Annotated in this window: 48 protein-coding genes (2 of these 48 cut by a window edge); 21 read left to right on the top strand and 27 right to left on the bottom strand. The window is 39.9% G+C overall.

The features are described from left to right. The 3 genes from L2567_RS11550 to L2567_RS11560 form a co-directional block, all read right to left on the bottom strand. Positions 1-611: the beginning of a protein adenylyltransferase SelO gene (locus tag L2567_RS11550; RefSeq protein ID WP_235297930.1), read on the bottom strand. The gene continues 964 nt to the left of window position 1, outside the view; only the first 611 of its 1575 coding nucleotides appear in the window; it begins with the start codon at positions 609-611; the stop codon falls past the left edge of the window. A gap of 99 nt (positions 612-710) precedes the next feature. Further along, entirely contained in the window at positions 711-1163 is a 453-nt protein-coding gene (locus L2567_RS11555) for a PepSY-like domain-containing protein (RefSeq protein ID WP_235297931.1), read from the bottom strand. A gap of 204 nt (positions 1164-1367) precedes the next feature. After that, positions 1368-2618, bottom strand: coding sequence for a hypothetical protein (locus L2567_RS11560; RefSeq protein ID WP_235297932.1), 1251 nt, complete (start codon positions 2616-2618; stop codon positions 1368-1370). Positions 2619-2792: 174 nt separating this feature from the next. On the opposite strand from L2567_RS11560, the gene L2567_RS11565 reads away from it, so the two are divergent. Together L2567_RS11565 and L2567_RS11570 are read left to right on the top strand one after the other, a co-directional pair. After that, the gene (locus tag L2567_RS11565; protein WP_235297933.1) at positions 2793-4364 is read left to right on the top strand and encodes a DUF1800 domain-containing protein; all 1572 of its coding nucleotides are present in this window, start codon (positions 2793-2795) and stop codon (positions 4362-4364) included. Positions 4365-4376: 12 nt separating this feature from the next. Further along, the gene (locus L2567_RS11570; RefSeq protein WP_235297934.1) at positions 4377-5933 is read left to right on the top strand and encodes a DUF1501 domain-containing protein; all 1557 of its coding nucleotides are present in this window, start codon (positions 4377-4379) and stop codon (positions 5931-5933) included. A 149-nt stretch (positions 5934-6082) separates the two neighbouring features. On the opposite strand, the gene L2567_RS11575 is transcribed toward L2567_RS11570, so the two are convergent. The 5 genes from L2567_RS11575 to L2567_RS11595 form a co-directional block, all read right to left on the bottom strand. After that, positions 6083-6862 carry a Calx-beta domain-containing protein gene (locus tag L2567_RS11575; protein ID WP_235297935.1) on the bottom strand — a complete coding sequence of 260 codons (780 nt, stop codon included), beginning with the start codon at positions 6860-6862 and terminating at the stop codon, positions 6083-6085. A gap of 71 nt (positions 6863-6933) precedes the next feature. Further along, on the bottom strand, positions 6934-9579 hold the full coding sequence (locus tag L2567_RS11580) for an alpha-amylase family glycosyl hydrolase (RefSeq protein ID WP_235297936.1): 2646 nt from the start codon (positions 9577-9579) through the stop codon (positions 6934-6936). Next, a complete protein-coding gene (locus tag L2567_RS11585; protein ID WP_235297937.1) occupies positions 9570-10550 on the bottom strand; it encodes an L-threonylcarbamoyladenylate synthase in 981 nt (326 codons plus the stop codon). Before L2567_RS11585 ends, L2567_RS11580 begins: the two co-directional genes overlap by 10 nt. Before the next feature lie 180 nt (positions 10551-10730). Next, complete coding sequence (locus L2567_RS11590) at positions 10731-12089, bottom strand: Gfo/Idh/MocA family protein (RefSeq protein ID WP_235297938.1); 1359 nt, start codon at positions 12087-12089, stop codon at positions 10731-10733. 49 nt (positions 12090-12138) lie between these two features. Further along, positions 12139-14565: an outer membrane beta-barrel family protein gene (locus L2567_RS11595; protein WP_235297939.1), complete on the bottom strand. Its 2427-nt coding sequence runs from the start codon at positions 14563-14565 to the stop codon at positions 12139-12141. A gap of 284 nt (positions 14566-14849) precedes the next feature. Here L2567_RS11595 and L2567_RS11600 point away from each other — a divergent pair, with 284 nt between their 5' ends. After that, a complete protein-coding gene (locus tag L2567_RS11600; protein WP_235297940.1) occupies positions 14850-15314 on the top strand; it encodes a thioredoxin family protein in 465 nt (154 codons plus the stop codon). Positions 15315-15554: 240 nt separating this feature from the next. Next, entirely contained in the window at positions 15555-17408 is a 1854-nt protein-coding gene (locus tag L2567_RS21140; protein WP_235297941.1) for a MutS-related protein, read from the top strand. Positions 17409-17436: 28 nt separating this feature from the next. On the opposite strand, the gene L2567_RS11610 is transcribed toward L2567_RS21140, so the two are convergent. The 3 genes from L2567_RS11610 to L2567_RS11620 are packed head-to-tail and all read right to left on the bottom strand — an operon-like array spanning position 17437 to position 21807. After that, a complete protein-coding gene (locus tag L2567_RS11610) occupies positions 17437-18723 on the bottom strand; it encodes an amidohydrolase family protein (RefSeq protein WP_235297942.1) in 1287 nt (428 codons plus the stop codon). Between the two features lie 7 nt (positions 18724-18730). Further along, positions 18731-20074, bottom strand: a complete 1344-nt coding sequence (locus L2567_RS11615; RefSeq protein WP_235297943.1) for an amidohydrolase — start codon at positions 20072-20074, stop codon at positions 18731-18733. A gap of 11 nt (positions 20075-20085) precedes the next feature. Next, positions 20086-21807 carry an amidohydrolase family protein gene (locus tag L2567_RS11620; RefSeq protein WP_235297944.1) on the bottom strand — a complete coding sequence of 574 codons (1722 nt, stop codon included), beginning with the start codon at positions 21805-21807 and terminating at the stop codon, positions 20086-20088. Positions 21808-21947: 140 nt separating this feature from the next. Between L2567_RS11620 and L2567_RS11625 the strand changes: the two genes are divergently transcribed. Beyond that, entirely contained in the window at positions 21948-23555 is a 1608-nt protein-coding gene (locus tag L2567_RS11625) for a metallophosphoesterase family protein (RefSeq protein WP_235297945.1), read from the top strand. 49 nt (positions 23556-23604) lie between these two features. Here L2567_RS11625 and L2567_RS11630 read toward each other — a convergent pair whose 3' ends face one another. The 3 genes from L2567_RS11630 to L2567_RS11640 all read right to left on the bottom strand — a co-directional run bounded on the left by L2567_RS11630 (position 23605) and on the right by L2567_RS11640 (position 27619). Next, on the bottom strand, positions 23605-24201 hold the full coding sequence (locus tag L2567_RS11630; RefSeq protein WP_235297946.1) for a hypothetical protein: 597 nt from the start codon (positions 24199-24201) through the stop codon (positions 23605-23607). Positions 24202-24266: 65 nt separating this feature from the next. Further along, positions 24267-27038 carry a CHAT domain-containing protein gene (locus L2567_RS11635; RefSeq protein ID WP_235297948.1) on the bottom strand — a complete coding sequence of 924 codons (2772 nt, stop codon included), beginning with the start codon at positions 27036-27038 and terminating at the stop codon, positions 24267-24269. Further along, positions 27038-27619 (bottom strand): hypothetical protein, encoded by a 582-nt coding sequence (locus L2567_RS11640; protein ID WP_235297949.1) that lies wholly within the window; start codon positions 27617-27619, stop codon positions 27038-27040. The genes L2567_RS11635 and L2567_RS11640 overlap by 1 nt, the downstream gene beginning before the upstream one ends. 175 nt (positions 27620-27794) lie before the next feature. Here L2567_RS11640 and L2567_RS11645 point away from each other — a divergent pair, with 175 nt between their 5' ends. Together L2567_RS11645 and L2567_RS11650 are read left to right on the top strand one after the other, a co-directional pair. After that, complete coding sequence (locus L2567_RS11645) at positions 27795-28373, top strand: sigma-70 family RNA polymerase sigma factor (RefSeq protein ID WP_235297950.1); 579 nt, start codon at positions 27795-27797, stop codon at positions 28371-28373. Positions 28374-28375: 2 nt separating this feature from the next. Continuing rightward, positions 28376-29125 (top strand): hypothetical protein, encoded by a 750-nt coding sequence (locus L2567_RS11650; protein WP_235297951.1) that lies wholly within the window; start codon positions 28376-28378, stop codon positions 29123-29125. Positions 29126-29145: 20 nt separating this feature from the next. Here L2567_RS11650 and L2567_RS11655 read toward each other — a convergent pair whose 3' ends face one another. Further along, entirely contained in the window at positions 29146-29760 is a 615-nt protein-coding gene (locus tag L2567_RS11655; protein ID WP_235297952.1) for a DUF6992 family protein, read from the bottom strand. A gap of 80 nt (positions 29761-29840) precedes the next feature. Further along, complete coding sequence (locus L2567_RS11660) at positions 29841-31172, bottom strand: PhoH family protein (protein ID WP_235297953.1); 1332 nt, start codon at positions 31170-31172, stop codon at positions 29841-29843. Positions 31173-31360: 188 nt separating this feature from the next. Here L2567_RS11660 and L2567_RS11665 point away from each other — a divergent pair, with 188 nt between their 5' ends. From L2567_RS11665 to ppgK, 7 genes are read left to right on the top strand one after another with little or no spacing between them, the layout of a single operon-like run. Next, entirely contained in the window at positions 31361-33259 is a 1899-nt protein-coding gene (locus L2567_RS11665; protein ID WP_235297954.1) for a tetratricopeptide repeat protein, read from the top strand. Between the two features lie 21 nt (positions 33260-33280). Beyond that, entirely contained in the window at positions 33281-36202 is a 2922-nt protein-coding gene (locus L2567_RS11670; RefSeq protein WP_235297955.1) for a glycoside hydrolase family 3 N-terminal domain-containing protein, read from the top strand. A gap of 3 nt (positions 36203-36205) precedes the next feature. After that, positions 36206-37423 (top strand): FtsX-like permease family protein, encoded by a 1218-nt coding sequence (locus L2567_RS11675; protein ID WP_235297956.1) that lies wholly within the window; start codon positions 36206-36208, stop codon positions 37421-37423. 33 nt (positions 37424-37456) lie between these two features. After that, a complete protein-coding gene (locus L2567_RS11680) occupies positions 37457-37840 on the top strand; it encodes a hypothetical protein (protein ID WP_235297957.1) in 384 nt (127 codons plus the stop codon). A 1-nt stretch (position 37841) separates the two neighbouring features. Further along, complete coding sequence (locus L2567_RS11685; RefSeq protein WP_235297958.1) at positions 37842-38726, top strand: peptidylprolyl isomerase; 885 nt, start codon at positions 37842-37844, stop codon at positions 38724-38726. Further along, on the top strand, positions 38719-39600 hold the full coding sequence (locus tag L2567_RS11690) for a peptidylprolyl isomerase (protein ID WP_235297959.1): 882 nt from the start codon (positions 38719-38721) through the stop codon (positions 39598-39600). Before L2567_RS11685 ends, L2567_RS11690 begins: the two co-directional genes overlap by 8 nt. 7 nt (positions 39601-39607) lie before the next feature. Further along, on the top strand, positions 39608-40351 hold the full coding sequence (gene ppgK / locus L2567_RS11695; protein ID WP_235297960.1) for a polyphosphate--glucose phosphotransferase: 744 nt from the start codon (positions 39608-39610) through the stop codon (positions 40349-40351). Here ppgK and L2567_RS11700 read toward each other — a convergent pair. From L2567_RS11700 to L2567_RS11730, 7 genes are all read right to left on the bottom strand, one after another. Continuing rightward, positions 40348-41520, bottom strand: coding sequence for a glycosyltransferase family 4 protein (locus L2567_RS11700; RefSeq protein ID WP_235297961.1), 1173 nt, complete (start codon positions 41518-41520; stop codon positions 40348-40350). The genes ppgK and L2567_RS11700 overlap by 4 nt on opposite strands. Positions 41521-41590: 70 nt before the next feature. Continuing rightward, positions 41591-42118, bottom strand: coding sequence for a hypothetical protein (locus L2567_RS11705; protein ID WP_235297962.1), 528 nt, complete (start codon positions 42116-42118; stop codon positions 41591-41593). 18 nt (positions 42119-42136) lie between these two features. Then, positions 42137-44698: an alkaline phosphatase family protein gene (locus L2567_RS11710; protein WP_235297963.1), complete on the bottom strand. Its 2562-nt coding sequence runs from the start codon at positions 44696-44698 to the stop codon at positions 42137-42139. Beyond that, on the bottom strand, positions 44695-44847 hold the full coding sequence (locus L2567_RS11715; RefSeq protein WP_235297964.1) for a hypothetical protein: 153 nt from the start codon (positions 44845-44847) through the stop codon (positions 44695-44697). Before L2567_RS11715 ends, L2567_RS11710 begins: the two co-directional genes overlap by 4 nt. A 7-nt stretch (positions 44848-44854) precedes the next feature. Beyond that, the gene (locus tag L2567_RS11720; protein WP_235297965.1) at positions 44855-46057 is read right to left on the bottom strand and encodes a T9SS type A sorting domain-containing protein; all 1203 of its coding nucleotides are present in this window, start codon (positions 46055-46057) and stop codon (positions 44855-44857) included. 34 nt (positions 46058-46091) lie between these two features. After that, positions 46092-46625, bottom strand: coding sequence for a spermine/spermidine synthase domain-containing protein (locus tag L2567_RS11725; protein WP_235297966.1), 534 nt, complete (start codon positions 46623-46625; stop codon positions 46092-46094). Between the two features lie 13 nt (positions 46626-46638). Beyond that, complete coding sequence (locus L2567_RS11730; RefSeq protein ID WP_235297967.1) at positions 46639-47181, bottom strand: phage tail protein; 543 nt, start codon at positions 47179-47181, stop codon at positions 46639-46641. A gap of 203 nt (positions 47182-47384) precedes the next feature. On the opposite strand from L2567_RS11730, the gene L2567_RS11735 reads away from it, so the two are divergent. Genes L2567_RS11735 through L2567_RS11750 form a run of 4 tightly spaced genes read left to right on the top strand, consistent with a single transcriptional unit; the run spans position 47385 to position 49909 of the window. Next, positions 47385-47813 carry a hypothetical protein gene (locus L2567_RS11735; protein WP_235297968.1) on the top strand — a complete coding sequence of 143 codons (429 nt, stop codon included), beginning with the start codon at positions 47385-47387 and terminating at the stop codon, positions 47811-47813. Between the two features lie 17 nt (positions 47814-47830). Then, positions 47831-48466 (top strand): hypothetical protein, encoded by a 636-nt coding sequence (locus L2567_RS11740; protein ID WP_235297969.1) that lies wholly within the window; start codon positions 47831-47833, stop codon positions 48464-48466. Beyond that, complete coding sequence (locus L2567_RS11745) at positions 48463-49257, top strand: sensor histidine kinase (RefSeq protein WP_235297970.1); 795 nt, start codon at positions 48463-48465, stop codon at positions 49255-49257. Before L2567_RS11740 ends, L2567_RS11745 begins: the two co-directional genes overlap by 4 nt. Then, positions 49229-49909 carry a response regulator transcription factor gene (locus L2567_RS11750; protein ID WP_235297971.1) on the top strand — a complete coding sequence of 227 codons (681 nt, stop codon included), beginning with the start codon at positions 49229-49231 and terminating at the stop codon, positions 49907-49909. The genes L2567_RS11745 and L2567_RS11750 overlap by 29 nt, the downstream gene beginning before the upstream one ends. 79 nt (positions 49910-49988) lie before the next feature. Here the strand turns inward: L2567_RS11750 and L2567_RS11755 are convergent, their stop codons facing one another. The 3 genes from L2567_RS11755 to L2567_RS11765 all read right to left on the bottom strand — a co-directional run bounded on the left by L2567_RS11755 (position 49989) and on the right by L2567_RS11765 (position 54151). Further along, positions 49989-52067: a T9SS type A sorting domain-containing protein gene (locus tag L2567_RS11755; RefSeq protein ID WP_235297972.1), complete on the bottom strand. Its 2079-nt coding sequence runs from the start codon at positions 52065-52067 to the stop codon at positions 49989-49991. Positions 52068-52405: 338 nt separating this feature from the next. After that, complete coding sequence (locus L2567_RS11760) at positions 52406-53014, bottom strand: response regulator transcription factor (protein WP_235297973.1); 609 nt, start codon at positions 53012-53014, stop codon at positions 52406-52408. Between the two features lie 45 nt (positions 53015-53059). Then, positions 53060-54151, bottom strand: a complete 1092-nt coding sequence (locus L2567_RS11765) for an acyltransferase family protein (protein WP_235297974.1) — start codon at positions 54149-54151, stop codon at positions 53060-53062. Between the two features lie 82 nt (positions 54152-54233). Between L2567_RS11765 and mtaB the strand changes: the two genes are divergently transcribed. Genes mtaB through L2567_RS11780 form a run of 3 tightly spaced genes read left to right on the top strand, consistent with a single transcriptional unit; the run spans position 54234 to position 57357 of the window. Then, positions 54234-55559, top strand: coding sequence for a tRNA (N(6)-L-threonylcarbamoyladenosine(37)-C(2))-methylthiotransferase MtaB (gene mtaB, locus L2567_RS11770; protein ID WP_235297975.1), 1326 nt, complete (start codon positions 54234-54236; stop codon positions 55557-55559). 7 nt (positions 55560-55566) lie between these two features. Continuing rightward, positions 55567-56583, top strand: coding sequence for a zinc-dependent alcohol dehydrogenase (locus tag L2567_RS11775; protein WP_235297976.1), 1017 nt, complete (start codon positions 55567-55569; stop codon positions 56581-56583). 12 nt (positions 56584-56595) lie between these two features. After that, on the top strand, positions 56596-57357 hold the full coding sequence (locus tag L2567_RS11780; protein ID WP_235298169.1) for an SDR family oxidoreductase: 762 nt from the start codon (positions 56596-56598) through the stop codon (positions 57355-57357). A gap of 31 nt (positions 57358-57388) precedes the next feature. Here the strand turns inward: L2567_RS11780 and rpoN are convergent, their stop codons facing one another. Continuing rightward, positions 57389-57671 carry the end of an RNA polymerase factor sigma-54 gene (gene rpoN / locus L2567_RS11785; RefSeq protein WP_235297977.1) on the bottom strand. It continues 1196 nt past the right edge of the window, so 283 of the gene's 1479 nt are visible here — the last part of the coding sequence; its start codon lies off the right edge, out of view — the gene reads right to left on this strand; it ends in the stop codon at positions 57389-57391.

A 57671-nucleotide genomic window follows, 5' to 3' on the forward strand; every position in this document is an offset into this window, starting at 1 on the left:
TGATAATTGCCAAATCTTAAGAAGGAAGGTGCCACTCTGCAAACTACAGCACCTTTCTCTAGCTCCGGATTGCCATCATACATCATGTCTCTCATTACCTCATCACCTGTCAAAATCAATGAGAGGGATCGTGTCGTTGGGACACGAAGGTGATGCATGGCTTCACTGCATAAGTGTTCCCTTATGGAAGATCTCAAGACTGCAAGACCATCTGCACTTCGGCTATATGGTGTTTCACCAGCCCCTTTGAGTTGCATGACCCACCGCTGACCATGATGAAATACTTCCCCAATATTGATAGCACGACCGTCACCCAATTGACCAGCCCAGGTACCAAATTGATGGCCACCATAAACCATGGCATAAGGTGCCGCTCCTTCTAATGGGGTGGAACCAGAGAATACCTCAAGAAATGCTTGAGACATAATTTCCTCCTTAGTTATACCCAAAAGAGCAGCCGTTTCTTCGCTTGCATGGACCAATTTTGGTGAGGTGGGTTGCCTGGGGATGACATATGAATAGGCAGCCTGAACCACTTGACATCTATTATTGGTTGTGACCGGATCAGCAGGCAATTCTGCAGTGAAAGTATCGTCAAGTTCTAGTTTCATATTTATCTAACCCGAATGGGTCAGGAAAGTTTTACACAAAAAAAAGGTACGACAGCCGACTCGCCATCATACCTTATAAACTAAGCCTAAGGTGCTCTTCTAGTTGTCGTCTTTGCTGGCCATTTTCTTAATAATCTTGCCATCAAGATCGCAAACAACTTCCATTTCTTTACCGCCTACCAAAAGATCCAATTCATAGAATTTTCCAGAAGGTGTTTCTGTGATATCAGCCTCTTCTATTTCAAAACCAGGGATATCGGCTTCCAGAGCTGTTGTAATCGTTGCAGGCACATCTTCGATTTCTACTTCCTGCTCCGTTTTCAGCCACGATCCATCTATTGTGAAAGTAGCTTCGTACTCCTGATCAGCTAGTAAAAATTCCGCTTCCCAATTTCCATCTTCCTCTTCCCAAAATACATCCGTTGCATCAACATATTTTGTCTCAAAAGCCGTAGTTACAGCTTCAGGAACATTGGTAGATAAATCATCTTGTGCCTTAACGCCAATGGTCAAAAGAACCATTGCCGCAAATAAAATTGATAATCTTTTCATAACTCTTTCTTTTAATTTTTATAAGTATGTTCAATCAACATGTCTCCATGTTTCCTTTAAAACCTTATTGGGCCACATTAGATTTTATTTAAGATCGAAAAAGCTGCTAAAAGATTTGATCTTATATTTCACCGTACATTATGATGAATTAATAGGTGCCAAAATCCTAAATTGTCTTGTGTGAGTACTTTCGCTTTAGGGGTATTATTCTTCGATAATTAATTGCGCACCTGGCTGATTATTTAACGAACTTAACGTGGCTACATCCCGACCCAAAGCATTATTAATAAGGATGGTTCCATAATTAGTGATATTGCCCTGATTAACAAAGGCACTTCCGGGATTTTGAAGGTCAACTTGAAGCGTTACCGCGGGCGAGATTTCCATATTAGCACCCTCTTCCAGATGAAATCCTGCCAGAACTGGGGTGTCAGCATTAATAAATAGGGAATTAACATTAGAGCACGAACAGTTTGGTATGACTACATGATCTCCTGTTCCAGGTAGACCACCATGCCAGTTGCCCGGATCAGTCCAGTCATTGGAACTTATACCGCTCCATATTTTGCTTCCGGCGGGGTAAATCGGTACGGAACTGTGATCAAAAAGTGTCCTGATGGTGCTGGTATCCAAGATCATGAAATTTTCATTTTCATACAGAGAATCCAGATTCAATGCTTCAAACCGGGCAAATTCAAATCTTCCGATTAAATCAGGATCCCAGGGCCTCGCATCGTAATTATTATTAAGGATATTATTATTCTGTTCCTGCCATCCCACCGCACTGACATTATCCCAATCCGTATAAGTAACAAAACCCATTTGAACCGTATCCGGAAAGTCAGGCCGAAGAAACCTTTCACGCAGGCGCCAATTCAGATTATCCTCACTACTCAGGACAACAACCACACTATCTTTTCGTACCATCCTCATATAAATATCGTTATTGCCCGCTCCTATATTCTGGATGCCAAGCATGGATGCACCGTTTCGCGTGGTTTTTATCTCCAACTGAAATTGTGTACTACTCGTCGCCCTTCCCATGGCTGCGAAAATATAATTTTGAATACCGCTCGGCCCACCGTTAATTGGATTAAAAATTCCTGTCGGTGTTCTGATCATGAGCCCGGCAAGCGAATAATCTGAACTGGGAGGCAAAGCATCGCCATCCCTCTGGGTTACAGTAATGTGGGTCGTCACTATAAAATTGCCACTGATTTCTTTAAACAAAAGTACTCCCCGCCAATTGGCATACCAGGAACTGGTCCAGGGCATCATATACAACTCACCCGGATAGGTAAACGATATGTCATGTTCTTCCAGATGCTCTGCTGGCTGGCCTCCCGGAGTCATCCACCCTTCGATTTGCGTGATATTTTGCCAGTTTGAAAGGTTACAGGGACTATTAAATTCGTCGTTTAGCGCAGAATGCTGTGACCATAAAAATCCTGCCATTGACATCAAATAAAACACTAGTAAAATACCTCGAATGTTCATATTGAAAGGGGCCTATTTAAATTTTCTCTTATATAAATTTAAAGATTTTACAATTTCCATGAGTACAAAACTTCATCTTGTGTCCTCTATAATATAAATGGTCAGCACCAATTGATAAAAAATAATGGATAGATGAGCACATTGAACCCATATTCCGGAGTGTGGAATGAAGAAAAGGCTTCTTTTTTACTAGGGCGAACTATATTCGGCAAGACTAAAGCTCAGATTGCACAAGTAGCAAACATGGGATTGGAGCAAACTTTATCAGTCTTATTTCAGGATCAGCCAACCCCGGACCCACCTATACATTACCGATTTCAAAATGACCCTGACGCTCCTCCTGGCACAACCTGGGTGGATAAATACTATCCTGCCAACGATATTATGGGTTTAAGAGTAGCGAGACGTAATTCCGTGATTGTGTGGCAGACCGGATTGATGCAATCTTCGGGACTGTCCGTACTGGAAAAAATGGTGCTGTTCTGGCATGAACACTTCCCGGTGAATAATATCAATAGAGGTGAGGTAAGTTATCAATATCTATCGGCTATTCGAACGCATGCTTTAGGGAACTTCAGAAAACTTGTGGAGGAAATTACCGTTTCTCCGGCAATGTTGATTTTTCTAAATGGGAATCAAAATGAAGCTCAATCACCCAATGAAAATTATGCTCGAGAATTGTTGGAACTGTTCACAATAGGCAGAGGAGAAGCGGCTGGGGAGGGGGACTATACTAATTATACGGAGCAAGATATTGTACAAATTTCAAGAGCTCTTACAGGTTGGAAGATCAGACTTTTAGAAACGGGATATGTAACCAGCTTCTTCCGAAATCAATTGCATGATGCAGGAACTAAGCAACTTTCACATCGATTCGATCATACCCTTATATCTAATAGTGGCGCAGAAGAGTACAAGCAAGTCATCGATATCATTCTTAAGAAAAAAGAAGTCGCACGATACATTTGCAGGCAGCTTCACATATGGTTTGTAGGGAGCAATATTTCAGCTGAGGTGGAGGCCAATGTCATAGAACCTATGGCAACCATAATGTATGATCAAGATTATGATATTAAAGCACCTTTGAAAGCGTTGCTGGCATCTGAATATTTCTATGATGATCAGCACGAAGGATGTATGGTCTCCTCTCCACTGGATTTTCTTTATAAATCCATTAATACGCTGGAGGTCGAAATGCCAGATAGCATTATTGCTCAATACTTTGTCTGGGAAGCGATTGCCAGAGCAGGAGATTTGTTGGAGATGGCAGTAATGAATGTACCATCTGTTGCAGGCTGGAAAGCTTATTATCAATCCCCGGGATACTATCAATATTGGATCAATTCGGTTACTTTGGGATTTCGGGAAGAAGTGGCTAATGCCCTTCTCACGCAAAGTGAAGTAAGGGGCTTTAGATTTGGAATCAACGTGTTAAAGTTTGTAGATGGTATTGAAAATGCCACTGACCCTAATGAATTGATCATTAACATGGGCAAACTAATATTTGCCTTTCCCCTTTCGCAAAATCAGATCGACTATCTAAAAAATGTATTGATCAATGGATTGCCTGATTTCGAATGGACAGTGGAATACGGAATGTATCTGGAAAATCCCACCAATGAGGATCTGGCGGTTTCTGTGTTCAATAAATTAACCAATCTGATGGCTACTATGATGAAAATGCCTGAATATTATCTAATGTAAGAATTTCACCAAATGAAAAGGAGATCCTTTATTAAATACAGTTCACTTTTATCCACACCACTTCTAGTAGGAGGTATTCCCATTTCTTCCATAGCACGTTCAGCTCGTTCTGCCGGAATTGGTGAGGAATCAGACAGGGTATTGGTCCTGGTCCAGCTCAACGGTGGAAATGATGGATTAGCTACGATCTTTCCCATGAATTCTTATGATGCATTGGCCAATGTTCGTTCGAATATCATTGTTCCTGAAGGAGACTTGTTGGATTTTGAATCTACTTTGAAGTGGCATCCTTCACTTTCCGGTTTTAAGTCTCTTTATGAGAATGCACAGATGAATATCATCCAAAATGTGGGCTATCCCCAACAAAATAGGTCACATTTTAGAAGTACAGATATCTGGAATACCGGTTCTTCCTTCGATGAATTTAAACAGACTGGTTGGCTTGGCAGATATCTTGATGCACAATATCCTTCCTATCCCTCAGAGTATCCTAACCTAGAATTTGAAGACCCCTTTGCTTTGACCATTGGAAATGTCGTCTCCGAAACTTGTCAGGGATTGGCAGGTAATTTTAGTATGGCACTGGCTGACCCTAATAACATCTCTCAATTAGCGACTCCAGTAAACAATGAGTTAGCTTCAGGTTGTGGTGCGGACCAACTAGGTTTCCTGGTCAATGCCATCGAAAAATCCAATGAGTATGGCGACAGGATTCGTGAAGCCTATGAATTAGGCAACAATTCCAGCGCACTTTACAATGACGATGATCGCTTAAATGTTCAATTAAAAACGGTTGCCAGGCTCATTTCTGGTGGGTTGAAATCAAAAGTATATGTGGTGAATATCGGCGGATTTGATACCCATGCAAATCAAACAGAAATCGGCGATCCTTTAGTGGGGCAGCATGCGGACTTATTGACTTCTTTGGGTTCGGCCATAGCTGCGTTTCAGGATGATCTGAAGCAATTGGGAGTGGGTGAAAGAGTGCTTGGGTTGACCTATTCTGAGTTTGGGAGAAGGATCAGGTCGAATGCCAGTTATGGAACCGATCATGGAGATGCCGCTCCTTTATTTGTTTTTGGTCAATGTGTGAATGCGGGAGTGATTGGCAGTGATCCGGTGATCACCAAAGAAGTAGATGGCAATAAAGCAGTTGATATGGAGACCGACTTCAGAGATATTTATGGTTCCGTTTTGATCGACTGGTTTGAGGCCAGTGAGGAAGAGGTCAAGGATCTATTGCATGATGATTTTAAGTACATACCTATCGCTGCTAATTGTAATGCACCGACAGCTGTTTCGGATCAGGTCGCCGATAAGATTCGTTTAAAGGTCTATCCTAACCCGGCTAAGGAACAGACGATGGTCGAATTTCAGGTGGAGTCATCTTACCAACGCATTTCATTATTGAATTCTATGGGTCAGGAAATTCGAGTGATCAGTAATCGAAGGTTTGAGACCGCTACTCATCAGATTCCAGTTGACCTGAGAAGTTTGGTTCCAGGCCAATACTATGTTCAGATGATCGGTAGGCAGGGGCAGAGCGTGCGGAAGTTGGTAAAAATATGAGGGTATGGTTAAAATGAAATTTTATTTCTACTGTCTCGGTATTTGGAGCTTCAGCTGCAAGAGAGACCAAATGTTTCAGCTGCTTTGGGACTTACAGGTTCAGCTGCACGAAAAGTGATCAAAATTTAATTGCAATTTATAACACAACATCATTCATCATCCCTGATCACAATCACTTTCTCAGTGATGACTCCTAATTCAAAGGTCTCACTCAATTCACCAAACTGCACCTTGATTTCCCTGTCTCCATCCATTTCATTATTGTCTATTGCATTGATCAAAAACCTCGCTTGATTAGCTCCCGGACCAATGGTAAGTACCAACTTATCATCTGCCCCTTCATTGACCCTATAGTCTTCTCCCATGACCGCGCTTCCATCAAATGTTAATTCAATCGTCCCGCCATCAACAGAAACTCGATCAAACATGATCGTAACATTTGCACTGGTACTCGTATTTTCGTCTATAAATACGGTGTCTGCAGTAAAATCAAGCGTTGTCACAAGTATAGCGTCGTCATCTAAGATTGTGAAAGTCAGCGTTGGTCTGGAACCCAGAAATAGATCCCCGGACGCGTCATCCAAAATCACTAAAAGAACTTTATCATCTTCTTCCACATCATTATCAATCGGTTGAATCGTCACTACCTCTGAAATGGAAGCTGCGGGTATATTTAGCGTTGTGGATGCTGATCCAAAACTGGTTTCGTAATCTTCTCCATACTCACCACCTTCCACGATGATATCTACCGTTCCACCATCATGATTAATCCTATTGATTCCCAGCCTGATTTCCACCGACTCGGTATTGCTTTCCGATACTTCAATTGCACTGTCTACAAAACTCACTATTCCCTTGACATCTTCTTCTTTTTGGCATCCAACCAAAAGAAGCAACATGATACCCACTAAAATTACATATGACCTCATTCCTAATTTATCTTTTCTTATACTATTGGGTTGCAAAATTACTGTTTAAAACTTAATCGTATCAGGTTTACTTATTCTCTAACCCAGACTCTGATCGCTTCCGGCGGTAAGTCAAAAACTTGATCCCTTCCACTCAAGGTAGAATACTTTCCCTTTACTCCATTAAAATGGTCAAAATGATCATTATTCCCAATTAACCTCCATTTCCCTTCGGCCAACCCATTGACATAGAAAGTAAAAGGATATTCCGCAGAATTTAATATGACCATCACTTTTTCATCAATAACATAACCCAGCGCTTTTTCATCCCGTGGGGCAATCCATTTAAAATAAGAATGATGGGGATGATTTGCGAGTCTGAATATTTCTCCTGTGTCGCTCAATCTAAATTTGATCAAGCCTTGCCAATAAGCATGCATTCCTTTATAATCAGCAGCAGCCCCTCTCTCTTTGGTCTTACCGACATTCTCCCATACAAAATTATTAGGCCACCTCATATTGTAGGTATCGCCTTTACCGTGAAATGCCAATTCCTGCCCGTTATTCATCACCTTCACCACCTCTTCTAACTCCGCAAGCCCTTTGCTTCTCATGATTTCAGTTCCACCGTGAAGGACAATGGGCCCCAAAGAAGTATGAAGCAGGACTGCTGCCATTTTAAATCGATTTTCATCTACACCTTTACGGCCGTCCCAGTCTTCCAGGGCAAACTGATCAGCCAGAGCCCAATTATCATGTATATCTAGGTAGTTGATTCCACTTAATAATGTAGAGTCATCAGGAAATCCACCACTTAAAGCCTTCATGACGTCCCCTCTAAATTCATACCTCCCTCCCGGCCAGCCTCTATCCTGTGATTTATCTACAGGTGTAGAAGTTGTGCCTTTGAATGCTGTTCTGGAATCATCCTGAAAAAAAGTGATGGGAGCATTGTGTTTATACCAATCCCAACTGGGGTTTTCTTCGAAATCTGGGTCATTGGAACCAATCCATGGTTCACCGTAAATGATAATATCGTCGCCAAGCGCTTTTCTCAAAGCTATCAATGTTTGTCTGTCTACTTGCCCAGCCAGATCTATCCGGAAACCATCAATACCAAATTCCTCTATCCAATGCCGGCATTGATCGATCAGCCAGCGTTGCACCATGGGACGGTTCTCCGTTTTAACTTCATTGCCGAACACCCCAATGTGTTTAAAATCTTTGGTTCGGTAATAATAGTCTTTACCTAACACATTCCAATGAAAATAACAAGAACCACCATCCATATTTTCTCCCGTATGATTGGGAACAATATCAATGATTACTGCCATATTTTGATCATGAAAAGCCTGGACCAAGTCTCTAAATTGTTCCCTCTCCGCACCAGGGAAAGTATTTTTAGCGCGATAGGAGGATTCAACAGCAAAGGCATGTGTTGTGCGATAACCCCATTGGTAATTCTCTTCGGCGATTCCGTACTTTTGCATGTAAGGATCATCCTGAAATGAAGCTTGCCATTCATCCACAGGATAATTCAAGAATTCCTGCATGGGCATCAAATGCACCACATTGATTCCTAAATCTGCCAGGTAGTCAAAACCTATCGGCTCACCTAATGAATTTTTCAGACCAGGTTGTATCATCGCAGGAATTGTGCCTTTTAAGTCCGCGTCGACAGGCAATTGATCTGTAAAATCTATGACATGGACTTCATACGCCACCACATCCTCCATAGCAGGCCTCCCATTCTTCAAAGGGCTAGCTGGTTCAGTCTTAGGAAATACCATTGACCTTCCCCAGGCACCATCCTGTACTCTTGAATAAGGATCTGAGATGTGGCCGGAATTTTCATTAAAATCAGGGATGTTGACTTTAAAATCATACCATTTGCCTGTCAGATTACCATTCGCAAAATGTTCCCAAACTCCATGTCCGTCATTCTGCATCTCGTGTTTTTCGTAGTGGTCTCCCCTTTCATCTTCATACAGATAGATGGTGATGTTAGTAGCTCTTGGAGAAAAAATTCTGAATGTGGTTGTACTTTCATCGGGCGCAATTTCTGCTCCCAACTCTTTATCACTGTACAGCGTCCGATACCAGCCATCAAAAGTGCATAATATTTCCTCGTCCATTTCCTTATACGAAAGGAAGTGTAGTCGCTTCATGTCCAATGGCTCAGCAATATGTAAAATCATGGTCTCCTGTTCATGAGGTAAAACCGTTGTGATTTCGATCTTGTGGCCCTCTTTATTTCGCAAAGTAAAAGCCGCTGGATCAAAAGACCGATCGACTCCCCTCATCGTCACCCATATGATTCGGTCATTAACGATATCTGCTTTCATATAAGGCGCTTTTCTATCATACATAAGTATCAAATTTCCGTTTTTACTGTTAGGTGCAAGGGCTGGTGGTGAAAGCCATTCGCCTTCATCGATTCTGAATTTAAATGGGTCCTGAGGTTGTAACTTCTTAAATTCAATATCACTGATCTCCAAAGTCCATAGTGAACTGTCCTTTTTCTTTTTCAATTGCCATTCTACCTTATTCATGTCCTGGTCCCAACTTCTAAAGGCACCTGTGACCACCACTTGCTGCGGCTTTACATCATAAAGAACTTCGTCAAAAATATAAGTGAGTTGGTCATCAACAAGCTTGTAACCCTGTTGCCGCTCCAATTCCGTATATTGCTGAGCACAAAGCCAAAACGGCAGTATAATCCATATTACTATTCGCATGCAGCTGCTCTTTTGAGTTTGTCATTTATCGCTCTCCCCAAACCATGATCCGGCACATACTCCGTAATGATTAAATCTAAATCCATTTCATCAAGTTCACGAAGATGTGCAAATAAATTTCTGGCAGCCTCCTGCAAATTCCCTGATTTTGAAAGTATCAGTTGATTTTCAACGGGAAAAATTGGACTAGCTTCCTGAAATTTTAAAACACCAATTCTTTCAAAATTGTATTTATCCAAATCTTCTATTTGGGGTCCGATAAGGACGGGCACTTTGGGTGCATAATGACTTTTCAACATTCCGGGAGCTTTGGGATTGCTACTACTATGCAATTCCACTTTGACTTCATGTCCCAAATCCTCAACCGCTACTCCACCCTTCCTTAGTACCCAAATTTCGTTATTTCGACATTCTATAATAGTGGATTCTAGCCCGACTTCGCATTGACCACCATCCAGGATATATCGAATTTGCTCTCCCAGTTGCTTCTGAACATGGGATGGCTCTGTCGGACTAATGTATCCGAAAGGGTTTGCGCTCGGAGCTGCTAATGGGAAATCTAACCGAGCCAGTAGTTTCTGTGTCAATGGATGAACCGGTATCCTTATGGCCACTTTATCGGACCCTGCGGTGATCAAGTCAGGCACCAAGTCTGTCTTCTCTAGTAAAATGGTCAGCGGCCCTGGCATGTATTTGTGTGCCAATGTTTTAAGTTGATCGGGAATATTGACAACCAGGTTGTTGATCTTCTCTAGACTCGATGTGTGAAGTATGAGTGGGTCGAAAAAAGGCCGTTTTTTGACTTGAAAAATTTTCATGACGGCGTCTTGGCTCAAAGCATTGCCCGCGAGACCGTATACGGTTTCGGTCGGAATAGCTACCAGTTCGTCTTTTTGAAGTAAGTCGATGGCTAGAGAGAGATCGGTGCCGATTTGGGCCATGGGTTGTGTGAGTATAAATTTGGATTGCAAAGTTAGTGAATAGGTTTCAATAGTGCATGGGAAGTGGTCATAATGTGTTAAATACTGGTCAGAGCGGCATACGGATTTATTACTGCTGGTGTAGAAAAGGTAGATAAAATAGAAAAGTTTAATTCTTTCTGGAAGTTGTATTAGGTTGCAAGGAAAGTTCAAGCTCCAGAACTAAAGATTCTACAGTCTTTTCGAGGGATGGGTAAAACCTTCGCGGTACTTCCTGGCCAATAACTTCGTTGACTCCTCGTCACCATGAATCATTCTCGCCTCATGATCGTAGCTCACCGGTCTTCCCACATCAAGTGCAACATTGGCCAAAATACAGGATGCGCTACTGATCAAACCTTCCTCAATGTCAGCTACCGGTCGGCTGCCTTTCTCAATGGCCGATAAGAAATCCAGCATATGTCTTCGAGTAGCTGGTGCAGCATGAATTTCCAAATCTTTTTCACCCACATCTTCCGGATAAAGGTCCTTTTCTAACCATACCTCTCCGCGAACAACAGTCTTATCGTTTCCTACAAACTCATATTTGAAAACATCACCTTTAAGCAGGCCATGCTCTCCATATATCTTAAAAGCCCATGGGTAATCAGGATCTGCTGGCCTACCCCATGTCCTGTGCGTCCATACAACATTCATTTCATCATATTCAAAGACTGCTGTCTGTGTATCCGTAATATTGGCATTGCTCTCCTTTTGAACGAAAATCCCACCTGTTGAACTGATTTGCTCTGGCCATCCGAGCCCTAACATCCACCTAACCGTGTCTAACATATGTACGCACATATCACCGACTATTCCATTACCATATTCCATATATGCCCGCCATCGACGGTGGGGCAGACCGTCAAAAGGTCTTACAGGTGCCGGACCACACCAAAAATCGTAATCGAAGTGCTCAGGAACAGGTTGTACAGGTGGATCACCATTGAAACGCATGTGGTAATAAGAACATATTTCAATGTGGGCCACTTTGCCTAATAAGCCTTCATCTACAATTTTTTGCTTTGCTTCAACCAGGTGAGGAGTACTTCTTCGTTGTGTTCCTATCTGTACTGTTTTGTTGTGTTCACGAGCTGCTTTCAGAATCGCTTCACCCTCTAAGACATCGACGCTGATGGGTTTTTGCAAGTAAACATGTGCTCCTGACTGGATCGCATCAATAGCCGTAAGTGCATGCCAATGATCTGGGGTACCAATGATTACAATATCAAAGTCTTCTCTCTCCAGCATCTTGCGATAATCTGAAAAAACTGTAGGTTTCTTGCCTGATTTCTGTCTCTGAGAAATTATTTCTGCAGCTCCTTCAGCCATTTTTGCATCAACTTCTGCAATGGCTTTTACATTTACGTCTGCAACCTGAATCAACCTCAATACATCATTCTTGCCGTACCATCCCGTACCAATTACCCCCACTTGAAGTGTCTCCAGCGATTTGATCAGATCAAAACCTCTCCATCCCAAGGCTGAAATGGCACTTATGGCAGCAGAAGATTTTAAGAAATGACGACGATTGATATTAAAGCCACTCACGGCTTTAAAGTTAATAAATGTTTCGAACTAGCGGCGTGGAAAAAACCTATTAATTACTCACTCTTTCAGCCTCTTCCTCTAAACCGGTCTTACGCTTTCTTGATTTAACATTTGAATTCCCAAAACTGTAATTCAAACTCAAAGCTACCCTTCTGCTATCCCACTGACCATTTCCGGTCGCTGTCAGACCATTGAATTCAGAAGTTCCTTGCCATCCTGTTGTATAGAAAAGATCATTCGCACTTATCCTGACATTTAATTTTTCATCCAGAAATTTTTTCTGCAGTCCAATATTTAAACCCCACTGTGGTCCATATCTGAATACACCTCCCCAAACTCCTGGTCCGGAATAGTAACCGGATATTTCTCCTTTAAATCCATTGATCAAGGTAAAAGTCGATTGTTGAAAAACACTGTAGGTACCTGCTTGTACATCGACCACCGCTCCGTCTCCGTAATCTGCCTGATTATTGATATAGGCAGCGTTGAAATTGATATACATATTCCACCACTTTTGAATATCAATCGGAGCAGAGATATTCATGCTGTAAATCTGTTGTTCTGCCAGGTTCTCCCAGGTAATGAACCCAGCTTTGGGATTTTCATCATCAGGTGCGATTAAGCGCGTAATCTGGTCTGAAGTTTGGCTGTACGCCAATTTAAAATTATATCTATACATTAATGTGTAACCCAACTCAATATTGTTGACAATTTCAGGCCTCAGGAATGGATTTCCTTTCTGAAAAGACAGCTCACTCGACTGAATATTGAATGGGTTTAAAACGTCATAGTCCGGGCGATTGATTCTTCTTCCATAGTTCAATGACACTGTATTCATCTGATTCAATTGGTAGGTAAGACCCAACGAAGGGAAATAACTGATGTAATTGAAGTCTACCGGAGGTTCCTGCAACTCTGGCAAAAATGCCATCAAATTACCGGTTGCATCTGTATATTCAGCCCGAAGCCCTGAACTGAATGATAACTTCTCCGTTAGAGGCTGACCATAACTTAGATAAGCAGCATATACATTCTCACTATAGTCAAATTGATTAGAACGCCTTTCATTAAAAGTTCTTATCTCTTCTCTGAAATTGTAAAACAAGAAGGTATTATCGGTCCCTACAGAACTCAGTTTGGTCCCAACACCCAGTTTACCTTTTCCAATTTCCTTTTCATAATCTATCTTAAAGGTAGTGATGTCAATCTCAACCGGTGTTTCAAATGCGGTATTGATCACAGAAAGAACCGTAGTTCTTGTAGGGTCTAAATAGGTGTTAGGCTGGTTGTTATAACTATCGTTTCTGTATCTACCGTAGTCGAAATCGACATTAGCAGATTGACCCTTATCAGAAAATGCATAATTCACGTTGACATTGAGATTGTTTCTAGTAGTCTCTCTGAAGTTGTTTGCAGATAGTATACTGTCAATATCATTGGCTCCTCTATCCGCAATTTCAATGTTATTTGAGCTATTGTTGTCGGCTACACCACCTCCTCCTGAGAAAATAAAGCCAATGGTATGTTTTGGGCTGATAAAAAAGTCAGTACCTAGTTTGAAGTTACCCATGTTATAGTCTGTAATGTCTAGGTTATTTTCTTCTAACCTAAAGCCATTCTGAAGATTGGTGAAATTCATTTCATGGTATCGATCGCCAAAACCGCCACCAAGTGTTGCAAAGACATTCATCACTTTGTTTCTGTAATTTCCTGAAGCGTTAGAAGACGTTGTCATATACCTCCCCTGACTGACATTATATCCCACATTCCCATTATAACCCAGATTTTTGTCTTTCTTAAGCCTGATATCTATGATTCCAGCGTTCCCTTCTGCTTCATATTTTGCTCCCGGATTGGTGATGATATCAATTTGATCAATCTGCTCAGCCGGAAGATTCTGGAGATAGTTGGTCAGGTCGTCTCCAGTTAGCGGCAACCTGCGTCCATCTATATAGACCAATACGCCTGACCTGCTGAGTACTGAAATATTATCATTGTTATCTACTAAAACTCCCGGTGCTTTCCTCAATAGACCCATCGCATTATCTCCAGCCGAATTAATCGTTCCATCTACATTAAATACAGTACGATCGGGCTTGACTTCTACCAATACTCTTGAGGCTGTAATGACTGCTTCGTCAAGTTGGACAGTGGATGGTTCGAATGTTAGTTTTCCTAGATCTATGGCCTTATTATTCTCCTTAATGTCAATATTGGATCTGGTAATCTCCTGATAACCAATGTAAGTGGCTTTTAAAAAGTATGTTCCAAAAGGAATACCATTAAAATTAACTACACCTTGTTCATCGGTTGTTTCTATTTTAGCAATGGTGCTATCGGCACTCTTGTGCAAAACTACATTGGCAAATATGATGGGTTGTCCTTCGTTATCAATTAATAAGGCTTTTACCTGGCCGTCTTGTGCAGCGATAGAGATTGATAAGAAAGTCAGTAAAAATAAGTATAATGTACGCATAGTGAGATTTTCCATAGTGTAATACTCTGGTTTTTAAAAAAAGTTGCAAAATTTTTTAGACGGAAGGTGTTATCAAACTGATAAAGTGTATTAAAATTGGAACTTTTCTTGCACTAAATCTCTATTATTATATGTTGTATAGGGTACAATTCAAGCAAATACATCTTATGTTTATATAGTGTACTCTGTATAAGTGATTATATTTGTATGATAGGTACACCATTAAATCTATAATTGTTATGAAAAATATGTTTTCAAAAATTGTATTCCTTAGCTTTTTTGTTTTGTCAACAATAACGGCATTCGCACAGTCGGATTCCGAGTATCAAGCGCATCAGGAAGGCTGGTTGGTCAATCTGGACGAAGCTTATGAAATTTCAAAAAAGACAGGAAAGCCAATCCTTGCTAATTTCACAGGAAGTGATTGGTGTGGATGGTGTAAAAGATTGAGTGCCAATGTATTTGTTCATGATGAATTTAAGCAGTGGGCCAATGAAAATGTGGTTTTACTAGAATTGGACTTTCCAAGGAGATTTCAACTTCCTGTAAAATATAGACAACAGAATGCCAATTTGCAACAAGCATTTGGAGTTCGTGGGTATCCAACGATATGGGTTTTTAATTTGGATAAAAATGAAACCACCAATCAATTCAATATCGAAGCTTTGGGCAAAACGGGATATGCCAAAACAGTGGAAGATTTCACTTCCGGTGTAGATCAAATGATTGCTCGAAAAGAGGGAGAATAAATAAGGACTTGTAAATTAATACATTCTTACCACTGCAGTGTCAAGTCCGAAGGCACAAGACAAGTTCTGAATACACTGAGACAAGTCTTGCACCATTATTATCACAATGTTAATCTTCTACCTTAGGTCACTGGATTATTGATGGAGTTTAGTGAAGTACAATTCTTCTTTTATAAGGATTTGATTTCTTAAACCTAAGACTTCTTCACTTATTTCCAATTATCCTCTATTTTCGCGATCGTGAAAATTACTTCTCAGCAAGACATCATTAAAGCTTATCAGCAACGCATATTAGATCTGCAGCTGGAACTACAACAATATACGAAGTTAAGCACCCGATATTCTTACATTCGTCTGGCATTAGTTATTGTAGCCATTCCCATCATTTATCTTGTGTCACTGATCAATATCATTGCAGTGGTCGCTGGTTCACTTACAGTGATTATTCTATTTGTTCAGGCTGTTCTCCGTCAACAGAAATTTGATAAAAAGGTCCGGATTACTCAAAATCTAATTGACATCAATCAGAATGAGATCCAAAATCTGATCAGTTATACCAATATCTATTATCCTGGTGATCAATTTGAAAGCCCACATCATCCCTACTCTGACGATCTTGATCTTTTTGGAAGAAATAGCCTATACGCTCTCTTGAATCGCTGTCGAACATACGATGGTATTCATGCACTGGCCAAATCATTTCTGGTTAAACCAAGCATTGAGGAAGTTGATTTACGACAGAAGTCAATGCAAGAACTTGAAACCCAAACTCATTGGCGACAAGATTTTGCCCAGTCATTATTTGAAATAGAAGATGGTCACATTCGAAACCTTGCAGCTGAAATTGAAAATGAACTTAACCTTGACATGGGATTTGTTCAGTCAAATTGGTTGCAAAAGTATCTCCAATTCCTTCCTATTTTATGGGGGATGATAGCCCTCTGCTACTTTGTCGATGTTCAGTTGGCCAATTCGATACTCACTTTCTTTTTCTTTTTAAACCTCATCCTAACTTTGAGGAAAACCAAAGAAACTTCTGCTGTTCAAGCGCACCTTGCACAGGCAAGTTCTCTACTCAGAAACTTTCAAGAGGCGCTGAAACTCATCGTATCACAGCATTGGGAAACCACGTATCTGAAAAACAAAGTAAGTCACTTCAAAGGTGCTCATAATCTCAATGAGTCCATTTTGATATTAAGGCAACTACAAAACATTATAGACCACCTGGATTACCGATTGAATTTCATTCCAGCCATCATCTTGAATGGTTTCGTGCTTTGGGATTTCAGAGTCCTTCGAAGACTTAGTCAATGGAAAGAACAAAATCAGGGTATCTTAAAAGAGCTATTCCAATTCATAGGAGAGATGGAAGCGCTCACTTCGCTTGCGACCTTTTCTTACAATCACCCTCATTATTGCTATCCAGAAGTCCACCATCAATATTTTAAATTGAATGCTAAAAATATAAGACATCCACTCATTCCAAAATCTATGAATGTTGGAAATGACTTTCAAATTGATCGAACAGATCATTTGAATATCATTACTGGCTCTAACATGTCCGGAAAAAGTACCCTGTTAAGGACAATTGGAATCAACATGATTCTGGGCAATAGCGGCTGTAAGGTAGCTGCTGGCCAGTATAGCTATCCCATCGTCACTCTCATCACGTACATGCGTATAAAAGATGCCTTAGAGGAAAGTGTCTCAACCTTTAAAGCCGAATTGGACAGAATAGAACTTATTCTTCAAATCATAGAGCGCGATCCCAATTGTTTGATCCTAATCGACGAAATGCTGCGCGGTACCAATAGTAAAGACAAGCTCAAAGGATCCATTGGCATTGCTAAGAAACTACTTTCGAAAAAAACTTATGCCATGATTGCCACTCATGACATTAAGCTGGCAGAATTAAGCAATGAAATTGATCAGGGAATTGCTAATTACTACTTTGACATTGACTACGAAAAAGGTGATTTAGTATTTGATTACAAGGTAAAACAAGGCATTTGTCAAAATTTCAATGCCAGCTTTCTGCTGCAAAAAATGGGCATACCGATGGATAATCAACCAAAAGAAGATCAGACGCATTAAGACAGAACTAGTGTAAAAACAAAAAGTCCTATTCTTTCTCCAATCCCGGGCTCCTGTCTAAAAACTCATCATACAACAAGGTATGTCTACTCTCAATAGGCACTTTCCAACCGTTGATGAACAGATCCGTAATTTGAGTTTTTGTTTCAAATGGATCACCGTCAGACACAAACAAACTGGCCATTTTACCTTCTTCAATACTTCCATATTGATCAGCAACACCAAAAATTTCCGCTGGAACGATGGTCACCGCCTTTAACGCTTCTTCAATTCCCATTCCGTAAGCGGCTGCAAAGCCCGCATTAAAAGGTAGATTTCTTACATTTTCGGTTTCATTGGTTCTGATCGCAACTTTAATACCCGCTTTTTGCATCATTCCCGGATTAGTATAACTGGCGTCATAGGCAGCTTCAGCTCGACCTGGAACGGATAGGATGGGCCCCGTGATCACAGGATATCCAGCTTCCTTTAATTCGTCAACAACCCTGTAACCTTCTGCCACTCCTGTTAAAACAACTTTCAAGTCCTTCTTTTCCTTTAACCATTCTAAAGCGGCCAAAATATCTTTCTTTGAATTTACCTCCATCATCAATGTTCGCTTCCCTTCTACAACCGGTTTCATGGCCTCCATTTCCGGATTATAGTCTGCAACGGATTGTTCTGCATTCATCCTGGCATAGGCTTCCGCTTTCTTCCAGATATCATTAACAGTCTTCATTCTTTTATCAAAATCTTTCTTGATGTCCTCATCTGACCTGCGATCCCACCAGCCTCTTCGTCCTGACGACGGAAAATTCATGATCAAGCCATCGAAACCAGAATACATCTGTTCCGGTGTGTATCCTACCAAACTTATCAATGAGGAGGTACCTGGGAGGACTCCGCCAGTTGGTTTGGTTAAAACAGTGGTTACCCCACTAACTCTGGTTACGGGAATCAGCACAGAACTTGGATTTACGGCTGTTAAAGCTTCCACATGCGGATTGATGTCGCCTACTTCATTGTCATCGTTCGTCAACGAAACGGCACCTATCTCCACAATTCCCAAGCGCGTGCCCCCATCTATCATTCCAGGGTAAATATGTTTGCCTGCTACATCAATAACTTTAGCGCCGGATGGAGCTGTAATGTTTGTACCAATACTGGTGATTTTGCCATCTGAAATCAACACATCCGCTTCAATGTTACCATTGGTTACAGTGTGAACTGTTCCCCCTGAAAGAAGAAATGTGCCGTATTCAGATTTTTGAATTTGTTGTGCCCATATCACATTGGCACACAGAAAAGCTATAACTACATTTATATATAATCTCATTGTATTCTTATTTCTCAGTGAATAATTCCATCGCATCCCTCATACAACCGTCATGATCGTGATGACCTGCATCCAGTTCATAATAAGTAGAGATTTTTGCTTCAGGGTCAATATCGATCCTCATGTCTTTCGGATCCTCATTAATGTCAAAACGCACGATTCCATCTACGATGGTATATTGAGGGATGGTGTAGACTGATAGGGGGTGCTTATTAAATATGGCAACATCACCTTCCTTTCCAACCTCTATTGATCCCACTCTATCCTCGATCCCCAATTGCTTAGCAGGGTTAATAGTAATCAATGACAGCGCTTCATCATCTGTAAGACCACCATACCTCTGAGTCTTTGCAGCTTCGTGATACAAGTGTCTGATCAATTCACCTGAGTCGGAATTAATCGATGCAACTACTCCGTTTCTCAATAAAATAGCTGCATTGTATGCTGTGGAATAGTAGACTTCAAACTTATATGCCCACCAATCTGCAAACACTGAAGCTCCTGCTCCAAATTCAGCCAGCTCGGGAGCTACTTTAAAGCCTTCATTGACATGCTGAAAACACAATCTCTTGACACCAAAATCCTTACAGACATTCATGAGCATCAGAATCTCATCTGCCCTATAGGAATGACAATGGATGATAATATCTCCTTTAAGAATATCAGCAACCGTTTCTTTCTTAAGGTCATAAACTGGTGGCACCTTTGTTTTTCCGGAATTGTAGTTGTCCCAGGCTTCCATGTACTCCTGCGCTTCAGAAAATGATCTTCTGAAAACCTGCTCTACTCCCATCCTGGTACTTGGTGTTATCCCTCTACCCTCTCCATGAACCCTCATCGGATTTTCGCCTAAAGCAAACTTGATGGTTCTCGGTGCATCCTTCATCCTTAATTTATTCGGATCCATCACACCATATCGATGTTTGATCGTTTCACATTGTCCACCTATAGCATTTGCCGAACCGTGCATGGCATGGGATGAGGTCACACCTCCTGCCAAGGCCCGATATATAGATACATCGAAGGGATCCAGCGCATCACCAACCCAGACATGAGCTGTGCTTGGGTCTGTGGCCTCATTTACTGCATCCAAAGCAATATGTGAGTGAGCGTCAATAATTCCAGGCATCACAAACTGGTCCTTAGCATCAATAACCCTAACATCCGATCCCGCAGAAAGCCCTTCGCCTATACGTGCAATCTTACCATTTGTGATGAGCACGTCTGTATTTTCAAGGGTTCCATTGGTGACTGTTAGAACTGTCCCATTCTTAATGAGTACACTGCCAGTTTCCTGGGCCCACAAACCGAACACCATGAAAAGCAGTATTATATTTAAGTATATCTTCATTTTTATTGATTTTAATTTGATTTCGGATCACCGATACGATCACCCTTAATAGGAAATGCACCGAAAACTCCGGTATCAACTGTTCCTGAAATTTCACCATCTTCAACTGTTAAGCTGAACGTGAGATTTAACGATTGACCATCCTCCTGAACACTCAAAGGAAAAGAAACTGAATTACCATTTACCTTTACTGACTCGACTTCCTCTGATTCTCCATCATTTTCTACCGAAACTACATATTCGTCTCCATCCTTCTTGATGTTTATTTTCATGTCGCGTTCGTCTCCAGGTACCTCTAGCACACAATCATATAAACCTGTAATATCACCTTCTTTACCTGCTACTTTAGCTTTTTTCTTTTCAACATCATACTCGAATTGTTCACCTTCTACAAAAACATATTTGACTTTTGCATCTTCTTCAAAGTAAGGTGCTGTGGATATGACTAAATTTGCCATTTTACCTTTTTCCACGGTTCCCAAAATATTGGACACCCCTAACATTTCTGCCGGATTTACCGTTAGTGCGGCTAAAAGCTGGTCTTCAGTAATACCCTGCTCCATCATCAATTTCGCATTTTTCTTTAAATCCTTGGCTTTAATATCCTTTCCCGAAAGGCCGAATTTTACACCACTTTTAGCAAACATAGCAGCCTGTTCCTGATAATCCTTTATGGCTTCATCTCTCCTTGCCTTAAGTGCTTCCATTTCCGGGTCAATCTCCTCCTTTACCACTTCATCTTCTTCGGACTTTGCCTCATCATCCTTAGCTGAATCCTCTTTCTCTGCATCTACCTTCTTTTTATCTTTCTTGTCTTCGGATTCAGGAACTTCCATTGACAATACTACAGGTATACTTTTTTGCTTGATCACATCTATGAATGATGTTCCTTGCTTTACATTAACCAAAGCCATATTAAAATCCAGATCTGCCTGTAGCGTTAAAGCACGAGAAACATCTTTATACTTTTCAGCTTCCATAAATACAAGTTGTTTCTTATCAGCTGCTGGCATTAATGCACCCAGGCTCTTATCATAGGCTGGCCTGCTCATACCTACAGGATTTGAATCGTATGCAGACTGATGTTTCATGGCATATGAAGTTTGACGAAAAAGGTCACGATACTTAGCCATTACTCCGATAATCGTTGCCGGGTACATTCGGGAAGCACTTTGAAACGTACCAACCAATACCTTATCTTTTACGACAGTTGATTGACTGGCATCTTTTCCAGATAACAAAATCAATGATGCTTTACCAGGGAGCATGCCTTCTGCCGGTGCACTGAATGAAGCTGTGAAACCCTCGGCCCGCCAGTCAGAAATCGACTTAGCCCCGGAATCATACACGTCACTCAAACTTCGGTCCGGAGTGATACCCGCTCTGTCATTGGGAGGATTACCCGGATTCTTAACCCGCTCTTCATTTTTCTTTTCTTCCGCTTTCTTCTCTCCTGTGTTGTTATAAGCGTCTATAAATCCCGGATAAATGTATAATGAATCGGCATCTACAATAATCGCTTCTGGAGGAATGGCCACATTGGTTCCCACGGATATGATCACACCATCTTTGATGACCACTGTTCCCTTATCGATTGTTTTACCGGGACTTTGGGTGATATGAGCATTCTGAATCGCATAAGTACTGGATAGTTTTATGTCAATGTCATCTTGTGACTCAACTTGTCCAGCTATGAAAATAAGGACTATAATAGCCCACAATTTGCTTAGCATCTGGTTAGATTTTAAATGAGATCGGAAGGTAATAGAAATGATTTATAATTAATAATCGAAAATTAAAATTCCCATATATTATCTAAACTATTATCCACATCCCTTACCTTTCTAATTAAATTTATACCCAAATTTAGTATATGCGTTATCTTATATTGTTTTTAGTCCTCATATATGCTTGTGATCGCCCGAAAGATTTGGGCAATGCTGCTCCACCTGTTGAGGCTCCTTTTGAAGGTTTAGATACCATTGCCACGAACGATTGGTGGAACAGAGGCGAAAATCCGATCATTGATGTCAAAGTGCATAGAGACAGTGTCATCGCTTTTGGAATTTATACGGTTTCTAATCATATACTTAAAATGTCAGCTCAACTCTTTCCACTGTATCCTGAAGAGGTGCGAACAGTAAGGCTAGCCCTTAAAAAAAATGGAGAGTGGGTAGAAGTCCAGGAACAGAATGTGAATGATATAGGCTGGTCAGCTTTGTTTAGAATAAAAGACTGGGACGATTCGGTAAGCGTACCATATCGGTTATTACATGGTGAAGGTGCCACTTATGAAGGCGTGATCAGAGCAAATCCAGAAAGCAGTAATGAGATTCAACTTGCAGCTTTATCATGCAATAGTAATCACGACAGGGGAGATCGTGCGAACTATGTAAGAAACATCAACTACCAGGATCCTGACCTTATTTTCTTTGCTGGCGATCAATCTTATGACCACAAAGAACATACAGCAGCCTGGCTAAAATTTGGAATGCAATTCAGGGATCTTTTTAGAACCAGACCATGCATCACGATTCCTGATGACCATGATATTGGTCAAGGTAATATTTGGGGTGAAGGCGGAAAAAAAGCTTCTTCTATGGCTGGAAATGACGGAGGCTATTTTTTTGATCCAGATTATGTGAAAATGGTCGAACGTTGTCAGACCGCTCACTTGCCTGACCCTTATGATCCTTCTCCCATCCAGCAAGGAATAGGTGTATATTACACTGATCTTCAATGGGGTGGCATTGATTTCGCCATCATCGAAGATAGAAAATTTAAATCGGGACCGAATGGGAAAATACCTCAACAAGGTCCCAGACCTGACCATATTCGTAATCCGAATTATGATCCGGCTTCCATTGATCTTCCTGGGTTAGTTTTATTGGGAGAACGTCAACTTGATTTTTTAGGTCAATGGGGTAAAGAAAGACCTGAAATGATGAAAGCAGTCCTTTCTCAAACTGGATTTTGCGGCGGAGCTCACCTACATGGCTCAAAAGACAATAGGCTACATGCTGATCTTGACTCAAATGGCTGGCCACAATCCGGCAGAAATAAAGCTCTAAAATTGATTCAAGAGGCTGGTGCAATTCACATTGGTGGTGACCAACATATTTCTACAGTGATACAACACGGAATCGATGAATTCAGAGATGGCCCATGGGCATTTATAGTTCCTGCGTCGGTTAATGATTATTACGGAAGATGGTGGTGGCCAGAGGATGAACAGCCGGGACCGGGAGCCAATGATCGACTCCCATGGACAGGGGATTACATGGATGGTTTTAACAATAAGATTACCATGCATGCCTATGCGAATCCAGAAAATCAGGACAAGGGTGCAGGTTACGGCTTAATTATCTTTGACAAATCAGCGGATCAGGTCACTTTTGAATGTTGGCCCAGAACAGAGGATGTTTCATTGGAAGATGCTGAGCAGTTTCTAGGTTGGCCCTTAACAATATCCTTAAAATAAAATATCACCTGGCTATTCACCAGGTGATATAAAGTGCTGTCCATTAATACTAGATTTCTAATCGATATTGGTGAGATTGCATTTTGTTTTTTACCGTTACGTGGTAAATTCCTTTCTTGTAAAACCGAAGGTCAAACTGTTTTTGCAATCCAATATCCTTGGCAAATTTTTTCTCAAAAATGATGTCATTTGCATTATTTCTGATCACAATCTGAGGTCGATCTAAATCCTTCATCAACCAATTGACCCTTAGTTTTTTAGTTTCAGGTGTAAAATTAAAGTACGGCTTGAAACTTTTGACAACTGAAGATGCGTCCACTTTTGCAGTATTCTCACTAAAATTGATCTTGTAGTTTTTAACGAATAACTCATCTTCAATTAAGAGTGTATATTCTCCTTCCTTGTACTTCTTAAAATCAATATATTTTTCGAAAGAGCTTAATGCTTCATACTCGCTTTGATGAAGACATTTTTTCTTATCCCATATACTGATTTTGATCAGGCCACTACCTTTTGCGGTAATGAATAATTTAATTTCCTTGTTATTCTCTACTGACTCAATTTCAAGATTGGTGATTAACGCCGCATTTGAGCATAGTGTGAAGAAACAGAAAACGGCAATAATTGAACATTTTAAAGTTTTCATTTGAATGGTTTTTTGTGTGAAATAAAATTGTTCTCATCCTGGAGTAAAATCAGAAGGGAGAGAGGTTACCACTCAATGCCTTTTTTTTTCAAAAAGACGTAAATCAAAACCATAATTGCCAATAAAAAAATGAAAGCATATCTCGAAGTGAAGTTGCTGAATCTTAATCGTTCAGGATTACCTATGACGGTGAACCCTGACCACACATAGGGATGAAGCATCTCTCCTACATTAGTATCAAGGTATTCAATCTGAGCAGATTGAAGGGCCTTATCTTTTGTTTGTCCCCTTTTCAGATATTTATAAAATGAGGCGATAATTTGAGAGGTAGGCTCGTCCAACACGGACCACTGCGTTGCCAATACACTTTCTGAACCTGCAAAAAAGCAAGCATTGGCAAGACTTAACACTCCCTCTCCTCTATAATTCTTTCCTACATGTGTTTCACAGGCGCTCAATACCATCAACCTGGGAGAAAGGCTCAGTTGTGATAATTCACTTAAAAACAACCTCTCTTCGATATCATTACTAAATGCCAAAAAAGACTCATCCGGAAAGTCAGTATTAGACTTAGCATGCGTAGCCAGATGAACAATATCTTTATGGTCAATGCTTTTTAAAAAACTGCTTTTTGATGCTTGTTCTCCTCTCAAAATCGCACCTTTAATAAATTTTGATGCTTGATCAATTTCCTGATTATTGTAAAGTAATTCTCCCAGCTCAACTCTGCTGGCCCAAAAATCTCCCAATTCAGGTTGAGATTCAAATTTTGGAGCTACAAACAAAGCTTCTTGAATTAAATTGCTATTATCCTGACGATGTTGTAAAAACTTAAAGGTTGCTGATGGTGTATAGGAAATAGCATGTCTGGAGATAAGGTATTTCTCTTCTGCAATTTTCAATGCACTGAAAGGTAAACTATGCAACAGCCCAGAGCATGAAAAAATTAAGCGATCCCTCAATTGATCTTCAATTGGAGCCAGCAAGATTTGATAAAGTTCAATGGCTAGTTGGTCAATGTTGTTTTTTAAGGTGGAGATACTTTCAACAAACTGGTTTAATTTTTCAGCATATTCTTTTTTCTTAATTTTAAAGGTATGTGATGATTCACGTGTTGTGGAGATGACATAGAGGAAGGAATCACTTTCAAAGTAATTAACAAAAGTCTCGTCTTCACTCAATATTCCTTGAAAGTCCTCGTAGGATGGAATATTCCAGTTGTATTTCATTTCGAAATACAATTCATGCCTTTCTGCTATTATTTGTTTCAAAGAATCAAGCAAGCGCTGCTTTTCGAAAATTATTCCTTCTATCGAATCTTCTTCCATTCCACTCGTTGCTAAAAGCTGATTTCTCGTTTCCTGAATGATCTCATTGGTGGTTTTCTCTTCTAGCTGAAAAATGCTTTCATTTTCGGAAATATTGATCAATTGTTGATCTTTCCAGCTACGAAGCAAAATCACAGATTTACCCGATTCTATACTATAAAATACTTCGGCAAAGTGACCATTTTCTTCCAAGTTAATGTTGTTAAGCATGCTATTGCTGAGGTCAGCAGCTTTACCAGCAAAAAGGAGCTTGTCCTCTAAAGGATTGACATCCTTTAAAAACTGCGCTACAATCTGAAAGCCTTCATTCGCCATTTCAAACTTTTCGGATTGAGAAAGGATGCCGGGAATGGATATTTGATTTTGGACAGACTCAAGGTATATGCCTTTTAGATTATCTATCTCGACTTGTGAGAGATCCTTAAGCTCTTTTAATTGCGCATTCACATTAATTTGTATGACTTCATTCAATCGGCTGGCTTCTTGATATAAGCCGCATTCGATCAATGCTTCTACCATTTGCAAAGCTCTAAATTTCTCCTTCTCCTCATAAAATTCCTGATATCCACCCCATTTATTGATGATCTTCAATAACTTTTCTCTGGACTTACCTAACTCTCCTTCAGCCATGAGCAGTTTCGATTCTAAAACCAGAATTTCATAATCATCAATCCCAAAAATACTACTAAGGTACTTCAGATCTGTAATATGCATCCTCACTGAATCGTAATTGTTTAACTCAAGATGTATTTGACCTAATTCAAGATGTCCATAGAAGAGATGAGCTTGCTGATTTTCCTTCAATACGATCAAGTCATTCGCTATTGACAGTCGAATCTCAGCTTGCTTTTTAGCCTCGTGGATGTCTCCTATTTCAAGATATAAGTTCACGATAAAACCCCTTAACAATGATTCAACATTGATGGCTGCTATAAAATCATCCCTTTTCCTGGCTACCTGGATGGCATTCTCATAATGGTCAATCGCTGTATGGTAAAGACCAGATCGACTGTATTTCCTTCCCAATTCCAGGAAAATGGAAATCGCTGTTTGCTTCAAAATCTCAGTGGCAAATACAGAGTCATCCAGAAGTTGATGGGCCTCCTCTAAAAAGACCAGTGATTTAGAAAAATGGCCCATCTCTTCGAACACTTCCGACCACAGACTTTTGCTAATTAGATGAAAATTTAGCGATTCGGATGTAGATAATTTAGATTCTAATTCATTTACCTTCTGATCAAACTTTCCCATAAAATGGATGGCGTCATCATATGCTTCATGCTTCATGGCAAGGGTGAACATATCTTTATTCCTTATTAAGCCTTCAGCGTAGTGCTCACAATTTATAAACTTTTGCGCCGATTGATCTAGGTACGCAATTTTAGAAGCATAGTCCTCCATTTGATGCAATCCCGCTTTGTGAATGGTACGCATTTGCTTCAATGAATCACAATCGTTTTGAGCGGAGAGTAGTGAAAATGAAAGCAGAAATGCCAATAAGATCTTCATCAGTTTGAAACTTCTATTCTAATACGATAATTGATCGCATTTCTCTCCTCTTTAAATTCTATGAAGTATTCATCGGTTGGATAATCACCTTCCAAGATAAATGGGTAGATGTAACCACCTTCCTCTAGTTGCTTTTCGCTTTCCTTATTAATGTAGCCAATATTTTCTCCATCCGTAGTTATGATGGTAAATTCTTGTAAAGGATAAACGGAAAAAACGTCATCATCGTTATTTAGCATGAATACAGTACAGCATGGAGTTTGCCCCTTACATTCACTCAAATTAGGTCGTCCGGCGCAACAATAACAGTGTTCTTCATCCTCCTCTTCTTCTTTATGCAGAGTAATGATGTCATTACCATTACTTAAAGTGGCAAAGAGCAAATCAATACTTTCATCGAGATAGGGACTCTGGATAGAGGTATCTTGCTGAATCTTTTGGTATAACTGGTTGGCTTCCTGCACATAGTACATTTGCTTCAGATTGAGAACTGAAACATCATAAGAATCCGAGGTTTTTTTATCAAATGCACATGCTAAAACAAAGAATAAGGTAACAATAAGATAAATTGAGGCTTTCATAATTGGTTGGTTTTTAATGAAGAATTTGCTTAAAAGTTAAGCATAAATAAAGTCTTAATGAAATTCTTAAATAGTCTAATTACAACTTAGGTATCTTGGAATGATTAAAAAGTTACCTTAAATTGAATAATATTCAGATTTAATGGAAACCTTTTCGGAGCCCTAATACACCCTAATGCAATTGAGTTATTCAAATGATGAAGTTTTTCAGCTCATTAAAGCTGGTGGTAAAAAGCAAGATCTAATCATAGAATGGCTGTATTCAACTAGTGGATGGACTGCAGTGGCGAGGCGCGCTTTAAGTAAGATGGGAGCTTATGACAATATGAAGGACGATTGTATTCAAGAGGGCATCATCAGTCTAATTGTAGATGTAGAAAGAAATAAAATCAGAGATCCATCAGCGTTGAAATCGTATTTTATTCAAACTTGTAAAAATATGTGGCTCAATCAATACAATAGAGATAAAAGGAGAAAAGAGATCATCAGTGACCACTATGATAAAGATACTGACAACGAAAACCAACATGAAAAAATGGAAAATGCAGAAATCTGGAAGCACATCGACACCATCCTTGATCAATTAGGAAAAAAATGTAAAGAAGTATTAAAGCTATGGTCGATGGGGTTTAGCCACGAAGAAATCGCACAAAAAATTGGTTATGAATCCGCAAATGTTTCCAAAAAAACCAAAAGCCTTTGCATTAAACAGTTAAAAGCAATGGGATTTAGTAAAGAATCTTGGATGTTTTAATAATGGATCAAGAAAATGACATACAATTCAGGAAATACTTCGAAGGCTCTTTGAGCACGGATGAGAAGAAAGAATTCGAAGCCCAGCTGGCATCTGATGATGCCTTTAGAATGGATTATGAAGATTATCAGTTAGGACAACTAGCTGGTGAGAGGCTCCACTATCTGGAGGTGAAAAATAGGGTAAGAAAAGTACGATCAAGAACGCAACTAAAAGTAGAAAAGCAAAGTAGCCTCAAAAAATTAAAATATTGGATAACGCTTGCTGCATCTACTGCTGCTATCGTTGCTTTCTTCACCATCTCAACGATTAGAAATGCTGATCCGAATGTTCTCTACGCTAAGTACTATGAGCCGCCTACCGTCAGTATTAATAGGGCAGCAGATGAAGAGCAGTTTGACAAAAATCAATTGATCTCAGCATATCAGAACAATGATTTCAAAACAGTGATCAATAATTTTGAGCGACTAGATTCCGTGGATCAATCCTCTCTTCGGATGCGGAGAATGTTAGCCCACGCTTTTCATAATACCAATAACAATATCGAGGCTATAAAAATTTTACAAGAAACTTCCGCACGAGGTTCTACTGATGAAAAGGTTTTAGACCAATGGTATCTCGGACTTATTCATGTGCAGGAAGGGCAAATGGATTCAGCAGTTTATTATCTGGAAGAAGTAGTGAGGGTGGATTCTTTTCTATACCATAAAAATGCTGAGAGGTTGCTTAATGCAATTATAAAAGACAACTAGTGTTACATTTACCGCCATATTTAAAAATTAATCAACAACCCTACTCCACCGTCTTTTGCACCAACATTCAGAATCATATCTTGTATTTCTGACGTCCTTTGATTATTCAGAAAATAGGCCACCAGATCAAACGTAAATAGGAAAGCACCCTGAACAACAATGCTATTCCCAAAACCTTTAAGTCGCTCCTGATGCTTGCTGGCATTTTTAGAACGCTCTCGCAAATAGAGTCCTCCGGCCACGTAGCCTACATCCAGGCCTGCATTGAAAAGAAAAGCCTTACTCATGCCTAAATTTTTATTAAGTAAGCTCATTCCTATAGGTTCATCCAGATCGAAGCTTCGAGCTCCCAAATATCCGGCAATGGCCAGTCCGGTATTGATCGCTCCCCAACCCAGGTTCATTTGGTGAAAGTGTTTCGCAGTTCCTTCCGAGGTAGCTATTCCTATTCCACCAGTCAAAATATTAGCCGCTCCCCATCCTCCCAAAACCAACATGGCTCTTTTCTGAAATTGTTGCTGATCAGAAATCAATGGTTGCCAATCCGATTGTGCAATCATATCATTTGGCAATAGGAAGATGACGCCGATGATCAGGAGAAGGAAATAGTTTGTGCGCATAATGGAATTGGTCATTATTTCATGTTTCCAAATAAACAGAAATTCAGTCAATACTGTTCGGGCTCCCGTTCAGCCCATTGACCTAAAAACAGAAACTAAAGCAGCTCATTTGCAAGATTTGCTAATTCGGAACGCTCTCCCTTTTCAAGTTTGATATGAGCAAAGATTTTATTACCCTTGAATCGATCGATTAGGTAACTTAATCCATTACTGTGAGCATCCATATAGGGCGAGTCTATCTGATAAATGTCCCCCGTAAAGATGATCTTAGTGCCTTCTCCCGCTCTGGTAATAATCGTTTTCATCTCATGAGGTGTCAGGTTTTGAGCTTCATCAATGATGAAAATAACATTGGACAAACTTCTTCCCCGAATAAAGGTCAATGCTGTCAGACTCAATTGGCCACTTTCCTGTAGATCTTCTAGTGCTTTACTTTTTCGTTCATTTTCCCTAAACTGAGATTTAATGAACTTCAAATTATCCCAGAGAGGCTGCATGTAAGGCGAAATCTTATCTTCAGCATCACCCGGCAGAAATCCAATGTCTCGATTACTTAATGGAACAATGGGTCTTGATAGGATAATCTGATTAAACTTCGTTTTTTGTTCTAGCGCGGCTGCCAAAGCAAGAAGTGTTTTTCCCGATCCTGCGACACCCTGGAGTGCGATCAATTTAATATCGTCATTCATCAAGGCATCCATTGCGAAAGTCTGACCAGCATTCTTCGGTTTTACACCATAAGCATACTTTTTATCCACCCGGTGTAAGGAATCTGTCACTTCGTCATATCGGGCTAAAGCAGTTTCAGTACAATTATTGAGGATGTAGTAGCCATTCGCCAGCTTGGAACCATTCAATATGCCGCTTTCAGGAATGGTTTTCTTCTGATAAAGGTCTCTAATGATTTCAGAGGAGAGATTATGAAATTCAGGAGTCTTATTAGAAATATCAGCCAGGTCTTCCACCTTGCCGGTTTGATAATCTTCGGCACCTAAACCAAGAGCCCTGGCTTTCAGTCGTAAATTGATGTCTTTAGTAACCAGAATCACCTTCCTGCTTCGTGACTTTTCGTGTAAGCTTAAGGCCACATTCAGAATGGTATGATCATTTTTAATCGAACCGAAAACGTGTTCAGCATTGGTACGAAGATTAGCAGGAGGGGCTACGATTTTGATATTACCTTTTTTACTCCCTAAGCTCTTCCAGTTATTTAATCCGGTCTTGCCTGAGAGTTCATCCAATAAGCGAACAACCATTCTCGCTTCAAAATTCTTAGTCTCCGTACCCACCTTAAAGTTATCAAGCTCTTCCAACACTGTGATGGGAATCACGACATCGTGCTCTTCAAAATTATTAATGGCATTATGGTCGAAAAGTAAAACGGATGTGTCAAGTACGAAAAGTTTCCTGGATCTCTGCTGCGTCATATTAAAACTTTCAATAATATTACAAAATAATCTAATAAGTCGAGCGTATTCACAAAAATTAATCTGGATTTTATGCGATTCGCTATTTCAATTTCTCAAATTCATTATTTTTGACCCACGATAAAATAATTGATTAATAAATGAATACATATTATATATCTTTATAATTTGTAAAAAAATCTTTTTCGTTGGTACAAAAAAAGGTTCAAAAGAATTTAAATTGGCTGAATGATTCAAGAAGTCGAATCATTCTCATATTTGTATTGGGATTTGTTCTTTATGCCAATACATTGACGCACGATTTTACCCTGGATGATGCCATTGTCATTACCGATAATGAATTTACTCAGAAAGGCTTTGCCGGACTCAAAGACATTTTCACAAAGGATACCTTTCATGGTTTTTTTGGTGAAGCGGGAAAGGACAAACTTGTTTCCGGAGGCCGCTATCGTCCATTTACCTTAGCTATGTTTGCCATTGAGCATGCTATTTTCGGAAACAATCCTTTTATCCATAGATTCATTAATATCCTACTGTATGGATTGTTATCCGTGCTCATTTATCTGTTTTGCAATCGCATTTTCAGTCAAAAATTTGATGTTCAGGTAGCTGGAATCCTTGCATTCGCTATTTCATTGCTTTTTATTGCCCATCCCATTCATACCGAAGCGGTCACTAATATTAAGGGAAGAGACGAAATTATGGCTATGCTGGGATCACTGGCAGCTCTATTTATCCTGGTCAGAAAGGGGTTTGAAGATCTGGAAATCAAAGATTATGTTCTCTCTTCATTATTGTTTTTAGTGGCCCTTTTATCTAAAGAAAATGCCATCACATTTGTTGCTGTGGCCCCTTTAGTGGCTTTCGTGTTTTATAAAAATCCGCTTAAAACCGGTTTCCTTTTTTTAGCAACGGCCGTCCTTTTCCTGGTGATCAGAACTGCAGTAATCGGTTTTGATTTGGGAGCTGCCCCATCAGCAGAATTCATGAACAATCCATATTTAAAAGTGGAGAGTGGTCAATATGTACCCTTTACGACCAGTGAAAAATTAGCCACCATATTTCATACCCTTTTGAAATACATTCAACTGTTGTTCGTGCCATGGCCACTGACTCATGACTATTACCCCGGGCACATTGGCCTCAAAACATGGAGCAGTCCCACCGCTGTGCTAGGTCTCCTGGTATATTTGGCACTTGCAATAGCCTCTGTTGTTGGAATTTGGAGGAAAAAGACATGGGCTTTTTTTACTGCTTATTACCTGGTCACGATCAGCATCGTTTCAAATTTGGTATTTCCAATCGGAACTCATATGTCAGAGCGGTTTGTATTTATGCCATCTCTTGGCTTTGCTGGCGTCTTGTCCATTTTAATCTTTAAATTAGATCGCAGATTAGCCTTTGCAGGATTGTTTCTCATTATTGGCCTTTATTCATTTGGAACCATTAAAAGAAATGCAGTCTGGAAAGATAATTTCACACTTTTCACCACGGATGCGTTGACGTCAGTGAATAGTGCCAAGGTAAATAATGCAGCGGGTGGTGCCATTAGTGATCACGTGAAGGAGATGCCTGATTCACCAGAGAAAACAGCATTGATCGAAAGAGGTCACGAACATCTAAGTAGGGCATTGGAGATACACCCTAATTACGTCAATGCCTATCTGCTCAAAGGCAATCTTTATTTTTATCAGGAGAAGTTTGATGAGGCCATAGCCATGTATGACATGTCTCTTCGTTTGGATCCTAACTATGCAGATGCCTTGAGAAACAAATTTCTTGCACTAAGATCTGCAGGCAGATACCAGGGTGAAAAGCTCAATAACTTAAGTAAGTCATTAGAATATCTGGAAAGGGCTATCGAAATGCAACCCAATGACTTTGAAACCAACCGCTTACTGGGTACTTGCTACGGAATCATGGGAAAACACGAACTTGCACTAAAATATTTTAAAAAATGTTCCGAATTACAACCAAATAACGGTGCCATCTTCGTTAATTTAGCGAAGGCCTACCAATTTGTAGGTGAAGAAGAAAAAGCGCAACAAGCAGCTGCTCGAGCGCAGGAACTTGGGTCAACACTTTAAAATTAAATATAGAAAACATACATGCCTAAATCGCTGATTTTACTATTAACACTTTTTACTTTTCCACTTCTAGGACAGCAGAATGCCGAATTATGGGCGCTTGCTGAACTTGAAAAAATGACTATTGAAGAAAAAATAGGTCAACTTTTCATGATCAGGGCACATTCTGACAAAGGTCCCGACCATATTGCCGAGGTCGAACGATACATCAGAAACTACAAAGTCGGTGGTCTCTGTTTCTTTCAGGGCACACCGGAAAAGCAAGCTCAATTGACCAATCAATATCAGGAACTGTCGGATCGACCTTTATTGATTGGAATAGATGGAGAATGGGGATTGGGAATGCGCTTTCCACGTCATTCCATCAGCTATCCGAGACAACTCGCACTAGGAGCCATTCAGGACAACCGACTCATTTACGATATGGGAGCAGAAGTGGCCAGGCAAATGAAAAGAATCGGCATTCATGTCAACTTTGCACCGGTAGCAGATGTCAACAATAATTCCGAAAATCCGGTCATTAACGACCGTTCATTTGGGGAAAACCCATCTAATGTGGCTTCCAAATCATTTGCCTATATGAAGGGTATGCAGGACCACGGTTTGATGGCTTGTGCTAAGCATTTTCCAGGTCATGGGGATACCAATACGGATTCTCATCACGATTTGCCAGTCATACCTCATGGAAAAGACAGATTAGATAGTGTTGAACTAATGCCATTTAAACTTTTAACCGAGAAAGGCATAGAAAGTGTCATGGTAGCCCATTTACATGTGCCTGCTTTAGACTCCACAGAAAATGTGCCTTCCTCACTCTCATATAGAACAACTACTGGTTATTTGAGGGATAGTTTTGATTTTCAGGGACTGATCTTTACAGATGGACTGGAGATGCAAGGGGTAAGAAAAAACTTCCCTCCTGGTGAAATGGAAGTGATTGCTTTTCTCGCGGGAAATGATGTCATGCTTTTACCACCTGATTTGCCCAAGGCATTCTCTACCATTAAAAAGAGAGTAGATGACGGAACCATCACGATTACCCGTTTGAATCAAAGTGTGAAGCGAATTCTTGAGGCAAAGTACCGCTATGGCCTGCAAGAAAAACCAAAGATTGTACTCAATGGCATTAAGGCAGATATTGAGTCCAAGGCGGCGCAAAATCTGAAAAAACGATTGATCGAAAAAACGATCACTTTAGTAAGAGACGAGGATAATCTTCTGCCCCTTCAAACCAATCCGGGTGGGCGCATTGCTATTTTAAATATAGGCTCAGAAGGAAAAACCAGGTTTCAATCTGTCTTGGCTGAAAATGTGGAAGTGACAACATTAAATGTTGATGCTGAAATATCAGACGAGAAGATTCAGGAAGTAGTTTCTAAATTGAAAAATTACGACCAGGTCATTGCAGGAATTTACGGTATGAATAAATATGCCAGCCGTAAATTTGGAATACAATTGAGCACCATGAAACTTTTGAGTCGCTTACAAGATGATACGAACTTAATCATCAATGTATTCGGAAGTCCGTATGCCTTAAAATTTTTCGACAATTTCAAAACGATCATGGTTTCATACGATGATGACCATCTGAATCAGGAAGCAAGTGCGAAAGCCATGCTCGGCGAACTGCATATTGATGGTAAATTACCCGTGTCCGCTGGCAGGACATTTAAATACTGGGATGGACTGGAGCGAAGAGCAGCGATGACTCTTGGTTACTCCACACCTGAAAAAGTTGGGATTTCACCAGATACTTTGGAGCGCATCCAGGACATTGTAGATGAAATGATCCGAACCAGAGCAGCACCCGGTTGTCAAATACTGATTGCAAAGGATGGACAAATTGTCTACAACAAATCTTTTGGTTATCATACTTATGACAAGAAAAACCCCGTCAAGAACTCTGACCTCTATGATCTGGCATCTGTAACTAAAATTGCTGCGGCGACCATTGCTGTCATGAAACTGAATGATGAAGGTAAGATTAATGTGGGCAACAAGCTGAGCAGATATGTGACGCAACTCGATACCACCGATAAGAAAGACTTGAAAATTATGGACATCATGGCCCATCATGCGGGACTGGTAGGTTGGATTCCATTCTATCGACAAACGGTATCTAAAGATCGGGTGCCTAAACCCCTGGTGCAGTATTATGCAACAGATATGGATTCAGATCACAGGGTACCCGTTGCTGACCGTCTGTATATGCGCAATGATTTCGTAGATTCGATGTGGGTTCAGATATACTCGTCAAAATTGAGATCCAACAACAATTACAGATACAGTGACCTTGGCTTCTATTTATTGTCACAGGCTGTGAGCAATGTAACAGGAAAGCGATTTGACCAATACATGGAAGACGAGTTTTACAAACCACTTGGCCTACAAAGAACACTCTTTAATCCACTCACCCGGTATCCGAAAGATCAAGTCGTACCTAGCGAAGACGATGCTTACTTCAGATTGCAAACGGTGCACGGCCATGTCCACGATATGGGCAGTGCCATGCTTGGGGGAATTTCGGGACACGCCGGGCTGTTTTCAAACGCTCATGATCTGGCCGTCATCATGCAGATGTTGTTAAATGGCGGTTATTATGGTGGGAGGCAATACATTAAGCCGGAAACCATTAAGCTTTTCACTACACGGCACCCCAGATCTTCACGAAGAGGCATTGGATTTGATATGAAAGACTTAAATAAAGAAGACAATCTGAACGTTAGTGAAAAATGTTCAAGCAAAGCATTCGGACACACCGGATTTACAGGAACATACGCATTTGCTGATCCTGACTACAATCTGGTATTTATTATGCTCGCGAATCGCACCTATCCCTCAATGAATAATAAGAAGTATATTCGTGGCAATTATCGTGAGCGAATCCATACTGTGGTTTATAATGCAATGGGTGTGCCTGATAAGGAGTACATTAATAACTAAGGAATGAATCTATCGCTGGATATTGCCAGAAGATATTTATTTGGCAAGAAATCTACGAATGCCATCAACATCATCAGTTGGATCTCAGTGACTGGTGTGGCGATTGGAACAGCTGCACTCTTACTCATACTTTCTGTTTTCAATGGTTTCGAGGGATTAATATCAGGTTTATTCAATGCCTATAATCCAGATTTGATCATCACGCCCAAAGAAGGTAAAACTTTCAAGGATGACCCTGAATTGCTCAAAAAATTGACATCAATTGAGGGAGTAGATTTGGTTTCTAAGTCAGTTGAGGAGATCGTTTTATTTCAATATGATGAAACACAAGAAGTCGGCACTCTGAAAGGAGTGGATGAGAATTTTAACAAAGTGACCTCCATTGATTCTACCCTAAGAAAGGGCGTTTTCGTCCTGGAATCTGATGATACCAATTACGTTGTGGCTGGAGTTGGAATCGCAAGTAAGTTGGGAATCAATACCGATGAAGGATTTACGCCAATCATTGCTTACATACCACGGCTTAATGCCAATAGCCCATTTGCCCGAAAATACAATTCACTTCCTATGTATCCGGCTGGTACTTTCTCGGTTCAGACAGAGCAAGACTTTGAAAACATGATTACCAACCTGGATTTCGTACAAGAATTACGTGAGGACAAATCCTCTATCGGGGCATATGAAGTCAAGTTAAAACCTGAATTCGCAGAAGAAGAAGTCAGAAATATGATCAATAATCTAATGAGTGATCAATTCATTATTAAAAACAGGTTTGAACAGGATGAAGCGTTTTTGAAATTAATGAACATCGAGAAGTGGGTCAGTTATTCGCTGGCCGGCTTTGCCTTTGTACTCATCGCTTTTAATTTGGTGGGTTGCCTGTGGATGATTGTTCTCGACAAGAAGAAGGACATTTCTATTTTAAGGTCAATGGGTTTCACTTCTCGGGATGTACAGTGGCTTTTTTTATTGGAAGGCATATTAATCTGTGTTTTAGGGGTTTCAATTGGATTGTTTCTTTCCTATTTGTTCTATATACTTCAGATCAACTTTGGGATTATCAGTATACCCGAGGGTTTCATCATAGATGCTTACCCAATAGAAATGCGCGCATTGGATACATTCATTGTAATCTTAACCGTTATGGGCATAGGTTTTCTGGCGTCCATGCCGGCAGCCTTTCGGGCTAAAACCATAAAGTCGTTTGTGAGAGAGGAATAGCCTTGTTATATTTGCACACATTTTTAAATGCTTATGGAGTCTTGGGAATTAGAATTTGAGTGGTTGAAAGTTCGGCACATTGTGAAAAATGCCTTTGGCAAACAAGAGTTGCCGGAACTAAAAACGATACTTTTTTTGATAGGCGTTCAGGAATTGGGAAGCTTGAAAACTGAATTTACCAAAGAAGAAAAAGTCGACCTGATGCACATCGCCGTTTGTTCACTATTATCACGAAAAGGCATCTATGAATTTGTGGGAAGAGATGATGAAGCGTGGCCTCATTATAAGCAAATTTCCGCCATTGAATTTGAAGGAGTTGATGATCAGGAAGCATTGCTTAAAGAGTGTGTGATTGAATACTTTAAGGAGCTTAACCTTGAAAATGGTGGCTTCGATTTAGAAACATTAGATCAGTAAAATGAAAACGATACTATTTTTTCTTTCTTTAATATTACTAGTTGTCTCATGTTCAGGTCCCTCTCCTGAATTTTCTGCAGCTTATGCCAATGGTGAAGAAAATCCTACTCAAATTAAATTCACCAATAAGACAAAAAGTGCGGACAGCTACACCTGGTATTTTGGAGATGGCACGATCAGTAATCAAACCAATCCTGTACATGAATTCAAAGCTTTTGGTGATGTAATGGTCGTATTGGAAGCAAAGAAGGGCAATTCTGTTTCCAGGGATACCCAGTATGTCAATATTCCGGAACCTCCTCGCACCAAAGTTAAGATAGAAACCAGGTTCGGGGATATGATCGCTGAACTCTTTAATACTACTCCTCTCCATAGAGAAAATTTTATAAAATTGGCCAACGAGGGCTATTATGACTCTTTGCTCTTCCACAGAGTAATGGACGGATTTATGGTACAGGGTGGTGATCCGGATTCCAGGGATGCCGAACCAGGCCAACAATTAGGTCTGGGAAGTCCACCATATACCATTAAAGCTGAGATCGGAGCTCCACATTATAGAGGCGCGCTTGCAGCAGCCCGCAAACCAGACGGAATGAATCCTGAATATGAATCATCAGGTTCTCAGTTTTATATTGTTGATGGCAAACAATATTCTCCGATTGAGTTAGCCAATGTTGCCAGCCAATATCAAACTGTATACAATGAAACGCACGAAGAAATTTATGCCACAAGGGGTGGAACACCATTTCTAGATAATCTATATACGGTGTTTGGACAAGTCATAGAGGGTATGGAAGTCATAGATTCAATAACAAATGTGGCCGTCGATGGAAACAATAGACCAAAAGAAGACATTAGAATGCAAATTTCAGTCATCAATGAGTAGAGTTCTAGTTTTTATCGCCATAGTATGTGCTTCATCATGTGCAAGACCTATCGCAAAGTATACCATTACAGAGAAAGAAAATGTTGCACCGGCTGAAGTTCAGTTTGAAAATCAATCTGAAAATGCAGTACAATATCTTTGGGATTTCGGAGACGGTAATACATCGAAAGAAGAAAACCCTGAGCATAAATACCTCCTTTCTGGTCAATATGATGTAGCTTTAACAGCGATCAAAAAAAACAAAAAGAACACCACTAAAGATAAAGTTATCGTGAATGCTCCGGAGAGATGTTTGGTTCAGTTACAGACTGAGTATGGCAATATGCTTATTGAGCTATATGAAAGCACGCCTAAACATCGTGATAATTTCTTAAAATTAGTCAATGAGGGCTTTTATGACAGTTTACTTTTTCACAGAGTCATCGACGGATTTATGATTCAGGGAGGCGATCCAAACAGCAGAAATGCTGGCGAAGACATGAGAATTGGAAGCGGAGGTCCTGGATATCAGATAGATGCAGAAATCCTCGAAGAAAATCTTCATGTGAAAGGTGCATTGGCTGCTGCAAGGCAACCAGATTCTGTGAATCCAGAGAAGAAATCGTCCGGTTCACAGTTTTATATAGTCCAGGGTGATAAAGTCACTGACGCACTACTAGACAATGTAGAATATAGAAAAGGAAATAGCTATACCCGTCTGCAAAGGGAGAAGTATAAGGAAGAAGGAGGATATCCGCTGCTGGATGGTGATTATACTGTATTTGGGAAAGTAATTGAAGGATTGGATGTCATTGACAAGATCGCAGAGGTGGAGACAAGGCCCGGAGACCGACCAGTAGATAATATTGAAATGAAAATAACAGTGATAAAATAAAGTACCAATGAGTAAAATACTAGGGATAGATGTGGGAGCAACAGGCATCAAGGGAGCAATCGTAGACACTAAGAAAGGAGAAATGATTACTGACCGATTTAAGCTTGCAACTCCAAATAAATCTACGCCCAAACATGTACTCAAGGTAATGCAAAAGATCATCAAACATTTCGACTGGGAAGGAAAGGATGTCGGCATTGGGTTTCCAAGTATCATCAATTATGGTTACACCCTTTCCGCCGCAAACATCCATAACAAATGGCTGAATTTTCCAGCTGAAAAGTATTTTCGAAAAAAGTTAGATGCAAGGATCCAACTGATCAATGATGCTGATGCAGCAGGCATCTCCGAAAGATATCATGGTGCAGCAAAAGATGTAAAAGGAACGGTCATATTACTCACCTTAGGTACAGGTATAGGTTCAGCTATCTTTAGAAACGGACTGCTCATTCCTAATACCGAACTCGGACATCTTCATTATAAAGAAAGCATTGCAGAGCATTATGCAGCCAATAGTGTACGTGAAAGAAATGATCTTAAATACAAAGAGTGGTCTGTTGAACTCCAAAATGTTTTACTTTACATTGAGCATCTTTTCAGTCCCGATCTTTTTATTCTAGGAGGTGGAGTTAGCAAGAAATTCCACAAGTATGAAAAGTATCTTAAAAAGGTCAGAGCAAAAATAGTAGCCGCTAAAATGAGAAATGAAGCTGGGATCATCGGTGCTGCAATGGCTCTGGATATGGACTAGAGTATTTTCGACCATTGATCAGCTATGACGGACCACTGATGCTTCTTCTTTTTGGTATGTCTCAAACCAGCTTGGCCTAATCTGTTTCTGAGCTCATGATCCTGAACCAAATCTAACATATTTTCTGTCAGATGTTCCACATTGACTTCACTCATGATAAACGGATTAGTATCAAATTTTACTTTACGATCGACTTTAGTAAGTAATGCATTATTCTTCCAAAGCTCTGAACAAGAGGTGTGGTCAGGCACAATCTGAGGGATACCTGTAGCTGCGTGTTCAAAACTTATCAATCCCCAACCCTCACCGTAACTTGAATTTACGCCAATGTCACAAGCATTATATAAAATATTAAGATCGGCATTACTCGCATATTTCAGGGATCCGAGCGGATTAAGTATCACTTTTTTACCAATGCCCAGATCTTCGATTAAATCACAACACGCCTGGCTTTCTTTAGATTGAATACCAGCTTGATGCAATACTAAATAAACTTCCTCTTTGACCTGTTTTAGTAAAGAGGCAAAAGCTTTGATGGTCAAATGCAATCCTTTTCGCTCTACTGGTCTATTGGCATTGAGAATATAAAGACATTTATCTGCATAGGGAATATTTTGAAAACAGATCTTTTTCGCTATAGAATGGTCTACTGGATAAAAGCTTCCGATATCAATACCGTGGGGAATGATAAAAAGCTCTGGGGAATCGAAAGGATTGGAATGTTTTCTTAATTGGCGTAAAGCTTTCTTTGTCTCGGCATAGGCAAACTTGGAATATAAGACGACTTTGTCAAATATACTGATCGACTTTATGGCATCAGCGTTTTCAATTTCACCGTCTAAAGGGACATAAGCGATTTTTGTAATGTTGGCCTTGAGTTGATCAAAAACTGAGCGATAATTTTTCAGCACCCAGAAATCATTAAGAACCAAGATGGAATCGGCTTTAATCTTTGAACTGAGATCCCTAGCAAAATAGGCCCCAAAGGCATCACCACCATTTACATTATTAGGATAAATTTTGTAACCAAAATCCAATATCGCTCCTGAATATCCTATTCCGATCCAATGGATATCATATTTTGATTTTAAATGATTGAAAATTGATTGTAAAACCCTTGTAAAGCCGGTTCCCGGAACATATAATCCAATGGCAACAATTTTCTTCATGGCATAAAAAAAGGATACAAGAAAGGAGAAGTGAAGATTTACGCTTCACCTCTCCTGATAAAAATAACTTCTATAATTGGTCAACTGGCGTGTAGTAGGTTTTTCCGCTGATGTTAACGGGTTGCAATTGCAGGGTCATAATTGTGGAATCCGTAAATCCAAACAATTCAAAGCCACTCGTGGTATCGTCTCCCATGATGGTAACATAGGAGTACGCCCAGTATGCCCAGTTGCCGCAATTGAGGGCGGCAAAAATTTGTTCACATCTTTTTAATTCCCGATCTGCACCTTCCTTTATAAGGTAATTGTAAAAATCTCCAACAGGTAAGTTGGCAGACTTAAGCAACTGTGTCGTCAATATTAAAATGTACTGCGAATTGTTTAAATATGGATTCAACTCTTTGGGTACTTTGTCATTCGTACTAAAGGTGAAGTTAGCTTTCACCGAAAGATCTGTTCGATCAACTACGACCATCCAATAAAGATTGATTTTTGAAGAGTCGAGATAAAGTTGGTTTTTTCCGATGACAATTCTGGCCCCTAAATTATTAACTAAAGGAGCTTGGATGGTAAGTGCAATGGATTTGGAGTCAGACATATTTATGTTTTTTAATGATTAATTATTCCCGATTTTATCTAAGTTTTTTTCTCTATATAATGCTGGCTCAATGGGCCGAATCAGTTCTATAGGATCAATACTATTTTCTAAGAATTCTGCAACATCTACTGCCATTAACAATGGCTTTGAAACGACCTCAGAATAAGACAAATAAAGAATTTCGACATTCGGCTTTTCACTTGCCCATTTTTTTATATTTCTAATGGTTTTTTTATAACGCTCGTACAAATGAAGTGGGAGCGTTTCATCGTCCACCTTTTTTCCCAGTCCGACGATCATTCTTTGTTGAGATTGGATGATCTCAGTGACATCTCTCTCCATGAAAATAATTTTATACTTGTAATTGGGGGGCAAGTGTGGTAGAAGATGTGCAATTACTTTGACCACTTTGCCTTCAGCCTCGGTAATCCATTCTTTATTATTAATAAGGCTTTTGATATTCTCATGTTCGAAGTATCCTTTTGGATTGCTTTCGTCTGCTTTTCTAACTTCATCACTGTAGATATCCATACCAGCACTATTTAACATTTGCATCATCATAGAAGTACCTGATCGAGGCAGACCAGAGACAATCGTGATCTCACCTAATGCTAGAGATTTTAGCTGATCTCTATACTTTTGAGCTGACTGTGGATCATTTAAGTACTGTTCATAGATGTAAATGATTTTTTCCAGAGCTGACTCTAATCCCGGAACCTGACTGAGGCATATTTCAAAAGATTCAATGGCTTTTCTGTAATGAGCCAATCTAAGCAGCGATTCCCCGATATAGAAATGAGCTGCTGGGAAATAATAGTGCAGCCCTATTCCTTCAACAAAAGATTTGATAGCCGCCTCGTATTTACCTTGCTTGAAAAAACAAATCCCCAACGTGTAATGAGTGTAAGCCTCTTCAGGGTCTCTCAATAAATCTTGAATTAGAAGTTTTTCAGCACTCTGGTATTGATTTAATTGGATGTATGCATTTGCAACCCGTAGCGCAATTCCCGGTAATTGACCGGCTTCTTTGATAATCTTTTGAAAAATATCTATCGCTGATGTATACTTTCTTTCTGCCATTAGCAAAGTGGCTTCATTAATGTCCAATTGTGGGGTAGAAACTTGAGATTGTTCCTTAATTTTATCTATTAGTATCCTTGATTTCTTATAATTTTTCACTGATAAATATCCCTTAAGCAGATATTGAGCGTATCTGATTTTATGTGGCGACTCTTTAAGTAATTGCTCCAAAATTTCTATACCCTTGGACCATTGGTTACCGTTATAATATGATCTCGACAGGTAAAAGTTATTTTCCTCTACTGTATTTTTAATGGCCAATTGTATATCATCACCCGGGTCATCTATGTATCCCAGATCTATTAGTTGCTGAAGCTCAGCTTGTATTTCCTTCTTAGAAGATATCACTCCAGGTGGATGACTACCATCATCACCTTTAACATCTTCCCATGAATCAATTTTTTCAATAGGTGTTGTATCGCTGTAAATCTGAGTCAGTACCTTTCCATCCATATCGCGAGCAATAGGTAATCCAAATAACGACAGAATTGTAGGTGTGATGTCCAGCAGACTTGCGCCATACAACAGTCCATCTTTTTTAATACCTGGACCATTGACCACGATAATTCCGTATGGACTATGCTCAATTGCAGGTCCTGAAGGCTCATTGGGAATGGATTTAGGCCTATTGTGATCAGGATAAAAACCATGATCACTAATGAGCATGATTGTGGTATCTTTTCCTACTAAATCCATAAGTCTGCCAAGCATCATATCATGAAAAATACATGCTCCACTGATGACGTCTTTATAGATTTCGAAATCATATTTATCAATATGATCTCTATAGGGAGGATGAAATTGCATAAATGCGTGACAGTAATGATCGATTGCGTCGAAGTATATGGCTGAAAAGTCCCATTCCGTATGTTCAAGAAGATAAGTAGCAACACTTTGTATGGATGCACATTCGGCAGTAATCTTATTCAGCGTATTAAGCCGATTATCCACCGTCTGATCAATCTTGTATGCATCAGGGACGAAAGGCAGAATATGCGCCTGAGTCAGTTCCTGCGGATGTATCCTCAAATCCTTGATCAGAGGTTCCAATTTCTTTGGGTGTACACTTCCTGAGCTCATCGGCCACTCCTGCTTAAAATCACCACTTGCATTTTGAAAGAAATTAGAAATCATAACACCATTGATAGGTTCAGCCGGATGAGATGGCCACCATCCTACTACATTGGATTTCATATTACATTGTGTAAGTATGTTCCAGATTGCTTTCACTTTTCTGCTAGAACTGTTAATCGCCCGAATCCCATCTCCATTTGGAGCGGGTTCTGTAAATCCATGTATTCCGTGCTTGTAAGGCCTTTTTCCAGTAGCAATACTGGTCCAAAGTGTGGGCGATAACGGTGGGTCAAGTGTTGCAAGACGGCCTTTGACTCCACCTTCCACCAATTTGGTGAGGTTAGGCAACTTTCCTTCATCCATTAAAGGTGATAAAAACTTCCAGTCAGCAGCATCCCAGCCAATGAGTAAAACTTTTCGCTTCATGACAAGGTATTGAGGTTAGATCGTCTTTCAATTCTCCATGCCATCAGTCCTTTATAACCTAGCGCAAGAAGTCCCAATGATCCCAATATGGTAATTTTTACTTTTTTACCATGGACATCAACTATTTCAAAGGGTTGTTTTTTCTTCATCGCACTTCTATTTTTGAACCGTTATTTTCTTGAAATAGAACTCCTTTTGATTGCTTATCTTCAAAATGTACATGCCAGTTTCAAATGAACTCATGTCTACCTTCAATTGCGACCTGTCTATGACCACTTCTTCTCTTAGTTCATTGCATATCCTACCATCCAAACTGTAGAGACTTAGCTTCCAATCTTGTTTCGGATCTGAATTTATGTCAAAGTAGACTTCACCATCGGTGATAGGGTTAGGGCGTGGATCACCAATTATATTTTTACTTTTTCTCACGTAGGCAGTAATGGAATTTGAGTATTCGTAATTGCCATTGAAATCTAATTGCTTTAACCTATAGTATATTTCTCCAGAGGTTGGAATCAACCTGTCTATAAATTGATAATTGCTTTCATGTGAAATTGATCCTGAACCTGCAACGAATCCAATTTGATGAAAATCCTTGCCATTCGTAGACCTTTCGACCTCAAATCCTTCATTGATATATTCAGATGCGGTGGTCCAGTTCAGAACGACATCTTCACTTTGTACCGTTGCCTCGAAAGAAAGAAGCTCTACTGGTAAAGTTGAACAGTTTCCTGCAATGACAGTCTGGTCTGCAGTCTGTAATCCTGCTTCGGGAATAGAAATGATAAAGGGATCACTGGAGGTTGATCCACTGATGGGACCTGAATGTACAATTAGTTCAATAAATCCAAACTTTCCACCCTTTGTAATACCAATGTATCCGGTTTTGGGAAATGGTGAACCAAAATTACCAAAATTGCCAGCGTATGAAAATGCCAACCATTGCGCATTGCCATAAGTACCAACGTTTCCACCGTTAATGGTAGCACCTGGCGCAAAATTTACCACGGTTCCTGATCCTCCATTGGTAAAAGCTCTCGCTGTACCCATCGGTTTCAGTAATAGGGTAAGATTACCACCTCCACAACATGTGAAATTAGGATCAAATATTAGAAAATCATCTACATTATCACCATCAACATCAATTCCTACGCCACCTGCTGAACCATTCTGCGGAATGGTCAGATTATTGGCAAATTCACCTTGGCATTGGGCAATTGCGGCATTAACAGACAAAAGTGGAAGTGCTGCAACTAACAGCCCTTTTTTGAAATCAAATGGTAAATGATCAGAAACCATTCCCTGATTGATAGCGCAATATAAATCCATCCATTTATTGGCAGTATCATTATTTTTCATAGATAGTGAATTATAAGGGTTAAAAATTAGTGTGCTAAGGATTTGAAAGTATCATTTCCTTCTTTCTCTGAGCCCTGCATTTGCTTTCACGCCAGGCTCCTTGCCATTTAGTAAGTGTTGCATATTTAGATTTCAAATACTCTATTTCAGATATGTTATGGACACTTTGATAAGTCCACACGTCGTGCCATACGAAATCATAAGTTTGACCATCAGGAGGTTCATATTCATATGCATCCGAATGTATGAATGAACATCTTTCGTCATCCCGATAGAATGGCGATATGAAGTCAATCAAACTTTTATCCAGCTCTACAATTGTTATTGATTTTACTGTTCTTTTTTTCAACAAGTAACATAAACACATGCCCATCCCTAAGCCATTGATAAGTATATGACCTTCAGCTTTCAAAAGGAAATCTTCAAAATCTTCTACGATTTCAGGAGTGTTGAGCATCTTTATGATGCCGTTCTGAATCAATCTTTGATAGTAGATTCCTTCTCTACAAAAACCCTCTATCGACCAAACTCCTTCACTGACCTCGGGTAAAGACATGTGTACATGCATTCCGTGCTTTATTTTAGCTTCTAGAAGGAAATACTCCCTGAAGAGCGATAATGTAATTAACTACTCCAAATGGGCTCATGTTATCATGGGAAAGATTACCACCTGCAGCACCAGTATTGCCATTTAATGACGCACCTAAATTTCCTCCACCAGAAGTTGTTCTAAACGCACCTTCACTATTTCCGATAAAGTTATTTACTGCCGTATCGGAAGTAGTCACACCTTTGCCTTCTGCTCCCACTGCAATGGTTCCCGAGCTCATATTATGGCTATGAGATGGAATTTCGGTGGTGTTTAAGGTCACCCTTTCTTCACCCCCTTTTGAGCCAAGTCGCCTTGTACTTAGACCAGGTCCTGTGCCAGCATGTATCGGAGCTCGCCCTCGTAAGTCAGGTAGAGCAAAAGTTGTTCTTCCGTCCCCGCCATAAGTTGTACCAATAATAGAAAATAGTGCTGAATTACTGCTAATTGCTAGCAATTGTCCGTCGCAAAAGGCCCAACCTCTTGGTGCAAAACTTCCGCCGAACATCATAATTTGTCCAATGAATGGATCCATAGTCTTTGATTTTAGGAGTTATGCAGTCATATTGTCTTATACTTTCAGTTGTTAAAACTTCATACTGCGAATACTTCAAATATGAGGACAATTGGTCAAAATTTTGAGCGCAAATGCACCTGAAATTAGAATAGGTAATTATACGTATTGACTAATTTTTAACTATCTTAGACTTCTATTACTTAACCTCAAATATTGTAAAAATGAAAACTTTCCTTTTTTGTATATGTGCCCTATTTCTCTTATTTTATGCGTGCGAAAGTGCTGATTCAGCCCCATCTCCGACACAAGAGGAGATGATAGAAGATGTGGTAAGCGTGAAAGATACCATTTCGATCCAAAAATTCAACAAATGGAGAAATGCATGGGAAAAAGATGGTGAAGCCTTTATGGATACCTCTGCACAATTTCAATACTTCACTTTACCTATCGTTGATTTAAGTGAAGTATTAGCCGAAAATGCTACCGGTGCAAAGTATTACTTTGGGCTAGAGAAGATAGAAAATGGGAAATATTATCTAAAATTCATGTTAGTAGGGACAGATGAAAACGAGGATGACTTAATGAACCCCAATAATAAGAATTACGTTTACGACATGTCTAAGACTTGTCCTCCATTTTGTACGCAATAATAGGTTAAAAAAAGCTTTTGTCTGATCTGATTTTTAAAATTGCTATTACTGCCAATGTTGTCAATGCACTATTTTATCTGATTTGGGTCAATAAGCAAAATCCTATTGTCAATACTTTCGGTCTTTTTATCATCGCTTCAGCTCTAGCTGAGATTGTCACCTATTTCACGGCAAGTGCCGGCAACAATCTCTTTCTGATGCCCATTTATACCGTATTAGAATTTGCACTCTTATCCTGTTTCTTTATACTGGCCCACGATGCTTCGAAGAAATGGGTTTTTGTCATTATTTTAGGAATCCTGCTAATTGCCGTCAATTCTATATTTTTTCAGGAACTGGATGAGTTCAATACCAATGCCAAGACGGTGATCTATCTCATCATTATTGTATTAAGCCTTTATACCCTATTTACTTACATCAATTTCGGTCAAGTCAGTCAAACAGAATTAACGATGAAATATTTCTTATTTGGCTTACTTTTAAATTTTACGGGTTCCTTTGTGCTTTATTTGTTTGCTAATGTCATTTCTACTTTCGAGATAGAAACCCAAAAAAATCTTTGGTATTTCAATATTGTATTGAATATCATTTCACAACTACTTTATTTTTTAGGATTTTGGCAGTACAGAAAGTTGGAGCAAAGTAAAATATGAAAGAATCTCAATTGACGCTTTTTATCATCATAGTCATTATCGTCATGACCTTATTGATTATAAGCATCATTTTGTTTTTCAATATTTCTCAGAAGCGAATCCTGGCTGAAAAAGAAAAGAGGCATCAACAGAAAATGAAGTTTCAAAAGCAACTATTGGCCAAGAATATTGAAACGCAGGAGAAAGAAAGAAGCAGAATCGCCAGGGAACTACATGATGACCTTAGTTCGAAGCTCAATGTTGTAAATCTCAATGTTGAACTGTTAAAATTAAGGGGGCAGAATGGCGATAATGCTGAGATTTTGGATATGATCAGCCAGGCTTTGACAGAATCGATAGAGCGTTCTCGAAAGATCTCTCACGAATTAATGCCACCGATATTAGAAAAATTCGGACTATGCGAAGCCATTATTGATTTGGCCCGAGGTATAAACACGTCAGATCAATTACTTATGCAAGTTAATGGTAAAGAAATTCTAGATAATATCTCTGGACAGAATAAATTGCATATCTTTAGAATCGTACAGGAACTGTGCAATAACACTCTTAAACATGCTGGTGCGGATGCGATCACTTTAGACTGTGTGTCGAAAGACGGCAGTGTGGTCATTACTTATAGTGATGATGGTATAGGGATTAGTAACGGCGTAAAGGAAAATGGATTAGGTATGATGAATATCGAATCCAGAATACAAATTCTCCATGCTCATTTGGAAAAGATTCCTTCTGAACAAGGAGTATGTTTTGAGTTAATTGTACCCAATGAACAAAAGAATAATTCTAGCGGATGATGAAAATTTATTCAGAGAAGGATTAAAAAGAATCCTAATTGAATTCGGAGAATTCGAATTTGTAGGCGAAGCTTCTAATGGAAAAGAACTCCTTCAAGTGGTCCGTACAACTCCAGAGTTTGAACTGATCATTTTGGATTTATCCATGCCTGTAATGGATGGAATCACTACACTCAAAGAACTCATGAGCATTAATGCAGAAATGAAAGTAGCCATTCTGAGTTCTCATTATGATCCAGCTTTAATTGTCAAAATGATTGAACTGGGAGCAGCATCTTTTTTTGCCAAGAATGAAAAACCCAAAGAACTCATAGAAGGTCTAAATACTATCATTAATATGGGATTTCATTACTCCCCTTTTATCATTCAGTTACTGCGTGATAAAATGATCCATGGAGACAGGTACACCATGGCAAGTGATTTACTGAGTGACCGTGAAAAGGAGGTATTGCAAAAATTATGTGAGCAAAAAACCGCAAAGGAAATCGGTAAAGAACTATTCATCAGCTCAAGAACTGTAGAAGGACACAGGAATCACCTCTTAGAAAAAACAAACTCTAAAAATATAGCAGGCCTGATCATTTACGCGATTGAAAACGGTATTTATAAAGTGGAAATTGATGATCTGATGCAACGGATTGTCTCTTCATAAAAAATGGAAGCCATTGGAATGGCCTCCACTAAATGCCCTTAAAAACCATCGGGCTTTTTCTGCAATTGTTGTTATATGTTTATTCTAGAAGGATTAACGGACGCGTTTCAAAGAAGTCCTCTGAAAACATCGCGATAAAATAAGTTCCTCTAGACAGGTTAAGGTTCACTAAATTATAGGATAATGTCTGCCCCTCATTTTCTACAACATCCATCATTATACTTCTGCCATTGGCATCAAAAATCTGTACAGTAATTTCTTCAGACGTCAATTCTTTCAAACTTATATTCACCACCGAACTGGTAGGATTGGGAAAGATGGGCAACTGGTGAGAAGTCGCTCTTGTTTTCGTCTTCAGCTCACCATCAGCTATCTTTTTATCGTATTCCTCACATGGAGATTGATGGTCGCATGGTCCCATATGGCACCCAATATGACCCACTCCATTCTCAAGATGCTCCTCCACCCCATTGATACTGATACATAAGGTTTGATGAGTTCCATTATTCTTGACATGGCATACCTCAACTTTGGGCTCACCATTTCCATTACCACAAGAAACATTAAGGGCCTCCACATATGTTTCAGCCACACTTTTGCATCCAGAACTGCTTGTCACTGTGACTGAGTAGTTGGTGCTTTGTTCAAGACTAACCTCTATGGTAGAAGTTGTAACTCCGGTATTCCACATGAATGATAAACCATTTCCTTGTGCTTTAGCTTCTAAAATGACGCTGGATAAAGGTTCATAGCCAGGATAAACAGTCTGACATTCAGAAATTTCAACTTGCGATTCCAACGAAGCTGGTGCGCTTAGGGTAAATGCTCCCAGATCATTGCCACTTCGATCACTGGCTAAAATCAAAAACTTACCATCATAAGGAAAATTATAATCGTTAAGTTTGGCTTTCACGCCATCATAAGCTTCTGCAATCATGTTGCCATTGAGATCAAACATTCTCAGATGTGGTTCCAATAATGGCTCGGTTTCTTTCAATTCTACTTGGATCGGCTCGCCTTTCTGACCTTCAATGGAGAATAATTTATTCTGAGCCAGTCCATCAAAATAAACCAGTTCCTCCTGATTAGAACAATTCAAAATACTCGGGCAATAACTATCATCCAGGAATTGTGCCTGAATGCCAAAGTCGCCAAAATCATTGCCATTGCGATCGAATACGGCCACCAGGTAGGATTGTTCAGTATCTGAAACTGGTAGCGTTTCACTGATTAATTTGTTGGTAGATGATTTTTTTCGCACCACCTGACCTTCTTGGTTATAGATCATCATAGTAGTTTCCAGCACGATATTATTCGATCTGGCTTCTATTAAAGCTATCTGACCAGGCCTCGTACGAATCCGAAAGGCATTTCTCTGCACCAGTTTGTCCAGTCGATCATTTTTATTTTCACCACACACTAGATTTTGCGCAGATTCATGTTTATTCAAAAGCATGTGTGTCAGTCCAAATTTATCCAAATCATTTCCTCCACGATCCGTTACAACAATGGTGTAATGATCGGACTTCTCTACCTCCACAGGTCCTACCGTTGCAAGCCTACCCTTGTTTTCAGCCTTGTAAATTTCATTACCCTCGGAGTCATAAATAAAAAATTCACATTCCAGGTGAACGGTTTTGGCTCTCATCTGAGTAAAAAGAACATCCCCTTTGTCCGCCTGCATTTCATACATTCTAACTCCTACGATTTCCTCGATGTGATCTTCAAAACTAATGATCTCCGGTATGGGCTTTGCATAACCATTGCTATTCAATTGATGTAAACTGATTCCATACTTTCCTATGTCGTTGTGGTTTCTATCATATGCATGAATTCTATAGGTTCCGGCCTTATGTAATTTTAAATTTCTGATTTTAGCCAACCCTCCATCACTCCAGGCCGATGCAATCATTTTATCATCGGGATCGTACAATTTAATATAGGAATCTACGAGTGTTTCATCTCTCATTCGAATCATGATAACATCTCCTGAGGCCCCTTCGAATGAATAGTAATCAACCTCCCCAATTTTCGAAATGTGATCTTCGTGATTGGTACCATAGATCAGCTCTTTGTAAATGATTTCAGCTTCCTGCTGACCAAAAAAAGCCATGGGGTAGCTAATCAAAATAAGGGCAAGTAATTTAAAAGGGTACATCTGAATAAAATTCTTCTATCTATAAACATGGCACCAAATTCCACATATACACCTATCTACAAGTAAACCTCACTTTTCTTTGCTTTAATAATTACTTGTGTATTTCACACATTATTATGTGTCAGAAAGGACATTAATAATGATATAATAAAAAGGTCTCAGTCCTTGCCTACAAAATAGAGTTTTTCCTGCGCTCCAATTTTAAGCTTGACGGATCAGAGTCTTGATTGGCATTCGCCTGACGACTCCACCCCTACCATTGATGATGGAAAGGGCAAATTGCAAGCTCATTGTAGCAAAATAAACCACTGATGTGACCGAGATGTACTTTCCCATGTTTACTGAGTACTTAGCCATTTGACCAATTCTGCTCTGTTGTGCACATCTGCTTTAGCATAGAGCTTTTTCACATGAGTTTTGACCGTATTGACGGAAATAAAGTGTTTAGAGGCTATCTGTTGGTTCGCTAAACCATTATAAATATCAACCATCACTTCATACTCCTTGTCGGTTATTTCGGACATCAAGTTTTGATTAATGGTATTTAATGATGGAACTTCATCCGTGCTTTCATTAGCATACCGAAAGAGTGCGATTTCAACCGTCGCTTTTAATTCCTGCTCGCTAAAAGGTTTGAGAATATAACCATATGGAAGGGTATGCTTTGCGCGATCAAGGGTGCTTTTATCTGCGTAAGAAGTAATGAATATAAATGGCTTTTTACTTCTGTCTTTGATGATTTCTGCCAATTCTATTCCGTCTTTCTGGCCCTGAATATTGACATCCAGAAGGATCAGGTCCGGTTGTCTATTCGCGATCATATCCAATGCTTCGTCACCATTTCCAGTGATTCCAACTACATGGTGGCCCATTGATTCCATGATCATTTCTAAATCCATAGCAATCAATGCCTCATCCTCTACAATTAACACTTTTGTATTTGACATTTTATATTTTTTGGTTTAGGTCAATATGGCATTGGGGTATTGAACCTATAGTTTGATCACTATTTTCTTTCTGTACAGCAACCATGCGAAAAACCAAATGAAAGCCGTGTACATAATGGCACTGACCAGGGATCCGAGATAATCTCCAAAGAATGGCTGATAAACGTTAGCATACATCCATCCCAAAGGATTGGTCCCATTCCACTTAATGACATAAATGAAGAGCTTGACAAATAGCCCTGACAGCGCGTAAGAAAACAATGGATTTAACCCAAAAACCCTAAAAGGATAAGTCCACTTTTTAAGATTTTGAATGTCTATAATATAGATTAGGATGGAGAAAAACAACAGTGCAAGCCCTGCCGTGTAAAGTACATAACTGGAAGTCCAGAGCGCTTTGATAATGGGAAAGGACATGCCCCATAAAAGACCAACAACCGTTAAAATCACTCCTCCAATGGTATATTCCTGAACCAACCTTTGCTTCGAACTAGCTTCGAGAATTCTTCTTCCAAATATATAACCGATCAAAACTGTTCCAACACTGGGAATGCACCCCAATAAGCCTTCAGGGTCAAAAGGCACACCGAAACCCCCATATAGATGATCTGCACCCAATATTTTAAGATCTACCATCCGCACAATATTGGTTTCCAGTCCATAAGGGATTTCTCCCCCGAAAAAAACAAATAATCCCCAATAGGCCAACAATATTAAAGCAGTAATAAAGGGAAGCCAGTATTTATTGGCATAAAGAATGATAAAAGCTGCTCCCCCATAGGATAGTGCAATCTTTTGTAAGACGCCCATTATCCTCAATTCTGAAATGTGCTTGTGAAAGAAAGGGAACCAGTTCAAGAACAAACCTACCAAAAAAATCAGCGCAGTCCGCCTAAGGATTTTCAAAGCAACCTGTGGTTTGTCTTTTCCTGTCAATCGGGAAATAGAAAAAACCATTGACAAACCGACGATAAAAACAAAAAATGGAAACACAAGATCTGTGGGTGTGCAGCCTTCCCAATTGGCATGCCTTAATGGTGCGTATACATAATTCCATGATCCCGGTGTATTTACAATAATCATAAATAAAATCGTCATACCTCGGAATACATCTAATGACAGTAGCCGTTCTTTCATTCACTCATAATTTAAGAAGTGATGGAAATTAATAAAATAAGTTTAGATTAACTTACCTTTGCAGCCTGATAATTTGAAGATAATGGCTACTCCTACCAGTGTTGCGTTTCATACATTAGGTTGCAAATTGAATTTTTCTGAGACCTCAGGCATCAGGCAGATGTTTGATAAGGAAGGTTACCATACTGTCGATATGGAAGAACCTGCCGATATTTTCATATTGAATACCTGCTCAGTCACTGAGTTTGCAGATAAAAAATGCAGATATGCGGTCAGACAAGCCAGAAAAAAAAATCCGGATGCTAAGGTTGTAGTGATCGGTTGTTATGCTCAACTTAAACCTAAAGAAATCTCAGAAATAGATGGAGTAGATTTGGTTTTAGGAGCAGCCGAAAAGTTTAATATTCTTAATTACATCAATGATCTTGCTAACGCTGATGGAAAAGGTATGGTTATGGCTGGCGAAATCAGTGAGGTCAATGGCTTCGTTTCATCTTACTCATTAGGAGACCGAACCCGTACTTTTCTAAAAGTACAAGACGGCTGTGATTACAAATGTTCTTTTTGTACCATTCCTCTTGCTCGAGGCAAAAGCAGAAGTGATACCATCGAAAATGTCCTTTCAAGGATTACAGAAATTAAAAATGCAGGTAGTAGAGAAATTGTACTAACCGGTGTGAATCTGGGCGACTTTGGTAATGGTACTGAAGTCATAGAAGGCGTTCGGTCAAAGAAGGAAGCGATGTTTATAGATTTGATCCAGGCTATCGACCAACATGATGGCGTGATGCGCTATCGCATTTCATCTATAGAACCCAATTTATGTACAGATGAAGTGATCGAGCATGTGGCTTCCTCTGATCAATTTGCCCCTCATTTTCATATGCCCCTGCAATCCGGATCTGATCGCATTCTCGGCCTGATGAAGAGAAGATATAGACGCGACCTTTATCAATCCAGGGTTTCTAAGATCAAAAATTTGATGCCCTCAGCTTGTATAGGAGTAGACGTTATCGTCGGCTTTCCGGGAGAAACGGAAGAAGATTTTCTGGAAACCTACCATTTTCTTCGAGATCTTGATATCAATTATTTACATGTTTTCACATATTCAGAGAGAGCAAATACAGGAGCAGCTCAAATGTTGGGTGCAGTACCCATGCATATCAGAAGAGAAAGAAATGAAAGGCTCAGAATACTTTCTGAAAAGAAGAAGAGAGCTTTTTATCTGAGTCAGATCGGTACAGAACGGACAGTAATTTTTGAAGAAGGATCTTTAGGGTTTACGGAAAATTATATCAAAGTGAAGTGCAAAGGAGTACTGCCTAATGAAATTCGAAAGGTAGTGCTTGAAGATTTGGATGAGAGTGGATTAGTGACTGCCAGACCTTTGATGACCGAAGCATTCTAAAAATCCAATGATAGCAACTTCATATATCGGCCAAAAGACCTTTACCATTGAGCAAAAAAGCCTTGATACTCCGGCGAAGGATGAGGTCCGGATTAAGGTGGCTTACTGTGGTATATGTGGTACAGATATGCACATTTTTCATGGCAATATGGACCAGCGCGTATCTTTTCCTCAAACCATCGGACACGAAATGTCGGGAAAAATCGATGAACTTGGCTCGGAAGTCAATGGATTCGATGTGGGAGATAAAGTAGTAGTACGACCTCTGGATACTAGGCACGAAAGAGCATCAGACAAGGGCTTGAGCCATATTAGTAAAGGCTTGAAATTCATCGGAATAGACAGTCCTGGAGCGATGCAGCAGTATTGGAATGTGCCAGCATTTACATTGCACAAATTACCTGATCACCTGGATTTACAATTGGCAGCACTTATCGAACCCCTTGCGGTGGCTTGTCATGATGTGCGACTTTCTGAGCTCCAAGAAGAGGAGGTAGCTGTTGTACTTGGCGGTGGGCCTATCGGTATATTGGTTGCCATCGTTGCCAAGAGTAGAGGAGCCAGAGTCTTAGTCTCGGAAGTCAATCCAAGCAGGATTGCTTTTGCGGAGGCGATGGGTTTCGAGACGATCAATCCCTTAGAAACCGAATTGGAGCAGTATCTTGAAGACAGTACTGATGGAAAAATGGCGGATGTGGTGTACGAGGTAGCAGGAGTGCAAGCTACACTGAACCAGTCAACGAAGATTGCGGGTTTAAGAGGAAGAATCGTCATTGTGGCCATTCATAATGAGCCGAAAAAGATTGATCTGTTTCAGTTCTTCTGGAAAGAATTAAAATTAATGGGGGTGAGGGTTTACGAATCTGAAGATTACCAGGAAGCCATTCAATTGGTTACCAAAAATGAATTTGGTTTTGAGAGAATGATCACAAAAGTGGAACCATTGACACAAATTCAAAAAGCATTTGAAGACATAGAAAAAAACCCTGAGGGGATGAAAGTTTTATTAGATTGCCAAAAATAACATGAGAAAATGATACTTGACAAATTTAGTTTAGAAGGAAAGACTGCATTGGTTACAGGATGTAAAAGAGGTATTGGAAAGGCAATGGCAGAAGCTCTGGCTGAAGCAGGAGCTGATATTATTGGAGTTTCAGCTTCACTCAAACCGGGAAGTGCGGTCGAAAAGGCTGTACAAGACCGCGGAAGAACATTTAAAAGCTATCAGTGCGATTTTAGCAATCGTGAAGCGCTTTACCAATTCATTAAAGCCGTCAAAGCAGATTTTCCGGTCATCGATATTCTGGTTAATAATGCAGGAACCATTCTACGGGCGCCGGCAGCGGAGCACCCAGATGAATATTATGACAAAGTGGTGGAAGTAAATCAGAATGCACAATTTATTCTAACGAGAGAATTTGGCAAGGAGATGATTAAGAGAGGGTCAGGTAAAATCGTTTTCACTGCTTCACTCCTAACCTATCAGGGTGGCATCACTGTTCCTGGTTATGCGGCAAGCAAAGGTGCCATTGGCCAACTTACCATGGCCTTCGCCAATGAATGGGCAAGTAAGGGCGTCAATGTCAACGCTATAGCACCTGGATACATTAGCACCGATAATACAGAAGCATTGAGAAATAATGAAGATCGCTCAAAATCCATATTGAGCAGAATTCCTGCCGGCAGATGGGGCGAACCGGAAGATTTTGCAGGACCTATCGTATTTCTTTGTTCCGATGCCGCTGCCTACATGCATGGAAGTATATTACTGGTAGACGGAGGATGGATGGGCAGATAATCTGTTGAAATTCTCCAAAGAGCTGTCGAAATTACAGCTCTTTTCTCAATCGCGCTACAGGAATATTCAGTTGTTCTCTATACTTGGCAACTGTTCTTCTGGCGATATTATAACCTCTGCCACGCAAATGATCCTTCAGTTTCTCGTCAGATAATGGTTTCTTCTTATTTTCAGCAGCAATGATGTCTTCCAGAATGTTCTTGACCTCCAATGTGGAGACCTCCTCTCCGTCCATGGTTTGAAGTGACTCGGAAAAAAAGCTCTTCAACTTACGTGATCCAAACTCAGATTGCACAAACTTACTATTGGCTACC

The organism is Portibacter marinus (assembly GCF_021533195.1).
Lineage (GTDB): Bacteria > Bacteroidota > Bacteroidia > Chitinophagales > Saprospiraceae > Portibacter > Portibacter marinus.

Coding starts and splice junctions, on each gene's coding strand:
- L2567_RS11645 (WP_235297950.1), top strand. CDS start 27,795: ATGCAATTGAGTTATTCAAATGATGAAGTTTTTCAGCTCATTAAAGCT.
- L2567_RS11555 (WP_235297931.1), bottom strand. CDS start 1,163: ATGAAAAGATTATCAATTTTATTTGCGGCAATGGTTCTTTTGACCATT.
- L2567_RS11685 (WP_235297958.1), top strand. CDS start 37,842: ATGAAAACGATACTATTTTTTCTTTCTTTAATATTACTAGTTGTCTCA.
- L2567_RS11705 (WP_235297962.1), bottom strand. CDS start 42,118: ATGTCTGACTCCAAATCCATTGCACTTACCATCCAAGCTCCTTTAGTT.
- L2567_RS11775 (WP_235297976.1), top strand. CDS start 55,567: ATGATAGCAACTTCATATATCGGCCAAAAGACCTTTACCATTGAGCAA.
- L2567_RS11680 (WP_235297957.1), top strand. CDS start 37,457: ATGGAGTCTTGGGAATTAGAATTTGAGTGGTTGAAAGTTCGGCACATT.
- L2567_RS11675 (WP_235297956.1), top strand. CDS start 36,206: ATGAATCTATCGCTGGATATTGCCAGAAGATATTTATTTGGCAAGAAA.
- L2567_RS11595 (WP_235297939.1), bottom strand. CDS start 14,565: ATGCGTACATTATACTTATTTTTACTGACTTTCTTATCAATCTCTATC.
- L2567_RS11610 (WP_235297942.1), bottom strand. CDS start 18,723: ATGAGATTATATATAAATGTAGTTATAGCTTTTCTGTGTGCCAATGTG.
- L2567_RS11630 (WP_235297946.1), bottom strand. CDS start 24,201: ATGAAAACTTTAAAATGTTCAATTATTGCCGTTTTCTGTTTCTTCACA.
- L2567_RS11635 (WP_235297948.1), bottom strand. CDS start 27,038: ATGAAGATCTTATTGGCATTTCTGCTTTCATTTTCACTACTCTCCGCT.
- L2567_RS11725 (WP_235297966.1), bottom strand. CDS start 46,625: ATGCATGTACACATGTCTTTACCCGAGGTCAGTGAAGGAGTTTGGTCG.
- L2567_RS11755 (WP_235297972.1), bottom strand. CDS start 52,067: ATGTACCCTTTTAAATTACTTGCCCTTATTTTGATTAGCTACCCCATG.
- L2567_RS11615 (WP_235297943.1), bottom strand. CDS start 20,074: ATGAAGATATACTTAAATATAATACTGCTTTTCATGGTGTTCGGTTTG.
- L2567_RS11655 (WP_235297952.1), bottom strand. CDS start 29,760: ATGACCAATTCCATTATGCGCACAAACTATTTCCTTCTCCTGATCATC.
- L2567_RS11660 (WP_235297953.1), bottom strand. CDS start 31,172: ATGACGCAGCAGAGATCCAGGAAACTTTTCGTACTTGACACATCCGTT.
- L2567_RS11760 (WP_235297973.1), bottom strand. CDS start 53,014: ATGTCAAATACAAAAGTGTTAATTGTAGAGGATGAGGCATTGATTGCT.
- mtaB (WP_235297975.1), top strand. CDS start 54,234: ATGGCTACTCCTACCAGTGTTGCGTTTCATACATTAGGTTGCAAATTG.
- L2567_RS11690 (WP_235297959.1), top strand. CDS start 38,719: ATGAGTAGAGTTCTAGTTTTTATCGCCATAGTATGTGCTTCATCATGT.
- L2567_RS11730 (WP_235297967.1), bottom strand. CDS start 47,181: ATGGATCCATTCATTGGACAAATTATGATGTTCGGCGGAAGTTTTGCA.
- L2567_RS11735 (WP_235297968.1), top strand. CDS start 47,385: ATGAAAACTTTCCTTTTTTGTATATGTGCCCTATTTCTCTTATTTTAT.
- L2567_RS11700 (WP_235297961.1), bottom strand. CDS start 41,520: ATGAAGAAAATTGTTGCCATTGGATTATATGTTCCGGGAACCGGCTTT.
- ppgK (WP_235297960.1), top strand. CDS start 39,608: ATGAGTAAAATACTAGGGATAGATGTGGGAGCAACAGGCATCAAGGGA.
- L2567_RS11580 (WP_235297936.1), bottom strand. CDS start 9,579: ATGCGAATAGTAATATGGATTATACTGCCGTTTTGGCTTTGTGCTCAG.
- L2567_RS11640 (WP_235297949.1), bottom strand. CDS start 27,619: ATGAAAGCCTCAATTTATCTTATTGTTACCTTATTCTTTGTTTTAGCA.
- L2567_RS11710 (WP_235297963.1), bottom strand. CDS start 44,698: ATGAAGCGAAAAGTTTTACTCATTGGCTGGGATGCTGCTGACTGGAAG.
- L2567_RS11715 (WP_235297964.1), bottom strand. CDS start 44,847: ATGAAGAAAAAACAACCCTTTGAAATAGTTGATGTCCATGGTAAAAAA.
- L2567_RS11565 (WP_235297933.1), top strand. CDS start 2,793: ATGAGCACATTGAACCCATATTCCGGAGTGTGGAATGAAGAAAAGGCT.
- L2567_RS11650 (WP_235297951.1), top strand. CDS start 28,376: ATGGATCAAGAAAATGACATACAATTCAGGAAATACTTCGAAGGCTCT.
- L2567_RS11745 (WP_235297970.1), top strand. CDS start 48,463: ATGAAAGAATCTCAATTGACGCTTTTTATCATCATAGTCATTATCGTC.
- L2567_RS11720 (WP_235297965.1), bottom strand. CDS start 46,057: ATGAAAAATAATGATACTGCCAATAAATGGATGGATTTATATTGCGCT.
- L2567_RS11570 (WP_235297934.1), top strand. CDS start 4,377: ATGAAAAGGAGATCCTTTATTAAATACAGTTCACTTTTATCCACACCA.
- L2567_RS11620 (WP_235297944.1), bottom strand. CDS start 21,807: ATGCTAAGCAAATTGTGGGCTATTATAGTCCTTATTTTCATAGCTGGA.
- L2567_RS11625 (WP_235297945.1), top strand. CDS start 21,948: ATGCGTTATCTTATATTGTTTTTAGTCCTCATATATGCTTGTGATCGC.
- L2567_RS11750 (WP_235297971.1), top strand. CDS start 49,229: ATGAACAAAAGAATAATTCTAGCGGATGATGAAAATTTATTCAGAGAA.
- L2567_RS11560 (WP_235297932.1), bottom strand. CDS start 2,618: ATGGCAGGATTTTTATGGTCACAGCATTCTGCGCTAAACGACGAATTT.
- L2567_RS11670 (WP_235297955.1), top strand. CDS start 33,281: ATGCCTAAATCGCTGATTTTACTATTAACACTTTTTACTTTTCCACTT.
- L2567_RS11575 (WP_235297935.1), bottom strand. CDS start 6,862: ATGAGGTCATATGTAATTTTAGTGGGTATCATGTTGCTTCTTTTGGTT.
- L2567_RS11765 (WP_235297974.1), bottom strand. CDS start 54,151: ATGAAAGAACGGCTACTGTCATTAGATGTATTCCGAGGTATGACGATT.